This is a genomic window from Halomonas sp. OfavH-34-E (genome assembly GCF_024124525.1).
In the GTDB taxonomy this organism is placed as follows: domain Bacteria; phylum Pseudomonadota; class Gammaproteobacteria; order Pseudomonadales; family Halomonadaceae; genus Halomonas; species Halomonas litopenaei.
The window spans coordinates 1-57,671 of record NZ_JAMXRY010000027.1; the positions used below are offsets into that span (position 1 = coordinate 1).

Here is a 57,671-nt window from a genome sequence, read left to right on the forward strand (position 1 = left end):
GGCAGAGGCGATCAGCGCCTGGATGTCACCGGCCTGGCCGCGATCGCGCTGGGTGCGCATCAGCGCCTCGGCGGCGGAGGGGTGGCCGGCGGCCTCGGCCCGTTCGAGCCACTCGGTGGCCTGGGCGAGGTCACGGCTCACCCCGGTACCGTCGCGGTAAGCGCGGCCGAGGACGACCATGGCGTAGGCGTCGCCCTGCTCGGCGGCGTTCTCCAGCAGGCGCCGTCCGTGATCCACCCGAGAATTTCCTCGCTGGGTCGAAGCACCATCGGCCACGGCCATGGCGTCGCCGCCCGGTTCCTGGGTGGGATTCGGGCCAGTCGGAAGCTGTGAGGTGCTGTCCGACGTACTGGTCGACGTTGTGTTCGAAGTCGTGTTCGACGTCGTGTTCGAAGCTGTGTTCGAAGTTCCGGCCAGCGCTTGTGTCGACTGGCCTGTCGTCTCGGGACTCAGTTCGCCGGTCAGCTCGCCGGTCAGATAGGCCTCGCCCAGGCGGGTGGCGGCGCTGGTATCGCCGGCTTCCACCGCCTGGGTCAGCAGGCGCTCCGCCTCACGGGGCTGATAGGGCAGGGGGCCGTCCTCGGCCAGATAGGCCTCGCCGAGGGTGCGCAGGGCGCCGCTCTGCCCTTGGTCGATGGCCTCGCGCAACAGCCGTTCGCCCCGGGCCGGATCGGTGGCCACGCCACGGCCGCTGAGGTAGAGCGCGCCCAGCTGTTCGGTGGCAAACGGATGGCCCAGCTCATGTCCGCGCTCGAGATAGCGGGCGGCGATCACCGGCTGGGTCGGCACCACCTCATCGGCCAGGTAGGCCTGGCCGAGCATCGCCAGTGCCAGCGGGTCGTCGTGTCGGGCGGCCTGCTCGAGCAGGCGGATGCCGCGCTGGGGTTCCGCCGGCAGGGCATCGCCTTCCAGCAAGGCGCGACCCAGGGTCACGCGGGCGTCGACCGAGTCCTCGTCGATGGCCTTTTCGAGCCAATTGCGTGCCTCGATTGGCCGTGCCCTGAGGCCGTCGCCCTCCAGCAGAATCCGGCCCAGGCGCTCCATGGCGTCGACGTCACCGTTCTCGGCCGCCTGGGTCAGCAGGGTCACGCCCTGCTCGGCGCGGCCGCTGTCGAGCATCTCGCGGCCCGCCTTGGCCACCGCGTCGGGGTCACCGGCCTGGGCGGCCTGGGTCAGCCAGTGCAGGCGGCGATCGTCGTCGCATGCCAGCAGGCCGTCGGCCGAGTACAGCTCAGCCAGTTCGGTCATCGCCTTGATATCGCCGCCGCCGGCGCGCTCGCGCAGGCCTTCGGCGTAACGCTCGGCGTACTCGCGCGAGCGTGCCTTGTCGGTGTCGAGCCAACCGCCTTCGGCGTAGGCGTTGGCCAGTGCCAGGATGGCATCCGGGTTACCGTTGTTCGCTGCCTGACGATACAGCGCCAGGGCGCGCTGGGGGTCCGCCGCGACGCCGTCGGCGCCGCGGGCCAGCAATGAGGCCATCACCACGCCTTCGTCACGGCCGATTTCCTCTTCCATGGCCTGCTCGAGCAGATAGTAGGCCAGTACCGGACGATAGGGCGCACCCTGCTGTTCCAGGCTCAGCTTGGCCAGGTTGAGCGATGCGTGGCCAAGGATATAGGACGGCGTGCGCACGGCGTCCTCGTAGTAGGCAGCGGCCTTGGCGGGATCCGCCTGGATGCCCTTGCCCTGATCCCAGATCTTGCCGAGTTCGTAGTAGGCCTTGGGGATGTCCTGGGCGGCCAGCCCCTTGAGCTTGAGGATCGCCTCTCGGGTCTGGCCGGCAGCGACGAGCTGCTGCGCCTCTTCCAGGGTGTTGTCATGCATCCATTCGGGGTTGCGTGGCTGCTCCTTGTTGAAGAAGTCCTGATACTCGGCAGGCAGCGGGTCGACGCCGGTACTCTGGAACTCGGTACCGGGGGCGGCGCAGCCGCCGAGCCACAGCGCCACGGCGACCGAGGCGGTGAGCGGAAAGGCCCGGGACCAGCGTTGGCCCTGGGCGGTGTGGGGGCGAAAACGGGGGAGCATCATAAGCAGGCCTCCTGGTTGATCGTGTGCTGTCACTGAGACGCGCTGTCGTCGTCGAGACCCTCGAAGGCGGTGGTCTCGCGCTCCTGTTCATCGACGACGAGGTGCTGCTGCGCCTCGGGTGACATGAAGTACAACGTCTGGTAACCGCCGGCGCTGCGGTTGTAGACCGGACGCACCTGGGCCAGGAACCGTTCGATGCGCGGGTCATCGAAGCGGCTCTGATAGATCTCCATCCAGGCGAAGTACTGGTTGTCCTTGAGAAAGCCGGTGTACTGCTCGTGGGGGGCCAGGTCTCCAAGCGCCTCGGGATCGTTGAAGATGGTCATGGCGAAGTCCACGGCGTCGTGGATGTCATGGCCGTTGATCTCGAGTTCGAAGATGTCATAGCCCTGGCGTGCGATGACCTGCATGTTGGTGATCAGGTAGAGCAGCGCATAGTTCTGGTAGTGGGTGGCGCGACGACCACGCTCGATCTCCAGCGGAAAGGCGCCGCGCTCGGTCATGTCGGAGAGCGCCGAATGGATGGCGCTGACGCCGAAGCGAAACAGCTCATCGTCCTCGGTAATCACGCCGATCATGCTGGCGTAGAGGGCGCGGCGGTAGAAGTGGTTGTTGCAGCAGCTGTTGCCGGGCTGCCCCTGAATGGCGGCGTGCTTGTGGGCGAGCCGGTTGAGCCACTGCTCGACACGTTGCTTGGCCTGGTCGCTGCCCTCGACGCGGGGACGCACCACCGAGTAGGCCATGCCCGCGGCGAAGATCATCGATTCGGTGGCGAACCAGGCCTGAGGCTCCTTGGGATCGTAGTGGAAGTCGGTCAGGGCATCGTGCTGGGCCCATTGATCGAGAAAGGTCACCAGGCAGTCGGCGTAGTAGGTGTCGCCGGTGGCCACGAAGGAGCCGGCGAGCATCGACACACTGTCCTCGAAGTCGAACAGGGGTTCGGATGCCAGTTCCCACTCCTTGGGGCTGGGATAATAGCCGGGGATCCGCAGGCGCGTGGTAATCGGCTCCTGGGCCAGCAGTTGCTGGCAGCTGGGTCCGTTGGTCAGTTGATCGAGCTCCTGCAACAGGATCGAGTTGTCGGTGTCGGCCAGTGTTTCCATGCGGGCCTCTACATCGAAGTAGGAGGCGTCAGGTCTGGTCACTCGGTAGTCGCTGAGGTCCAGCTCGGCCCGTTCTTCCAGGGTCATGGCGTGCGCGGACGATACCAGGGCGGCACCCATCGTCAGGCCGAGCGTCAGGCCCGTTGCCAGCTTTCCCGACAACCTGGCCGTCGGCCATCCCATCACTCTGTGTGCCAGACGCTTGAGCGGATTTGCCGAGCGTTGGTCGAAGTGGTGGCACCGGCCGGATTCGAATGCCGGCATCGATGGGCCCAGGCCTCGGGTGGGGAGGGGACCGGGGGATGAGCCATGGGATGGGTGCATCAAGCGTCTCCTTGGCGGCGCCCCTGGGGGCGCCGCGATCATGAACGGGGGGCGTAGAAACGGAAGTCGGCAAAGTCGGCGTGCTGGTCACTGGGGGTGCGCCAGTCCTCACCGTGGCCACCGAAGAAGGTCGAGAACATCAGGCCATCGATGTGCACGTCGTCGTCGGTACGGTAGGTGAGATTGGTCTGCTCGAGCACCGGCCGACCATCGACCCACACCCGGGCAATGCCGTTGGCCTTGCCGGGGTCGTTGAGGATGATCTCCTGCTCCAGGGTGACCCACTGACCGGTGGGAAAGGTGAAGCGGCCTCGGGCCACCGAGTCGCCGTAGTCGCCCTCGCCGCCGACCACGTATTCGTAAAGTTCACCCTGGCCGTCTTCGCGCCACATGTAGCGCATGGAGAAGCCGTTCTCGCCGGTGACGTCGTCACCGCCGCTGGGCGCTTCGCCGCCGTAGAGCCCCGGCAGCTTGCCGCCCTTGACGAAGTTGAACCCGCTCTCGAAGCGAACCCGGTAGCTCAGGCAGGCGTGATCGCGCCCTTCGAGCGCGGAAGGCTCGGTGTAGAAGCCGGCGCCTCCGGTGTCGGTGTCGCCAGGCGAGGAGGTGTCCTCGGGATAGAGGACCCTGAGCGCCGGTGTCGCCGAATGACCCGACAACAGCTCGACGTTCTCCTCGGTGCCCCAGGTACGGGTGGTGTCGAAGCCTTCGCGGATGGCGTCGTGGGCGCTTTTCTCACCCAGCGCAGGGGCGGGTGAGGCGACCAGCGGATGGCGCGCCGAGCAGGCGGCGACCTGGGGGACGCCGGGGCCCTGCTGATCGGCTTCGCTGTCATTGGCGCCGTTGTCCGCCAGGGCGGGTTGGGTAGCGCAGATGGCCAGTAGGGTGGCGGACAGGCGCGTCGTCAGTGTCGACATGGCGTTCGTACTCCTGTTGGCTCACGACCACCGCGGTGGTCGTGGCAAGTGGAACGGATACGTGTAAAGAAAGAGCGTGGCTCAGCCGGCGGTGTCGGCGGCGTCGTTGTCACCAATGCCCGAGAACAGCTGGCTGGCCTGCTGGACCACCCGGCGGCCGCTCTGCCAGATCCACTCGGCGGTGGCGCCCAGCAGGGCCTGTTCGGTAAAGCGCACGTCCACCGGAGTACCGACGCTTTCCACCGGCAGCGGCTTTTCCGGTACCAGCAGCACGCTGGCGACGTTCTGCTGTTGGCGTACCCAGCTCGGGAAGCCGGCGCGCGGCTGGCGCTCGATGTCCAGCGCCACGCTGCGCACCCGAGCGCTGATCGGGCCGGAGGCGTTGGGCAGCGACAGATAGGCGAGTTGATCGGGCTCGATGCGATCGATGTCGTCCATATGCACCAGCGCCTCGACCATGACCTCGTCGTCGCCGGTACGCATCAGCGTCATGATCTTTTCGCTTTCGTTGATATAGGTGCCGTCGGAGCTCGACAGCGCCCACGCCACCAGGCAGTCGCAGGGGCTGTAGATCTCGTTCTGGGACTGGCGCGCCTGCAGCGCGGTGACCCTGGACGCCTGGAAGTCTCGGGCGGTCTCGAACTGATCGATGCGTGCACGAGCGATGTCCGGGGACACCGTCTCGAAGCTCACGGCGTCACCGTTGCCGGGCTCGGCGGAGTTGGCCAGGCTGACCTGTCCGCCATTGGCGCCGTCGAGGTTTTCCTGAAGGTTCTCGATCAGTTGGCTGTTGTAGCGCTGGGCGGCCTCGGCCAGGATCAGGTCGGACTCCAGATCGACGTCCTTGACCCGGGTGAGCTGCTCGTCCCGTGTGACACGGTCACCTGCCTTGAGTTCGTGCGCCATCAGGATGCCGGGGCTCGGTGCACGAATGTCGATGCGTGGCGCGGTGACGGCGGCGAAGTTGGGCTCGATCAGCATGAAGTTGCGATAGGCGGTGGCCGCGGCCACCACCGCGAGCACCGCGAAGCCGATGAACAGCGCCACGTAGCGGCCCATGGGCCTCGGCGGACGAGCCGCCGCCTGGGGCGTGCTGCCGGTGCCGCGACGCTTGCGTGGGGTCTGGGCATCCTCGCCCTGGACCATCTGCTCGACGTCCAGCGGTCGGCCGGCCAGGTGGGCGCGGACCACGCGGCGCAGCAGCTCAAGGTGGGAGGGGGAGATGTCGGTGATCTCGAAGCCGGCGTGGTGTGCGCCACCGCGACCTTCCAGCGCCAGGCTATGGCGGCACTGGGCGCTCACGGGCACCAGCAGCTCGCCGCTGGCGGTGGTGATGGCGATGCTGCCGCGCACCCTGGCGTCCTGGCGCATCGGGCGCGGGCTCTCGATGGCGAAGCCGCCCTGGGACAGGTCCAGCCCGCGGAAGCGGTTGCCGTCATCGAAGCGCACCTCGAAGGTCGGCGAAACGCGGATGTAGCGGCGTTCATCGCGGCGCTCATGGGCCAGTCCCGAGCCTGCCGGTGCCTCTTCTTGGCGCGGCTGAGAGCGCGCATCGCCCAGATGAGGTTCGGCGCGCGGCGCGGGGTCCGGCTGACGAGCAGGCTCGTGGCGGGGTGTTGAGGTGTCCTTGTCGTCGAAGTAATCGCTCATATCGGTGTCCTGAAGTCAGTATTCGCTGAGCCGTGGCGGTGTCTGGCCGTACATGCGGCTCAGCGACAAAGTGTGGCCGTGTCGTCGTTGTCAGCCGTGGCGTGGCTATCAGCCGTGGCGTGGCTGCACCTGGATGCGCAGGTCACTCAGCGACAGCCTGGTGTCGTGAAGATCAAGCGAGCAGCGCTGCTGGTCGGTGCAGCTCAACAGATCGCCTGGGGCTGGAGTGGTGCCCTGGGCGTCCTTGAGGCGATCGATCAAGGTCGGCGGAACCTCTAGCGTGGTGCCCTGGGGGCTGCCGCTGAGATTGGTGGCCTCGCCGATGCTGCTTGCGCCCAGGCGTTCGATCAGCCGATCGCTGATCCGCAGCTCGCCGGCAGGCAGGCGCAGCTCGCCCGAGCCATCCTCGATGCGGCTGGCCAGCCAGCGACTGGCGTCAGGCAGCGCGGCACTGTCGCTGGGCACCGGGCCTGCCCGTTCGAGGATCTTCAGCGAGGTAGCGTCAGGTACCTTCAGTACGCCGGTGGCCAGGGTCAGCACGAACAACATCAGGCACACATGAAAGCCATGCAGCAGATGCCCCATGCGACGCTGGCGGCGTACCGCCTTTTCGTCACCAGGCTCACCGGCAGAAATGCCCTGGCGTGACCACTTCTGACGGTTGAAGCGAAAGCTCACGTAGGTCTTGAGCAGGGCGCCGTAGACCTGGTTGTAGTAGATCAGCGGGATCCACAGAAGGCTGAAGCGACCACGCTGCCAGGCCAGGATCGAGGTGGAGATCCCGCGGGTGAACAGGATCCACAGGGCATAGGCGAAGATGAACGACGGCCGCACGAACAGCGTCACCAGGATCGCCACGATGGGGCCGATCAGGGTCGTCCACATGGACAGCCGCTGGTCGATCAGGCTCCACCAGGTGAACAGCCCCATCGGCCTCGGCCCCAGGGCAATGGCGCGACCGCTGGTGCGCAGCATGTTGCCGTACCAGCGACGCATCAGGTCGGTGGTCGAGGCGAAGAAGCGCTTGCGGTCCGGCAGCTCCTCGAATCCCGAGACGTAGACGTCCGGCAGGTAGAGCATCTTCCAGCCGTTCTTGAGCAACCAGTACCAGGTCGATTTGTCGTCCCCGGACAGGAACTTGAAGTTGCCGAAGCGCCAATGCTCGACGTGGTCGTTCTCGACCATGTCGATAAAGTCCGGGTGGGTCGCCAGGTCGGCGCGGAAGGCGCTGTAGCGGCCGGTCAGGACCAGCAGCCGCTCGGACACCGACATCGAGCTCATCACCAGATGACGCTGGGCGTAACGCAGGTCGTACCACTCCTTGGTGGCATCGTTGCCGGTGACGATGGCGCTGTTGTTGGTGGTCAGGGCGCCGAGATCATCGCGCAGGGCGAAGAACGACAGCGAGCGCTCCAGGGTTCCGGGCTCGAGCAGGATATCCCCGTCCATGGACACCAGCAGGGCGTCGGGGGCCGGGGCCCGGCGCGAGATCGCACGCAGCACCTCGGCCATGGCCGAACGCTTGCCGTCGCCCTTCTGGAACATGTAGCGGACCTCGATATGCGACGGCCAGCGGTGTTCCTGCAGCACGTGGGAGATGATGTCCACGTCGGTCTGGTCCGAGACCGAGGCAAAAATGGTGGTCGGCACGCCATAGTGCCGGGTCTCCTCGATCAGTGCGTCGTAGACCCGAAAACAGACGTCGGGGTCGATGCGAAAGGAGGTGCACAGCACGTAGAGCTCTGACGGCTTGCCGGACTCACCCAGGGCGTCGGCCTCGGCCCGCATCTGTGGAAAGACGCGGCGGTTGTACCACACCGATCGCAGCGCCTGGACGAACCACCATGAATAGCGCCACGCTCCGACCGCGCCAATGGCGAAGAAGAAGCTCTTCGACGCCGGCGAGAACACCTCGGAGGGCAACTCGCTGACCAGCACGATCAGCAGCGACAGCAGCAGCGCCAGGGTGGTCAGCTCCGTGGCCTTGCTGGCCACGGAGGTGTGCTTGGGTAGCGATGACATGGTGGCGTCCTTACACCCGGGGGTGTTGCAGGGAGGCGCCGCGACCCATGGCGTAGTATTCGAGACCCGCCGCTTCGACGTCCTCGGGTGAGAAGAGGTTGCGTCCATCGATCACCAGCGGGTGATTGAGGGTGCGCGCGATCTTGTCGAAGTCGACGGTGCGGAAGGCCTTCCACTCGGTGCAGATGACCAGGGCGTCCGCGCCTTCCAGGGCAGCGTCACGCTGCTTGGAGAGACACAGGTCCGAGCGCTCGCCGTAGATGCGATGGCACTCGGCGGCGGCCTCGGGGTCGTAGGCCTGGACCCGGGCGCCGGCTTGCCACAGCTGTTCCATCAGTACCCGGCTCGGCGCCTCGCGCATGTCGTCGGTGTTGGGCTTGAAGGCGAGCCCCCACAGGGCGATGGTGCGGCCCTTGAGGTTGCCGTGAAGCGCCAGTTCCAGCTTGTCGAACAGCCGCGTCTTCTGGGCGTCGTTGACCGTTTCCACCGCCTGCAGCATGCGGGCGGGGGCGCCGACCTCGCTGGCGGTGCGAGCCAGTGCCTTGACGTCCTTGGGGAAGCAGGAGCCGCCGTAGCCACAGCCGGGATAGATGAAGTGGTAGCCGATACGCGGGTCGCTGCCGATGCCGTGGCGGACCTGCTCGACGTCCGCACCCAGATGCTCGGCCAGGTTGGCGATTTCGTTGATGAAGCTGATCTTGGTGGCGAGCATGGCGTTGGCGGCGTACTTGGTCAGTTCGGCGCTGCGCACGTCCATGAACATCAGCTTGTCGCGCTGGCGGCTGTAGGGGGCATAGCACTCGCGCATCAGCTTGCGGACCTTGTCGCTGTCGGTACCGATGACGATCCGCGCCCCCCGCGAGAAGTCCTCGATTGCCGCGCCTTCCTTGAGGAATTCCGGGTTGGAGCAGACGTCGAAGTCGACCTCGGCCTGGCGTCCCTCCAGGGTATCGGCCACCGCCTGATGAACCTTGTCGGCGGTCCCCACCGGGACGGTGGACTTGTTGATGATGACGCGATATCCGTACATGTGCTGGCCGATGGTACGGGCCACGCCAAGCACGTGGGTCAGGTCGGCGCTGCCGTCCTCGTCAGGGGGCGTTCCCACCGCGATGAACTGCAACAGGCCATGGGCCACCCCTTCCTCCGGGCTATCGGAGAAGGTCAGGCGCTCGTCTTCCATATTGTGGCGGATCAGGTCCTCGAGGCCTGGCTCAAAGATCGGTACCTCACCGCGCTTGAGGCGGGCGACCTTGACCTGATCGACGTCCACACACATCACGTCGTGTCCCACATCGGCCAGGCAGGCGCCGGTGACCAGTCCTACGTAACCCGAGCCGTGAATCGTGATTTTCATGAACTCACTCCTTGCCGTCGCTTGTGATATTGGCGGCCTTGCCTCGGGCGTCGAAGGGACGCCGGGAAAGCCTTGTTCTGACCGCAATGAGGGCAAGGATCGATCCATTTATTTTTTTGTTCCGTAAAAACAATAGGTTATTGGATTACGTGCTCTGGTGAGCGTTCTCAGGGATGACCGATGGTCGGCCGGAATGTCGCCATTAAGAGACAATGGTGCGCGACGTTCGTATAAAGCATTTAAAATCAGTTGGTTATATGTTGCTCTATGGATACGCCAATGATTTTTCGTGTGATAAGCTGTTGAAAATAAAGTGAAAACACTGTTTTTTTACGTTTCGCCGATCAGCACCCGATCGGAGCATCATGCTTGAGACGGTTTTTGCGGCATGACGATCGCCATGCTGACGTTGTCGACGCCGAGTAACGGCAGAGCCGCCAGGCGTCGAGCCGCGGCGAACGTCGAGCTGGACGACCCGGTAGTGAAACAGCGCCATCAGCGGATGAGGGGAGGAATGCTTTGTTGAACAGTGGCTTAGGCTTTGAATATGGGTCGAACAGCGGTGCCGGGAGGGACCGAGGCTCACATGCGTACACTGAAGAGTATGAAGTTTCTCGCCATCATTGGTGTTAGTTAAGTATGAATGACGCGAAGTTATTGGCGTTAATTATATGAGCGTTGTTTTCAGAAGTTTGCATAAAACATCAATGGAATAGATGGGTCACAAAAATACTGTACTTGAGTCCAATGCTAGTTATAAAAAAGCTTCGCTAATACTGCTTCCACAGTGTGCCGATAAGGTGCGTTATCGAGGACAGAAATATCCTTGGGCGCGCTCGATAAACGACAACGAGCATCAGGGGAAGCGACATGAGCACGGCGACGGTGGTGATGGTACAGGGGCAGGCTTTTGTTCAGGGCACCGATGGAAGCCTTCGCGAACTCAGGCCGGGAGACGTGATCAGCGACGGGGAGCGCCTGGTGACGTCACAGGGTGGCGAAATCTCGATTTCGCCCGGTGGCGTCGGCGACCCCGTGACACTTTCCGGTAGCGGACAGGTGCGCCTGTTGCCATCCACCACCGAGCCGGCCGGCCCTTCGTTGGTCGATCAGGGGATTGTGGAGATTTCCGACGACTCTGCGCCCATTGCTGCACCCGCGACCCCTTTGGGCAGCCCGGTGACGGCTGGCGCGGCTGTCGGCATTGACGCACCGGTTCCCGAGGGCACCCAGGCGTCCGGCTCCACGGACGATGAACTCGCGGCTCTCGCCCAGATCGCCGAGCAGGCCGACAACGTGCTGGGTGACGAGGAACTCAACGAGCTGCTGGCCGCCATCGACTCCGGCGAAGGCGACCTGTTCGATGATCTTGAGGATCCGGCGGCCGGCGGCACCGGCGGGGGAGGGGACGACGAGGGCAGTGGTTTTGTCCGTCTGCTGCGCATCGTGGAGACGGTAGATCCGCTGGCCTTCCAGTTTGGCCTTGAGGGGCGCGATGGTCCCATCGAGCGTGATTTCACCGGTGTCGACGCGGTGGATCCCGGCGATGACGATGAAGGTGTCACCCTGACGGGTCTCGACGGCCCCGAACCATCGGGCCCCGGTGGTCCTGACGGCCCTGGTGGTCCTGACGGCCCTGGTGGTCCTGGTGGTCCTGGTGGTCCTGGCGGTCCTGGTGGTCCTGGCGGCCCTGGCGAGCTGCCGATTGGCGCCGCCGGTGCCGAACAAGTGCTGTTCGAAGCGGACCTGGCCGGCGGTAGCCGTGGCGACGCCACCCAGCTGGTTCGCACCGGCTCCTTTGGGTTTGATTCACCTGATGGCCTGGCCACCCTGACGGTGGGGCCGGTTTCCCTGACGCTTGCCCAGCTTGATGCTCTGGGGACCTCGCCGGTCACCATCGTCACCGATCATGGTGTGGTGACGCTGACTGGCTTCACCGGGTCGGCCGCAGGGGGCACCGTCAGCTACACCTATGAACTGACCGACAACGTCGACAATGACAGCGTTGCCGGCGCCACCGATGGCGGCTATCTCGAGAGCCTGAATGTCCAGGCGGTGGACGTGGACGGCAGTAGCGCCAGCGGCTCGCTCGACATTTTGATCGTGGATGACGCGCCCCGCGCCGAGGACGATCCTACCGTCGAGACCACCGACGATACGGCGGTGAGTATCAACGTCATCACCAATACGACCGGCGCCGATACTCTCGGTGCCGATGGCGCCGAGCTGACCGCTGCAGAACTGGTGGACAGCACCGCCGGCAGCCTGGACTTCGACGCCGACGGTACCATCACCTTTACCCCGGCGGCGGGCTTCGAGGGGACCGCCGAGATCCTCTATACCCTGACCGACAACGACGGTGATACCAGCCAGGCGACCTGGCGGGTGGAGGTGGAGGACGACGAGCCCGAGATCGAGGTCAATCCAGAGTCGCCCAACGCCTCGGGCAACAACGAGGTCGACGAGGCGGGTCTCGACGACGGCGGAAGCAAGGCGCAGACCAACCTGGAGACCACCAGCGGTGCGATCAACATCGACACCGGCAGTGACACCCTGGCCAAGGTGGAGATCGATGGTATCGATGTGACCGACGGTACCGAGGCCAATCCTGTCGAGGTCGACGGAGACCTCGGCACCCTGGAGGTGTGGAAGGATAGCGCGGGGACCTATCAGTACCGCTATACCCTGACCGACAACAGTACGGACCACACCAGCCAGGGCACCGCCAGCGACGCCGTGCAGGACGCCTTCAGCGTGGTGGTGACCGACTCCGACGGTGACGCCAGTGATCCGGCCACCCTGACCATCGACATCAAGGACGACGTGCCCGAGGCCAAGGATGACACCGCCGAGACCGATGAGAACCAGCCGATCACCGTCAATGTGCTCGACGGTACGGCGGGCGAGCCTGACGTGGCCGGGGCCGACGGTCCCTACACCTTCGTCACCGACAGCGTGAGCCTGGAAAGCGGCAGCGGCACCATCACCAACGTCGACACCAGCGGCAATATCACCTTCACGCCAGCCAATGGCTTCGAGGGTGACGCGGTGATCAACTACTCGATCCGCGACGCCGACGGTGACACCAGCACCGCGACGCTGACCATCACCGTGGACTCTACACCGGAGGTCGAGATCAAGCCCACGCCTCCGCAAGGTGGTGCTGCAAATCAGGTGGACGAGGCGGGTCTGAACGACGGTGGCAGCCAGGCGTCGACCAACCTCGAGACCACCAGCGGTGAGATCAATATCGATACCGGCAACGACACTCTCGAGTCGCTGAAGATCAAGGACAAGGATGGCACCCCGGTCGACGTGACCGGTGGCGGTACCGTGCAGGGCAATTACGGTACGCTGACGGTGACCACCTCCGGTGGCAACTACACCTACAGCTACACCCTGGCTGACAATACCGAAGACCATTCGACCCAGGGCACCGCTACCGATGGAATCAAGGACGACTTCGCGCTGGTGATCGAGGACAGCGACGGCGACGTCAACGATGACGCTGTCCTGAGTATCGCGATCAAGGATGACGTGCCCCAGGTGTTTTCGAATGCGGAGCACGTTCTGGAGAGTGGTAGCGGCAGCCTGGACTTCGGGCCCAATGTCGGAGCCGATGGGGTCGGGGAGGTGGTCTTTGCCGCCGCCCTCGACGGCCAGCCGGCGACGGATAGCCAGGGCAACGCGCTGCGAGTCGACGGCAAGCCGCTGAGCTACCGTCTGAGCGCCGACGGAACGACGCTGTACGCCGAAAGCGCCGACGGTGCCGAGGACGGCTTCAGCGTCACCCTCAACGCAGCAGGTGACGGCTACAGCATCGAGGTGATCGGTGCGATCACCAATGGCGAGGCGTTCGATTCCAAGCCGGCAGATGCCCAGACGATCGGTGACTACCTGGCCTTGAACACCGGCGATGACGTCGCGGTCAACGACCTCTTGCTGTCGGGAACGACCGACCTGGATGCCGACGGCCACGTCGCCATGGGTACCGATAGGACGGTCCGCATCGACGCGCTCAAGGGCATCACCGCGTCCGGGACGACGCCTGAATGGCAGGACCACGTAGGCCTGACGAGCTATTCGCAGAAGGTCCATGTGACCAACGGCGTCACCGCCGCGCTGTTGCTCTCTGCCGTCGTGTTCGATGCCGAAGGCGCAGGCAGCGGTGATCCAGGGGCGACCAGCGGTGCTGCCATGGATCTCAGCGTCGATGACGTCAAGGTGTTCGACGCTCGGGGCGTGGATGTCACGGGAAGGGTGTTGTTGGTCGATACCGGCGATGGCATTGAGGTCGACGGCCTCAAGGATGGCTGGGAGGTGCGCCTGAGTACCGGTGACGATCGCCCCTTCGAGGCGGTCTCCATCGAGGCGCAGCAGAGTGGCAGTGAGTCCCCTGGCGATCTGTCACTGGGTGACATCAACCATCGTAGCGGCGAGCAGCGCGAGGACTTCGAGGTGCCCCTCGGTCTGGTCGGTGTCGATGGCGACGGCGATCGGCTCGAGAGCACCCTGACCCTCAACGGAGAGGCACCGGATACCCTGTACGTGGATGACAACGACAACAGCGAACAGGCCGGTGGTGATGGCGACGACGTGATGATCGGCGACGTCGGCGGGGTGGCCCAGGCGGAGCCCGAAAACTACAACCTGTCGTTGATCGTCGACAGTTCGGGCAGCATGGGCAATGCTTCCGGTTCCAGCGGCAAGACGCGCATGCAACTGGCCAAGGACGCCTTGAACAACCTGCTGGAGCATCTCCAGACTTACGGCGGCACGATCAATCTGCAGATCGTGGACTTTGACTCCCTGGTTCGTCCTGGAGTCAATGGCGCTGGCCTGTCGGTCAACTCGCTGATCATCGAGGACTTCGGCCCTGGCGATCTGGCCCTGGCCATGGCATATATCGAGGCCATGGTGGCTTCAGGGGGCACCAACTACGAGGCAGGGTTCAACGAATCCGAGACGTTCTTCGAGGGAATTGCGGGCACGACCTCTGGCTACAAGAACCTCGCGCTGTTTTTGACCGACGGTGAGCCGACTTACCATGTCAATAGCTCAGGTGGCTTCAGCGGCCCCGGAGGCAACAACAGCACCGCGGTGATGACGCAATCGATCGCCGCCTTCAATGACTTGGTCGCCAATGATGTCGAGGTTGCTGCCATCGGCATCGGCAACGGGATCAACGAGGAAACGCTTGAGTACTTCGATAACAGCAACGTCGATGGCACTGGCAGCCTGACCATCGGCGGTACGACCTTCAATGATTCGGTCGGCCAGGTGCAGATCGTCAACGACGAGGATGGGCTCAACAACGCCATCCAGGAGGCCGCAGGAGGGCTTCTGCCACTTGGCGATGACGTCCTGTCGGGCGGAGGCGGCGACGACATCCTGATCGGCGATGTGCTCAACAGTGACCACCTGGCCTGGACGAATACCGACACCGGTGAGGTCTTTACCGCGGGCGGGCATGACGGTCTGGGCTACGAAGGGCTCTACGAATACGTCAAGTGGGGAGTCAATGGTGGTACCGAACCCACCGATGGCGAAATGATCGGTTATATCCGGGACAATCTCGATGACCTGATCGACGAGTCGCGTGATGAAGGCGGGATCAACACCCTGGACGGCGGCGACGGCAACGACACCCTGATTGGTGGCGCCGGGGGGGATACCCTCCTTGGCGGCGAAGGTAATGACACCCTGGTTGGTGGCAAGGGCAACGATACGCTCGATGGCGGCGCGGGCAACGATATCATCGATCTGGGCACCGGTGCCGATGTGGTCGCCTGGAATGATGGCGACGCTGGGACCAGTGCAACGCCTGCCAGTGATGAGGTCAACGACTTTACCCTGGGTGGCTTTGGTAGTAACGCCGAGGCCGACCGCCTGGAGATGGCGGACCTGCTCGATGGGGCGACCGAGGCCAGCGTCAATGACTACCTCTACGCCGAGGAGGACGGCAGTGGCAATACCGTGTTGTACGTGAAGAGTGACGGTGGCATCGGCGCTGGAGGGGGGGATGCCGATCAGGTCATTACCCTCAACGGTGTCGGCATGGGTGGGCAGGACTCGGCGGCCTTCCTGCAGCAGATGATCGACAACGAACAGCTGCAGGTGGAGTAGCAGGTGGAGTAGCAGGGCAGCGGTCTCCCTCGGCGCGCCCGGGGGAGGCCAACGCCGGGCCGGGGCGTCCGGTCTCGGCGAGTGACAGGCAACAGAGCCCGGCTGGCGTCGGGCTCTGTGTCGTCGGGTCGAGCTGCTTTGGTGCCGCGAGGTGCCTATCGTCGCTCGCGGCGCTTGCTGGCGTCGGGTGTGCTCAGAAGTCGATGCCGCGGCGGGCCTTGAGGCCATTGGTGAAGCCGTGCTTGACCTCCTGCATCTCGGTCACGGTGTCGGCCATGGCAACCAGTTCGCGATGGGCGTTGCGCCCGGTGATGATGACCGTCTGCTCGGCAGGCCGGTTGGCGATGGCCGTGCGCACGGTGTCGATGTCCAGGTAGCCGAACTTGAGCATGTAGGTGATCTCGTCGAGCACCACCAGGTAGACCTCGGGATCGGCCAGCATGCGGCTGGCCTCCTGCCAGACCTCGCGGCATGCCTGGGTGTCCGACTCGCGATTCTGGGTATCCCAGGTGAAACCGGTGGCCATGATCGCCACCTCGAGGTTGTCGTCGGCCTCGAGACGGTCGCGTTCTCCGCACTCCCACAGTCCCTTGATGAACTGCACCACGCCCACCCGGTAGCCGTAACCCAGGGCGCGGGTGACGGTGCCCCAGGCGGCGGTGGTCTTGCCCTTGCCGTTGCCGGTAAACACCAGCATCAGCCCGCGCTCCTCGTCGGCGGCGGCGACCTTGGCGTCGACGTGGGACTTGAGCTTCTCCATGGCCTTCTTGTGTCGGGTGTTTCTGTCCTGCTCGCTCATGCCGGCTCCCGCTGTCTGGTGAAAAGCGCAGGGTAGCCGAGGCGGACGCCGGCGTCAGCCCGGATATGCCTTTCCGCCTCAGCCGGGATCATTGGCTGGAAGGCTCTGGCGTCCCGCCTGGGGCGAAGCCGTGTTAGCCGAGCGTGCCTGTCGGCGTGCCTCCATGCGCCTGGCGAAGACCTCCATCAGGCGATCGTAGAGCGCCGCACCCAGCACGCTGTCCTCGATGCCCGCATCGATGTTGGGATTGTCGTTGACCTCGATCACCAGCACACGGTCGCCGACCTGCTTGAGGTCGACACCGTAGAGGCCATTGCCGATCAGCCGGGTGGCCTTGAGCGCCGCACGCAGCACGGCGGCCGGCACCTCGTCGATGGGGTGGCTGCTGAAGCCGCCGCTGCGGGTGCGAGCACCGGAATGATCGTAGATCTGCCAATGGCCACGGGCCATGTAGTAGCGGCTGGCGAACAGCGGAGCACCGTCGAGCACGCCGATGCGCCAGTCGTATTCGGTAGGCAGCCATTCCTGCAGCAACAGCAGGTCCGAGCTCTTGAACAGGGTATCGGCTTCCCGCGCCAGCGATTCGCTGGACGTCACCTTGACGATGCCACGGGAGAAGGCGCCATCGGGGACCTTCAGCACCCTCGGGTAGCTGAGACCCTGCGTCTGCTCGAGGAGACGTGCTCTATCCGAACGCTTGAGCAACAGTCCCTCGGGAGCGGCGACCCCCCGGGTGCGAAGCAGTTCATGCAGATAGACCTTGTTGGTGCAGCGCAGAATGTCCTGGGGCGCGTCGATGACCACCAGGCCCTCGTGTTCGGCACGCCGGGCCATGCGCCAGGTGGGGTGGTCGAGGGCGGTGGTCTGGCGCAGAAACAGAGCGTCGAACTCGGCCAGCCGGGCGCTGTCACGATGGGTGATCAGCGAGACATTGATGCCCTGGCGCCGACCGGCGCGGATAAATTGCTTGAGCGCGCCCTTGTTGCTGGGCGGCAGGTGTTCTTCAGGGTCGATCAACATGGCCAGGTCGAAGCGATAGCGCCTCCGCGCCCTGGGGGTACGCCAGATCTTCAGCGAATGGCGATTGAGGGCGCGAGCGAAGGCGTCCTGCTCGTCTTCATGAAGCCGCCCAAGCGCAAGCGGACGCAGCCGCACCAGTCGATAGCCCTGGGCGGTGCGATTCAGGCGCGCCTCCATCAGCGGACAGGGCAGGCGCTCGAACAGGCGGCGGGCGACGCGTGCCAGCAGGGGCTCGACGCATTCGCCGAACAGCACCCTGAAATGGACGTCATCGCCGAGTCGCTCGACTGCAGCGGGCCGGCTCAGCTCATCGAGCAGCCCGGTAAGGCCCTCGAGCTGCATGTCGGTGGTCGACTTGCGGCGCAGGGAGTTGAGGGTATCGACACTGGGGATCACTCTGGCACCCCGCGCCTGGGCGAGCAGCGAGACATAGTAGCCTCGGCCCAGGTAGCCGAGGTCGGAGCACAGGTTGATGACCTGTGCGCTGGTGGCGCCCGAGGTGGCCTTGGCATCGGCGATGTCCGCGGCGTCGACATAGTGGTCGGCGTCGATCACATCGTCACTGGGGTGGTAGGGCTGCCAGTCGCGCTGGCGGTCGACAACGATACGCAGGGCGCACATCGCAAGAATTCCTCGGCAAGGGGCGAGATAGGGGCGAGACAAGGGGCGAAACTGGTACGAGACAATGGCGGAGCAAGGGTGAAGCAAGGCCGCAACAAGGTGATAGCCCGAAGCCGGAGGACACCGCACGAGTCGGGGTAGAGGTCAGGGCCGACGGTGGCAGGATGCGCCTGGGTTGGCGGCAAAGCAATACGGCAAGAAAGTGAAAAATATTCATTCTGTCGGCGGCTGACAGCGGCGTGTGGGCCAGACAGAATCAACAGATAACACACGTCGCCCGAGTCGGGCGTCGGGCTGCCGAGACGGGACCTCTCACTATGCCACTTGCCTTGCGTTCGGCCACCCCAAGCGATCTCGATGCCCTGGAAGGACTGGAGAGTCGCGGTTTTTCGGGGGACCGCTTCACTCGTCGCCAATTGCGCCACCTGCTCCAGCGCGCCCATGGGCTGACCCTGATCGCCGAGGACGCCACCGGCTCCGTTTTGCCGCTCGGCTACGGTACCTTGCTGTTTCGTCGCAACAGCCGCGCAGCGCGCCTCTATTCGCTGTGTGTGGCCCCCGAGGCGCGTGGCCAAGGAGTGGGAAAGGCCTTGCTCGAGGCGCTCGAGCGCGACGGGCGCAAGCGTGGCTGCGAGCGCATGACGCTGGAGGTGCGGGCCGACAATCGTGTTGCTCTCGGCCTCTATCGACGGGCGGGCTTTCGCCTGGCTTGCTGGCTCGACGACTACTATGAGGATGGCTGCGCCGCCTGGCGCATGGTCAAGGCGCTGGGCCTGTCTCGAGAGCAGCCTGCCGTCGTGCCTCAGGGTTCACCGTCCGTGGCAGCTCCAGCGACATCTTCTGCGCCGTCTTCTACACCACCTTCCGAGCCGTCCTCCGTGACATCCCGGGAGGACGCGGTAGTGACACCCTGCGGGTCGCCGTCGATGGTAGACTAGCGTTTTTGTCAGCGGAGCAGAGCGAGCATGCCCTCTTTCGATATTGTGTCCGAATTCGATCGCCACGAAGCCCAGAACGCCGTGGACCAGGCTAACCGTGAGGTTCAGGGGCGCTTTGACTTTCGCGGTGTCGACGCCGGTTTCGAGCTGTCCGATGAATCCGTGGCGTTGCACGCCGAGGTCGACTTCCAGCTCAAGCAGATGCTCGACATCCTGCGCAACAAGCTGATCGCCAGAAGCATCGACCCGCGCATCATGGACGTTCAGGACGCCGAGCTGTCCGGCGTCAAGGCGCGTCAGACGGTCGCCCTCAAGCAGGGGCTGGAGCAGAAGGAAGCCAAGGACATCGTCAAGCGCATCAAGGACTCGAAGCTCAAGGTCCAGGCCCAGATCCAGGGCGACAAGGTACGCGTGACCGGCAAGAAGCGCGATGACCTGCAAAGTGTGATGGCACTGCTGCGCGGTGATGAGGGCCCTGATCTGGCGCTGCAGTTCGACAATTTCCGCGACTGACGGATCGGCGGCTGACATGTCTCTGTTGCCGGCATCGTGAGGCGAGTGGCCCTGCGGATTCGGCAGGCTACTGGCCTGATAGCGGCGTCCGATTGGCCTCTTCGCACCTGCTGCGTTTCAATAAGTGAATTCTTGACCAATTGGCGTGGCGAGTGCGCCGCCGGAGTTCGCCCTTGATTTCCACCACCCGTCGCCTGGCCTGGCAGTTGCTGGCCTGGACCAGCTTTGCCCTCGGTGTCATCGGGGCCTTCGTGCCGCTGCTGCCCAGCACCTGCTTTCTGCTGGTGGCGGTGTGGGCGGCGTCGAAGGGGTCGCCGCGGTTCGCTCGCTGGATTCGCAGTCATCCTCGGTTCGGCCCTGCGGTGGTGGCCTGGGAAGAATCCGGTTCGATTCCCCGTCATGCCAAGTGGATGGCGCTGGCGATGCTGTCACTGTCGGTGGTGGTGCTGTTGATCACGGTGTCACTGTGGTGGTTGAAGCTTGGGTTGACCGTCATGCTGATCGGGATCGCCATCTGGATCGTGACCCGGCCCGAGCCCGCCTCCTCGTCCTGACGCCTGCCCTGATCCGTTTCGCCTGATGGTTCCGACGTGCTCCGGGTCGCGCCGGTTCTTTGAGCCCGGCACGTCCGTACCCGTACAATATCGACGACTTTTCTGATTGGAGCATCCCCGATGTCCGACCCCCAGCCGATCCATCTGAGCGACTATCGTCCGCCGGCCTACCTTGTCTCACGCACCGAGTTGACCTTCGACCTGGCGCCTGGCGCCACCCGCGTCAAGGCACGCCTGCATCTGGAGCGTCATCCCGAGCGCGAGGCGGGTGCACCGCTTTGGCTGGATGGCGAGCAGCTTTCGCTCAAGGCCATCGCCATCGATGGCCAGCCGCTGGAGGAAGGCGAGTACGAACTGACCCGCAAGGGACTGTCGATTACCGGTGCGCCGGAGGCGTTTGTTCTGGACACCGAGGTCGAGATCTCGCCCGAGGACAATACCGCGCTATCCGGCCTCTACCGTTCCGGTGGCATGTTCTGCACCCAGTGCGAAGCCGAAGGGTTCCGCCGCATCACCTTCTACCCGGACCGCCCGGACGTGATGGCGACCTTCTCGACCACCGTGATCGGCGACCTGACCCGCGAGCCGGTGTTGCTGTCCAACGGCAATCCGGTGGAGCGGGGTGAGCTGCCGGATGGCCGCCACTTCGTGACCTGGGACGATCCTCATCCCAAGCCCGCCTACCTGTTTGCGCTGGTGGCCGGTGACCTGAAGAAGGTCGAGGACCGCTTTACCACCATGAGCGGCCGCGACGTCACCCTGCAGATCTGGGTCGAGGAAGAAAACCTCGACAAGACCGACCACGCCATGGGCTCACTCAAGCGTGCCATGCGCTGGGATGAAGAGGCCTACGGTCGCGAGTACGACCTGGACCTGTTCATGATCGTGGCGGTCAATGATTTCAACATGGGCGCCATGGAGAACAAGGGGCTCAACATCTTCAACTCGGCGGCGGTGCTGACCCACCCCAACACCGCCACCGACGCTGCCTTCCAGCGAGTCGAGGGAATCGTCGCCCACGAGTACTTCCATAACTGGTCGGGCAACCGCGTTACCTGCCGTGACTGGTTCCAGCTGTCGTTGAAGGAAGGCTTCACCGTCTTTCGCGATCAGAGCTTCTCGGCCGAGGTCAATTCCGCGCCGGTCAAGCGCATCGAGGAAGTGTCGTTCTTCCGCACCGCCCAGTTCGCCGAGGACGCAGGCCCCACAGCGCATCCGATTCGCCCCGACTCCTACATCGAGATCGGCAACTTCTACACCCTGACCATCTACGAGAAGGGTGCCGAGGTGGTGCGGATGCTGTCCAACCTGGTGGGGCCGGAGACCTTCCGCAAGGGCTCGGATCTGTACTTCTCGCGCTTCGACGGGCAGGCGGTCACCATCGAGGACTTCGTCGACTGCATGGCCGAGGTGTCCGGGCAGGATCTCGAGCAGTTCATGCGCTGGTACTCCCAGGCGGGTACGCCGGAGATCGACGCCTTCGGGGAATACGACTACGCCAACTCCCGCTACCGCCTGATCCTGCGTCAGCGCACGCCGGCCACCCCCGGCCAGCCGGAGAAACAGGCACTGCATATCCCCATTCGCCTGGGCCTGGTCGGCACCAAGAGCGGCCGCGACCTGTCGATGACCCTGGACGGCGAGAGCCTGGGTAGAGACGCCGTGATTCATCTGCGTGAAGACGAGCAGGAATTCATCTTCACCGATATCGAAGAGGCGCCGGTGCCCTCGCTGCTGCGCGGGTTCTCGGCGCCGGTCAAGCTGTCCTTCCCCTATTCGCGGGAGGATCTGGCCTTCCTGATGGCCCACGACAGCGATGGCTTCAACCGCTGGGACGCCGGCCAGCGGCTGACCCTGCTGGCACTCGATGATCTTATCGCGGCCCACCGCAATGGCGTCGAGAAGGTCATGGATACGCGTCTGGTCGAGGCCTTCCGTGCACTGATCGAGGAAGGCAATGACGACAAGGCGGTGCTGGCCGAGATGCTGCAACTGCCGAGCGAAGCCTACATCGCCGAACAGCAGCCGCTGGTCGACGTGGACGCCATCCACGCCGCACGCACCTTCATCCAGCAGTCGCTGGCGCAAGAGCTGCGTGACGAACTGCTGGCACTGTATCGCGACAACCAGAGCGACGCCGCCTACGCGCCGACGCCCGAGCAGATCGGCCAGCGCGCCCTGAAGAATGTCGCGCTGTCCTACCTGATGAGCATCGAGGACGAGGTGGCGATCGAGCTGGCCCAGGCCCAGTTCGAGGCCGACCACAACATGACCGACGTGCGCCAAGCGTTGACCCTGCTGGTCCACAGTAGCCGCTCGGATATCGCCGATCCGGCACTCAAGGCCTTCGGGCGCAAGTGGTCCCACGATCCGCTGGTGATGGACCAGTGGTTCAGCCTGCAGGTGACCCGTCCCCAGGCGGACGCCCTGGATCGGGTGCGCTATCTGATGGAGCACCCGGCCTTCTCGCTGAAGAACCCCAACAAGGTGCGCGCGTTGATCGGTGCCTTTGCCGGGCAGAACCGGGTCAACTTCCACCGCCTGGATGGCGAAGGCTATCGCCTGCTGGCCGACGTGGTGATCGAGTTGAACCGGCTGAACCCCGAGATCGCCGCACGCATCATCACGCCGCTGACCCGCTGGCAGCGCTTCGACGAGGCTCGCCAGGCGCTGATGCGCGCCGAGCTGGAGCGCATCCGTGGCGAGGAACTCTCGCCCAACGTCTACGAGATCGTGGAAAAGGCGCTAGCCTGATGTAGCGACGACGATCGCTGCTGGAGCCACCGTCATGAATGCCAACGCCGCCCCTCGGGGCGGCGTTGTGCTGTGTGCTACCGGCTCGGCTGGCCTTGAAGCCCGTCCCGCTTCAGGGCAGCAGCATGCCTAGGGTCAAGAGGCCCAGCAGAGCCCACAGCAGGGCGGCGATGGGGGAGCCTGTGAGGATCGCGCGCAGCCCCCGCCAAAGAAAGAAAAGGCCCAGCACCAGCAGCGCCAGGGTGAAGAAGGTCGGTGCGATGCCCAGCGAGCGAGACAGGCCGTCGATAAAGCCGGCGGCGGCGTCATCGATACTGTTGAAGAAGGTGCCCAGGGTATCGACCACAAAGCGAATCAGGGTGCCAAGGGCCTCGCCCAGCCAGGTAAAGACGTCTTCCACCGCCATGCATCCTTGTCGTGGAGCTTGCAAAGGGCCTCGGCGCGCGCCTTGAGCACGAGCCTTGGCCATGGGAGCCCCGAGTATCCGCATCCGACCTGTCCACGGCAAGCCCCGTGGCCGAGCGCGTCTGGGTGTTGCACAGGTCTGCGCGCGCCACTTGCTAGGGCTTGTCTGAAAAGTGCCTGCGCTCGGTAATACGGCGTTAAAAATCGGATCAAAATGCTCATTTACACCCCGTAAACTGCGCTGTCTCACCGATTTTTGCCTTGTCTAACCTTCGCTCGTCGACTTTTCGGACAGCGCCTAGCCGAGTTGTTCGGTACGCGAGATGATTCCCGCTTCCTCCGCCGCGCTGTCGGCCAGGGCGCGGCCGGCCTCGTCGTAGACGTGGTAGACCGCGTGGGCGCCCAGTTCGCGGATGGTGTCGATCTCCTCCAGGTACTCGACCACGGCGGTGATCTTGCCCGGGAAGTGGCGGCTTCGCAGCTGCTTCAAGGCGAACAGGTTACCGGCATGGTGGGGCATCGCCAGCACCACCAGTTCTACCTGAGAGGACATCAGCATCTTGTCCCAGAAGTCCGAGTCCACGGCATCGCCCTCGACGATATTGAAGCCCTTGTCGGCCAGCATCTTCACGCTCTTGGGATTGGAGTCGACCCCCAGCACCTTGAGTCCATACTCCTTGGTCAGGCGACGGTAGACGCTGCGACCGATACGGCCCATGCCCAGCACCACCGCTTCGGCGTCGCCGACCTCGATGGGGCGGTCGCTGGGGGATAGCGACGCCTCGTCGACCGGTGGCAGGCGTGGCTCGAGCCAGCGGTAGAACTGCTCGCTGACGGCATTGAGGATCGCCGATACCACGAAGCTCAGCGCGACCGCGAGCGACACCACCACCAGCCACTGCGGCGCCAGCCAGCCGCTGGATACCGCGATGGCGCCGACGATCAGACCGAACTCGGAATAGTTGCTCAGGCTGAGGGTGGCCAGCACCGAGGTACGGTGGCGCATGCCGAAACGCATCAGAATAAGCTGGTAGAGCAGGCTCTTCAGCGGCAGCAGCGCCACCAGCAGCAGGGCGATGCCGAACAGCGACCAGCTGGGCAGGGCGGTAAGGCCGATGCTCAGAAAGAAGCCGACCAGCAGCAGTTCCTTGATATTGAACATCGAGCGCGACAGCGTCTGGGCGGCGGGGTGGGGCGCCAGCAGCATGCCGATGATCAGCGCACCGAGATCCCCCTTGACGCCGACCGCCTCGAACAGGCCGTAGCCCAGCACCAGGGCCATCACCACGCCACACAGCATCTGCATCTCGCCGTGGCCCATGCGGTCGAGCAGCCGCCGCAGCAACGGCGCCAGCGGCAGCAGCGCGAACAGGCCCAGGGCCCAGGGGCTCGGCAGCTTGCCGGTGGAGGCGGTGAGAAAGATCACCGCAAACAGGTCCTGCATGATCAGGATACCGATGGCCAGGCGTCCGTAGGCCGCATGGGTCTCGCTTCGCTTTTCGAGGACCTTGACCACGAAGACGGTACTGGAGAAGGACAGGGCGAACGCCAGCACCAGCAGCGTCGTCAGGTCGAGTCCAGCGAGTAGACCGTTGGGTGACGTCAGCCAGCCGAGGGTGACGATCGCCTTCAGGACAGCCAGAATACCTACGAACAGCACGACGCTTGCCAGCATATGCAGGCTGGCGCCTCCCCAGACGTCCGGGCGCAGCAGGGTCTTGACGTTGAGCTTGAGACCGATGGTAAACAGCATCAGGGTGACGCCAAGGTGGGCGATCAGCGTCAGGACCGGCGTTTCGTCGTAGCCGAGAGCATTGAGGATGAAGCCACCGGCGAGAAAACCCACCAAGGGTGGTAGTCTGAGGGCCATGGCGGCCAGGCCTGAAACAAAGGCGGTCAGCACAAAAATTGGTTCAATCATGCAGGAACTCGGTCGCAAAGGGGGGCGTGTCTTGATCAATTGTAAGGGAAATACGGGTCAAGTCAGCGCTATGGCTGCGATTGTGCCCGTCCCGCAACAGCATAGGTGCGGCGTCGGCAGCAGGACGTGGCTGGAGGCCGGCAGGTATCGGATCGCCGCTGCGGGCCTCCATGCCGGGGGAAGGATGTGATGAAATAGGCGCCGCACAGGGAGGATGTGCGACTTTCATGAACCTCATGTGAAAAAGGAAGCGTCAGGATGACCCAGCCGCCGGGCACCAATCGGCTGATCCTCAACGGACAATCGGCGCAATTGCCGGAAGTGCGAAGCGCTGTCTTCGCCTGTCGGCGAGGCGGCCTCGATGTCGATGTGCGTGTCACCTGGGAAAAGGGCGACGGCGAACGCCAGGCCACCCAGGCTGGACGCGATCGGGTCAAGCGGGTCATCGCCGGCGGTGGTGACGGTACCGTGCATGAGGTGGTCAACGGGCTGATGCAGTTGCCGCGCGAAGAGCGTCCGGAGCTTGCCATCATGCCGTTGGGCAGCGCCAATGACCTGGCCAAGTCCCTGGGCCTGCCGCTCGGCCAGGCAGCGTCGCTGGACGCCGCCTGTCGTCTGCCCAGCCGCTGGGTGGATGTGCCAAGGATGAACGATCGCTATTTCATCAACATGGCCACCGGAGGTTTCGGTGCCGAGATCACCACATCGACGCCGAAGCCACTCAAGCGCTTGATGGGCGGGGGAGCCTACTCGGTGTTCGGTGCCTTCAAGGCCTGGCGCTATCAGCTCTACCAGGGCCACCTGGCCTGGGATGGCGGGGAGAGTCGAGCGGGCATCTTTCTGCTGGGTATCGGCAATGGCATCCAGGCAGGTGGCGGTCAGCAGTTGACGCCGGCGGCGCGACTGGACGACGGCCTGTTCGACGTGCTGCTGGTGCGTGACTTCCGCTCGCTGCGCCAGCTTCGGGCGATGATGCAGGAACTGCGGGCCAGGCCCTACCATGGGCAGTACGTCGACGCCTTTCGCAGCGCCTGGTTGCGCTTTGAAGCCGATGGCGAGGCGCGCCTGCCGCTGACGCTGGACGGCGAAGCCTGCTATCAGCGCGCGTTCGAGGCCCGGGTCATGCCGTTGGCGCTGCGTCTGACCATGCCCGACAGCTGTCGAATGGCCTCACCCCGAGGAGAATGATCAGGGCGGGAGCCGCCATAGACGTCGCCCGATAGGCGAGATTGCGGCGTGCTGCAGCGCCAACGCAAGTTGCGTGGCCGGGGTGGCTTTGTTGCAATAGCGCGCGATCAATCATGGAGATTGGGCGCATGGACAAAGGCTTTATGGAGAGAAGACGATGGCAATGACCCCTCGAATGGCGGCGGCCCTGGTGGCGCTGAGCGTACCGCTGTGGCTGGTTGGGTGTGATGGCGAGGAGCCCCCGGCGTCTCAGAGTGAGCCTTCAGCTGCTCAGGAAGAGCCGTCAACGACTGACGAGGAGCCTTCAGCTACTGAGGAAGAGCCTTCAGCTACTGAGGAAGAGCCTTCAGCTACTGAGGAAGAGCCTTCAGCGACTCAGCAAGAGCCCTCAGCTACTGACGAAGAGCCCTCAGCGACTCAACAACAGCCATCCGATTCCGAGAGCGGGATGTCCGCAGCCCAGTCAGAGTCATCGAGTGAAGCGGCGTCGAGCGGGGCCGACGGGGCGCAGAGCAACAGTGACGCCGATGGGGCCGATGTAGACCTCGGCAGCAGTGCCACCGACACCCTGGAGCAGGGCCAGGCGCTGCCGGGGGAAAGCACCGAGTCAGATGTCGATGCCATCCTCGAGGAGACCGAGCGTCGCTTCGAGGAAGCGCAACGCAAGATCGACGAGACCTATAAGCAGGCCGAGGCAACGAGCGCTACCCAAGGCACACCGGACAGTGAAGGGCAGCAGAGCGACGCAGGCGGCGGAGAAGCCTCGGCGCCCTCGGTGCCGGACCCTGTCGAGGAACCGGTGCAACTCGAGGGATCGAGCGAGGAGGTCGACGCCATCCTTCAGGAAACCGAACGCCGGTTCGAGGAAGCCAAGCGCAAGATCGACGAGACCTTCGAGCAGGCCGAGCGCCAGGTCCCCGAGGAGGTGCCCGCCGACGCGGACGCGTCCTTCGATGCCGACGTCAACGCCGAAGGCGACGTCGAGACCCGTACCGACAACGCGCCCTGAGCCAGTATTGGCAGGGCATCAGGTCCGGGTGGCTTAGTCATTCATGGCTTAGTCATGGCTTAGTCATGGGCCCAAGGCTTGCAGGCAAGCTCTTACGGCATCCGATCGGCCCCCCGGCAGGCTCTGCCGACCAACAAGAAAGGCCCACCGTATGGTGGGCCTTCTTGTCGCATGATCGAGGATTGTCACAACTTGCGGCAATCCTGCTCAAGCGCTGTTGCTTCACGGGGTGGCTAGATCACCTTGAATGCGATCTCCCCGTGACAAGGTCAGACAGGCACTAGGCTCAGTCGGCGACCTTGATGTTGGAGGCCTGAAGGCCTTTCTTGCCCTGAGTCACCTCGAAGGAGACCTTCTGGCCGTCCTGCAGGGACTTGAAGCCTTCAGCCTGAATCTCGGAGAAGTGGGCGAACAGGTCGTCTCCGCCGTCGTCCGGAGAGATGAAGCCGTAGCCCTTGGTATCGTTGAACCACTTGACAGTGCCAGTTGCCATTGTCGATTTCCTTAACTCGCTAAATGATGGTGCAGGCTCAACCACCCGGGGAGCTTTTCTCCCGTCGTGTGGTCTGAACCCTGTTGCGTGGGCATGACAAGAAAGAAGGGCGCATTGCGTGTTTCGACAATAGAGCGATCGAACTACCACTGCTGACGTTTCTACTTGCTGTCCTACGCTGCGGTCGAGTTCGCGATTCCGATTACCCGGGAAACGACACCTCTGGTGTCGACCACCCCTGGCAGGCGAGAATGGCTTACCTCGACTCGCCAAGTTACTGTAGATCGAAAGGCCAGCAGCGTCCAGCCGGACGCCCGTTGCTGCCTCTTAACGGAAAAGATGACACAAGGAATTCACATGACTGCCCCCGTGATCCATAGCGACGATACCCACTCCAAGGTGGTGGGCTACCTGTTGTGGCTGTTCGGTTTCCTCGGCGCCCACCGGTTCTATTACGGCAAGCCGGTGACCGGCACCATCTGGTTTCTGACCCTCGGACTGTTCTTCATCGGCTGGATCATCGACCTGTTCTTGATCCCGAGCATGGATCGCGAGGCCGACCTGCGGTTCCGCGGTGGTCCCACCAACTACACCCTGGCCTGGGTGCTGCTGACCTTCCTCGGGGTATTCGGCCTGCACCGTTTCTACATGGGCAAATGGGTGACCGGCATCATCTATCTGCTCACCGGTGGTCTGTTCTTGATCGGTATCCTCTACGACTTCTGGACGCTCAACGACCAGATTTCGCTGAAACACTCCGATAGCCTCGAGTCCGTGCGCTGATGGAAGGCTGGATCGATGCCCAGTTGCTGGGCTTCGTGGTGGCGATCACGCTGTTGAGCGTCACTCCCGGGGTCGACACCTTGCTGGTGATTCGCAACACCGCTCGGGGCGGATTGCGCGACGGTGTGCTGACCAGCCTGGCGATCTGTTCGGGGCTGTTCGTCCACGCCACCATCTCCGCCCTGGGGGTATCGCTGATCCTGCTGCAGTCGGCCTGGGCGTTTTCGGCGTTGAAGATGATCGGGGCCGGCTACCTGGCCTGGCTGGGAGTCGCCAGCCTGCGTCAGGCCTGGGCCGGCAAGGGGCTCGCGGTGTCGGCGGCGAGTGGCGCCCGCCGCCAGCGCGTGTCGCCGTGGCGGCCGCTGCGCGAGGGGTTGCTGTCCAACGTGCTCAATCCCAAGACGGTGGTGTTCTACATGGCCTTTCTGCCTCAGTTCATCGCCCCCACGGATCCGGCCTTGCTGAAGTCCCTGTGGCTTGCCGGTATCCACTTCGTGATTGCCAACCTGTGGCAGATCCTGGTCGCGGTATTGGTGGGCAGCGCCAGCCACTGGCTCGCTCGGCCGGCGTTCTCGCGCGTGCTCAACGGCTTGACCGGCGGTGTGCTGGTGGCGTTCGGGGTCAAGCTGGCGTTGACGCGGGCGCCGTCCTGAGCCGACGCGATCGGCGCGGAGGCCAATAGCCCGAGACACAGGCCAGCGAAGCTACCGCAAAAAACCGGACCTCGACAGCAAGAACCCCCGACCACAGGCCGGGGGTTCTTGCTTTCCGAGGCGATCTCACCTCATCGACGTGCCGGGGCTCCGCCACATCATCGACGTACCATGGAACCGTCGTAGCGGGAGCTCTTCTCGGCCGCTGTCAGCACCTGTACGCCCTGGGTCGAGCCCTGGGCCAGGCTCTCGAACACTACCCGGTACTCGAGCACCGCGCGCACATAGCGGCGGGTTTCCTTGAAGGGGATCTCCTCGACGAACAGGTCGAATTCGCCCGGCGCGCGGGCAAGCCAGGTGTCGACCCGGTGGGGGCCGGCGTTGTAGGCCGCCGCCGCGGCGATACGGTTGCCGCCGTAGCGCGCGATCATGTCACGGATATAGGTGCTGCCCAGACGAATGTTGGTGGCCGGGTCGAGTACGCCGTAGGGTCCAGGATCACCGATGCCCACCTGGCGTCCCACCAGCGCGGCGGTACCCGGCATCAACTGCATCAGGCCCCTGGCCCCGGCGGGTGATAGCGCCTCGGGGTTGTAGGCGCTCTCGCGACGGGCGATCCCCATCAGCAGGTAGGGGTCGACGTTGTTGGCCTGGCCCCAGCGGCGGAAGTCCTCCCGGTAGGCTTCGGGAAAGCGCCAGGGCAGGGCGTCGAGCATCTTGCCGACGATGGTCGTCTGCACCAGGCGTACGTGCCAACCGCGTCCTGCGGCGTAGTCCGCCAGGCGCCGGGCATCGGTGGGGCCTGCGCTGCGTACCGCATGATTCCACTCGAGGTTGGCAAGCCCTTCCTGTCCGACGCGCAGCAGCGCCTCGGTGCGACGCACCGTCGGCCAGCCGGCGACCTGCGCGCGCTCGGCCTCGCTGAAACGCGTGTCTTCCATGTTGAGATCGTAGGGCTGGCCAAGGCGGTCGGCGGCGACGAAGCCGAAGAAGTCGCGTTGACCCGCTGCCCGGGCGTAGGCGGCCTGCGCGTCTGCCTGCTGCCCGCGCAGGGCCAGCGCGCGGCCCAGCCAGTATTGCCAGCGCGCCTTGGCCTGGGTCTCGGCGGGCATGATGCCAACGGTCCGCTCGACGGCGGCCCAGTCGCGATCGCGGATGGCCAGGCGTGCACGCAGTTCGAACACCTCCGGATCCTGCTGGCCGGCCAGGGCGCCGTCGATCCAGCCGAGCAGGCTGCGCTGGTCGCGGCGCAGGGCGTAATAGATGATCTCGCGCTCCAGCGCCTGGCGAGACTGGGCCGGCAGGCTCACATTGCCGGAGACCTGCTGCCAGGCGGACAGCGCCGCCGCCGGGGATGACTCTGCAGTGGCGATGATGGCGGCCCGCACAAAGGAGGCGGTGCCGGCGCAGTTGGGGCCGACGCAGCGCGCTACGCTTGCCAGCCGCGACGGATTGGCGGCCACGCTTTGCTGTGCTGCTGCAGCGGAGCTCCAGGCGGGTCCCAATTGACGGCCAAGATAACTGACCAGTCCGTCTTCGCCGTTTTCCCAGGCCAGCATCATGCGCTCGAAGATTTCCGTGCCACCGATCTCGCCGCGGGCGCGCAGGGTGGAGAATAGGGAGTCGCAGGCATCCGGCTGGGAGCGACCCACCAGCCATAGTTCGCGGCCGCCCTGAGCGGCGACGGCGGGGCTCTGACCCAGTTGCGCGGTGTAGTAGTAGCACTGCTCGGCGGTGGTCTCGGGAACGCCGCCGGCGACGGCCAGCAGGTCGCCGTAGCGCCCGGCCTTGCCGTAGCGCAGGATGGCCTGCTCACGCATCCAGTCACCCAGCGGTGCATCGGCATTGGCCGAGATGTAGCTGAGAACTTCCTGAGGGCTGGCGTTGGGCAGGCGGTCGCGCAGACGATAGTACGCCACATAGCCGGCCAGTTCGTGGCCACGAATGGCGGCGTCGTTGATGTTGTGGAAGTTGCCGCTACGGGCGGCTTCCAGGGCGCTGCGCATGGCGCCGTCACTGCCCTGGGCGGTAGCCGTCAATGGCATGCACAGTGCCGTGGCTGCCACCAGCGGCACGAGGCGACGAAACAAGGCGAATGGCATGGAGACCCTCCTGGTCTGTGAAGAAGAAGACATTGCTGCCTTTTTGTGCCGTAGACGGCGAATCGATGTCGGATCGAAGCCACATGGTGACCGAACCGGCGGGCCTTGAACAGTTGCCCGGCCAGGTTACGAGACTTGACCCCGGTCAGCTTCGCCCCCATGTTGCGATAAGACGACGTCGACGCCATGAAGATAGCCGTTGACACCCGATAAATACCATCGGCAATCGTTGGTGCTGAATTGAGTCGAGGAGACTATCCATGGCCCTGTTTGATCGAATCCCCGTTATTGGTCGCTTTACCCAACGCACACGAGCGTTCAAGCATATAATGCGGGCGCTCAAGCTGTTTATCCCGATGCTGCAGGACGTGCTCAGCGGTCGCTACCGCCCGGTGCCCTGGGCGGCTTTCGGCTGGATGGCGGTGGCCTTTGCCTATCTGGTGTCACCGCTGGACCTGATTCCCGATGTGCTGCTGCTGTTCGGTCTTCTCGACGATGTGGTCATCGTCGGCTGGTTGCTGACCAAGGTGGACAATAGTCTGGCCGACTATCGCGCCTGGCGTGGTATTGGCGAGGACGATGCTCCGCGGGAGGAGCGGGATATCCACGACATCTAGGGTGCCTTGTTCTTGATTTTCTGGCTCGAAGTGTGCGGATTCGAGCTTTTTGCGTTTGCTTCAGGATACGTCGTCTGTTTCTGACGTTTGGCGAGCATTTGGCGGGTAAAAGGTAAAGGTGCGGACCAAGGACGTATTGTGGCGTCGGCGGGCTGGGTCTAGATTGTCAGTCAAACGTTTGAATTCGAGCCCGCTCATGTCCTCCTCGCACCGCACTCTGCAGCCACCCTCCGTGTCGCTCTGGCGGCAGGCGCTTCAGCGCTTTGTCGATGTCATTCCACATACCCAGGCGCTCGGCATGCGCGTCGTTGCGGTGGATGCCAGCGGCGTCACCTTATATCTGCCCGGGGGCGCCGAGTTATGCGGTGATCGCTCGAGAAGCCTGGTGCACAGCGGGGTGCTCAGCGTACTGCTGGACACCGCCTGCGGTGCCTCGGTCCTGCCGGCACTGCCAAGTCCTGAGGTCTGTCCCACCCTGGATCTGCATATCAGCCATCGTCGCCCTGCCTGTCAGGGGGCGTCATTGTGGGTACGTGCCGAAGTGGAGGCCATCACCGACTCGGTGGTGTTCACCGAGGCCCGAGCCTGGCAGCACGAAGGACAGGTGGTGGCCTGCGCCCGCGGGCACTTTGCCCGGCTGGGGCCGCGCAACACCCCAGCAGGTTTTGCCGAGGCCATGTTCGCCGGTCTTGTGGAAGACGAGGGCGATCCCCGTATCGAAGAGAAGGCCCCAGTTGGCGATGGCGCCAGTGGCGCGATAGCGGCGGCCCCACACGAGAGTGTCAGCGGCCTGCTGGAGCGTGGGCGTGCCAGCGGTGAGATCAACGCCTGGCTTGGCGAGGTGCCCTACGCCGACTTCATCGGGGTGAGGGAGGACAGCGATGAGCGCGGCAGGCGCTTTGTACTGGAGACGCGCCCCCACAACGTGGGCAATCCGATGCTGCCGGCGCTGCACGGCGGTGTGGTGTCGGCCTTTCTGGAGACTGCTGCAGCGCTGGATACCCTGGCGCAGACCCGTGAGCCGCGCCTGCCGAGGCTGGTCAACGTCACCGTGGACTACCTCAGTTCGGCCGGGGTGAAGCCAACCTACGCGCGTTGTCGTCTGGTGCGCGAAGGGCGGCGCATGGCCAATGTCGAGGCATGGGCATGGCAGGACGACGAAGACGCGCCGGTTGCCCGGGCTCGCTTGACCTACGTGCTGGGGGCGCCGGCGTAGGTGAGAGCCGCCCCGGGCAGCCGTTAGACAGGTGACCACGGCCAGGGACGTCGGCCCAGGTCTGGCCAGCCTTGACGTGAAGGTGCCAGCCTTGACTTGGTGGCGCCAGCCTTGAAAAGCGCAGCGCGGACCCCATATCGATTGTCATCTTGAATGACGTGCGGCGCGAGCCGTGCACTCTGGACCGCCAGCGACCCATCGCTGGCCCGGAAATCGCCATGTCGAAAGGGGTTCGATCTACCATGACCACCGCTACCCACGAAGAAACCCTGGGCTTTCAGACCGAGGTCAAGCAGCTTCTCAACCTGATGATCCACTCGCTGTACTCCAACCGCGAGATCTTTCTTCGGGAGCTGATCTCCAACGCCGCCGACGCCTGCGACAAGCTGCGTTATCAGGCGCTGGACAATGATGCGCTCTACGAGGGCGACAGCGAGCTGCGCGTCGAGATCGAGCACGACAGCGAGGCCGGCACCGTCACCCTTCGTGACAACGGTATCGGCATGAACCGCGAGGACGTGATCGCCAACCTGGGCACCATCGCCAAGAGTGGCACCGCCGAGTTTCTCAAGCAGCTTTCCGGCGAACAGCAGAAGGACGCCCGGCTGATCGGCCAGTTCGGGGTCGGCTTCTATTCTGGTTTTATTGTCGCCGACGAGATTACCGTGCGTACCCGCAAGGCCGGTGACGCCGCCGATGCCGGCGTCGAGTGGCGCTCGAAAGGCGAGGGCGAGTTCGTGGTCGCCGAGATCGAGCGCGAGAAGCACGGCACCGAGATCATCCTCCACCTCAAGGAGGACGCCAGGGAGTTCGCCGACGACTATCGCCTACAGAGTCTGGTGCGCAAGTACTCCGACCATATCGAAGTACCGGTGAAGATGCCGCGTACCGAAAAGGCCACCGACGACGATGGCAACGAGGTCGACGGTAGCGAGGTCACCACCTGGGAGACCGTCAACGAGGCGACCGCGCTGTGGGTGCGGCCCAAGAGCGAGGTCTCCGAGGACGAGTACAAGGCCTTCTACAAGCACGTGGCCCACGACTTCTCCGACCCTCTGACCTGGAGCCACAACAAGGTCGAGGGCAACCTGGAGTACACCAGCCTGCTGTACGTGCCTGGCCGCGCCCCCTTCGACCTGTACGAGCGTGACGGCGCCCGTGGGGTCAAGCTGTACGTCCAGCGCGTGTTCATCATGGACGACGCCGAGCAGTTCCTGCCGCTGTACCTGCGCTTCATCAAGGGGGTGCTGGACACCCGCGATCTGTCGCTGAACGTGTCCCGTGAGCTGCTGCAACAGGACCCGAAGGTAGAGAAGATCAAGTCCGCGCTGACCAAGCGTGCCCTGGACATGCTCAAGAAGCTGGCCAAGGACAAGGAAGCCTACCAGACGTTCTGGAACACCTTCGGTTCGGTGCTGAAGGAAGGCCCGGCGGAGGACTACGCCAACCGCGACAAGATCAGCGGCCTGCTGCGTTTCTCTTCCACCCACACCGACAGCGCCACCCAGGATCAGTCCCTGGCCGACTACGTGGAGCGGATGAAGGAAGGTCAGGACAAGATCTACTACATCGTCGCCGATGGCTTCAACGCCACCAAGAACAGCCCTCACCTGGAAATCTTCCGCAAGAAGGGCATCGAGGTGCTGCTGCTCCACGATCGCATCGATGAGTGGCTGATGAGCCATCTCACCGAGTTCGATGGCAAGAAGTTTGCCGATGTTGCCAAGGGCGATCTGGACCTGGGGGACGTCGAGGACGAAGACGAGAAGAAGGCCCAGGAGGAGACCGCCAAGTCCAAGGAGGATCTGGTCAAGCGGGTCAAGGAAGCGCTCGGCGAGGAGGTTCAGGAGGTCAAGATCACCCACCGCCTGACCGATTCACCGGCCTGCGTGGTGCTGCCCGAGCACGAGATGGGCTTCCAGATGCGCCGTATCATGGAGGCTGCGGGCCAGAGCCTGCCGGAGGTCAAGCCGATCCTCGAGCTCAATCCGGACCACGCCCTGGTCGCTCGCCTGGAAGGGGCCGACGGTGACGGCTTCGGCGATCTGGCGCGGATCCTGCTCGATCAGGCGATCATCGCCGAGGGCGGTCATCTCGACGATCCGGCCGCCTACGTCAAGCGTCTCAACGCCCTGCTGAGTGCCTGACAAGCTGGCTGCCTACGTCAAGAGCTCAAGCGCCCCAACCACGACGCCACCTTCGGGTGGCGTCGCTGCGTTCAGGCAACTGCAAGGCGTCGTTCTTGCCGCGCCGATGGCGGTTGTTCAGCGTTTCAGGCTGGCGAAGAGGTCGGGGCACTGGCGCTGAAGCTCCCTGTCGTCGAGCATGGCCTCGCGCTGGCGCTGGATGGCGTGACCTCGGCGCTTGAGCACCGCATCGATGTCATCGCCGCTGGCGCAGCTCACCTTGAGCAGGTTGATCAGTGCGTCCAGCCGCTGGGGAGAACTCGCCAGGGCCGCCTCGATATCGGCTCGGGCATTGTCGTACTGGCCCAATCGGTAGTAGGCGTAGCCACGATAGGAGAGGGCGTCGTTGTTGTTCGGATCGATCGCAAGCGCCCGGGTGTAGTCGGCCACCGCGCCCTCGAAGTCGCGCTCGATGCGCTTTTCACGTCCCGCGCTGACCTGCTGCTGGGCCGACTGCATGGGCGCCTGGCGGGCGATGATGGTCAGGTAGCGCGGGGCCACGTCGCTGCCGAGGGCCAGGGCGGCCTCGAAGTAGCTTCGAGCCTTGTCGAGCTCACCGGCGGAAAAGGCGTTGATGCCGGCGTTGTTGAGGGTCTTCAGGCGCACCTCACGCAAGCCGTCATGACCTTGACTCGCCCTGAGTGCCTGCTCGAACAGCGCTGAGGCGTCAGCGTGGCGGCCTTCCCGATAGAGAATCCAGCCCTGGGCGTTCAAGCCTTCCATCCGAGCCAGCGGATCAGGACTTTCGAGCAGAGGGCGTAGTTCGCGCAGGGCGGCCTGGTTGTCACCCTGCTGCAACAGCGCCTTGGCCCTGGACAGCGGGGCCTGCTGGGCAACCACCGGCCACGCCACCCCGACGCTCAGCAGCACGATCAGCAGGGCGTTTATCGTAGACGTGGGTTGGCGCCGTCGTTTTCCCTTCGCTGGCCCGGCCAGGTCTGTCGCCATCGCGCGCGACGCCAAGGCGCCCTGCCTGTTCTTCATTAGAAGCCTACCTGCGGAGAATCTCGCTCCGCTGCAGCGATGACGTCGGCCAGTTGGCTCTTCAAGGCGTCGCGCTCCTGCTCGATGGCGATCAGCCGGCCGTGCAGATCGTTGTTCAAGATGCGCAGCACATTGTCGTCCTGGACCTTCAGCACGACCGTGCCCCGGCCATCCAGCGGCATGTCCCGCTCCTGCAGACGGATGACCGGCAGCACGCCTTCGGGCGGGGCGATGGAAAGATTGACCTGGCTCGAGGGTTTCATCATCGCCATGGCCAGCCCACCGACGAAGAACAGCAGACTCAGCGCCATGAACAGCCTGGCGTTCTTGGAGATCTCCTGCAGATAGCGAATGCGCAACTCGGTGCCCTCTCGGGTCTCGCCAGAGCGCTCATTGAGCAACAGGGTGTGGGTCTTGTTGAGCAGGTGGTAGCCGAGGATCAGCAGCACCACGGCGAAGCCTGGCAGACCGTACTCCAGAAGCGTGGGAAAGCTGTTCATCACGGGCACCCAGCGGTGGGACAGGGCTCAGGCCTACGTATGCCCTTGTCAGCATAGCGCAGGCGGCCGTCCTCGCCGCGCGAAATTGGCCTGGTACAGGTTTCTTGGCCGCTTCGCTCGCGCTGTATCGCTGTCCTGTGGCGCCATGATGCGGGTCAAGTAGGGGCGACGGGACTACTGCTAAGGTCGAATTGTGCTCTCGAGGGCAGGTGTTTTTTCGCCGATCGAGAAGCGTGCAGCACACCCGCCGCCTCCGATGCGGCGACCGCTGCTGCCACCGAACAGGCGGGCCGGCTGCCATCTCCGAGGGATGGCCGTCGCTCAGCATGCAGGACTAGCGTTGTCATTTACTCTGTTGAGGTGCAAGTCGATGAAAGAGCAATTCGCGCAAGCGTGGGAAGGGTTTGCCGGGGGCGAGTGGAAGAAGGACGTCGACGTACGAGACTTCTTGCTGGCCAACGTGACCCCCTACGAGGGTGACGAGCGTTTCCTGGTCAGCGAGCCGGCGGCCAGCACTCGCGAGCTATGGGACACTGTGATGGAAGGCGTCAAGAAGGAAAACGCCACCCATGCACCGCTGGACTTCGACACCTCGCTGGTCTCGACCATCACCGCTCATGACGCCGGCTATATCGATCAGCGTCTCGAGACCATCGTTGGACTGCAGACCGACGCGCCGCTGAAGCGGGCGATCATGCCCAACGGCGGCATCAAGATGGTGGAGGGCTCATGCCAGGCCTACGGTCGTGAACTCGATCCTCAGGTCAAGAAGGTCTTCACCGAATTTCGCAAGACCCACAATCAGGGGGTGTTCGATGTCTACACCCCGGACATCCTCAAGTGTCGCAAGTCAGGGGTGCTGACTGGACTGCCGGACGCCTACGGTCGTGGACGCATCATCGGTGACTACCGCCGGGTCGCCCTTTACGGTGTCGATTTCCTGATGCGTGACAAGCAGGCGCAGTTTGCCTCGCTGCAGCAGCGCTTCGAACAGGGCGAGGACCTGGAGGCGGTGATCCAGCTGCGCGAGGAAGTCGCCGAGCAGCATCGTGCACTCGGCCAGCTCAAGGAAATGGCCGCCAAGTACTGCTTCGACGTCTCGGTCCCGGCTGCCACCGCCCAGGAGGCCATCCAGTGGACCTACTTTGGCTACCTGGCGGCAGTGAAGTCGCAAAACGGCGCCGCCATGTCACTGGGACGTACTTCCAGCTTCCTCGATATCTACCTGGAGCGTGACCTGCGCCAAGGCGTGATCGACGAAGCCCGCGCCCAGGAGCTGGTCGATCACTTCATCATGAAGCTTCGCATGGTGCGCTTCCTGCGCACCCCTGAGTACGACGAGCTGTTCTCCGGCGACCCGATCTGGGCCACCGAATGCCTGGGCGGGATGGCGCTTGACGGACGCACCCTGGTCACCCGTACCAGCTTCCGTTTCCTCAATAGCCTCTACACCATGGGTCCGAGCCCGGAGCCGAATCTCACGGTGCTGTGGTCTGAGCAATTGCCCGACGGCTTCAAGCGTTACTGCGCCAAGGTGTCCATCGATACCTCGTCGATCCAGTACGAGAACGATGATCTGATGCGCGTGGACTTCGCCTCCGACGACTACGCCATCGCCTGCTGCGTGTCTCCCATGGTGATCGGCAAGCAGATGCAGTTCTTCGGTGCCCGGGCCAACCTGGCCAAGACGCTGCTTTACACGATCAATGGCGGCGTCGACGAGAAGCTGAAGATCCAGGTCGGCCCCAGGAGTGAGCCGATCGCCTCCGAGGTGCTCGACTTCGACGAGGTGTGGGCACGCATGGATGGCCTGATGGACTGGCTGGCCCGCCAGTACGTGACCGCCCTCAATGCCATCCACTACATGCACGACAAGTACAGCTATGAGGCGGCGCTGATGGCGCTGCACGACCTCGACGTCAAGCGCACCATGGCTTGCGGCATCGCCGGGCTGTCGGTGGCGGCGGACTCGCTGTCGGCGATCAAGTACGCCAAGGTGCGCCCGGTGCGTGATCCTGACGGCGTGGCGGTGGACTTCGAGATCGAGGGTGACTACCCCTGCTTCGGCAACAACGATCCGCGCGTCGACGATATCGCCTGCGAGCTGGTCGAGACCTTCATGAACAAGATCCGCAAGCTCAATACCTACCGTGGCGCCGAGCCGACCCAGTCGGTGCTGACCATCACCTCCAACGTGGTCTACGGCAAGAAGACCGGCACCACGCCGGACGGTCGTCGCGCCGGCGAGCCCTTCGCACCGGGTGCCAACCCCATGCATGGGCGTGACACCAAGGGTGCGGTGGCCTCGTTGACGTCGGTGGGCAAGCTGCCCTACGCCCACGCCAAGGACGGGATCTCGTATACCTTCTCCATCGTGCCGAGGGCGCTGGGCAAGGACGAGGGCGCCCAGCGCAGCAACCTGTCCGGCTTGCTCGACGGTTACTTCCACCACAGCGAGCGTCAGGAAGGCGGCCAGCACTTGAACGTCAACGTGCTCAACCGCGAGATGCTCGAGGACGCCGTGGTCAATCCGGACAAGTATCCTCAGCTGACCATCCGCGTGTCCGGCTACGCGGTGCGCTTCAACTCCTTGACCGCGGAACAGCAGCGCGACGTGATCTCCCGGACCTTCACCGAAACGCTCTGAGCCGACAGTCGTCTCGCCCGGGGCCGCGACAGCGGTCCCTTTCCGGGCTCCGGGTGTCTCCCGGAGCCCCTTTTCGTTAGGAGTCCTGATGATGATCACTGGCCGTCTCCATCACCTGGAGAGCTGTGGTGCCGTGGATGGCCCAGGCATTCGCTTTCTGGTGTTTCTGCAGGGCTGCGTGATGCGCTGTCAGTACTGCCACAACCGCGACAGCTGGGATCGCCAGGGCGGACGTGAGGTGACGGTGGACGAGATACTCACCGAAGCCAGAACCTATCTGCCGTTCATGCGGGCGTCTGGGGGCGGCATCACCTGCACCGGCGGCGAGGCGCTGCTGCAACCGGCGTTTGTGCGCGACCTGTTTCAGGCGGCCAAGGCCGAGGGCATGCACACCTGCCTCGACACCAATGGCTACGTCTGCCACTACGATGAGGTCCTCGACGAGTTGCTTGCCGCCACCGACCTGGTGCTGCTGGATCTCAAGCATCTCGACGAGGGCGTGCACCGCGAGCTCACCGGTATCCCCCGACGCCGTCCCCTGGCCTTTGCCCGTCATCTGGCGGCGATCGGCAAGCCCACCTGGATTCGTCAGGTGATCGTGCCTGGCTTTACCGACAGCGAGGCATCCATGCACCTGCTGGGGGAGTTCGTCGAGACCATGGACAACGTCGAGCGTATCGAGCTGCTGCCCTATCACGCACTTGGCGAGTACAAGTGGCAGGAGCTGGGAGAGCACTATCCGCTGGCAGGAGTGGCGCCACCGAGTGGCGAGACCATGCAGCGCCTGGTGACGATCGCCTCGCGGTATCACCCGGAGGTCATCGCTGGCTGACGTGGTGTCGTCGCCCGCTCGAACAACGCAGCGAGCCCCTCTCACCCTTTGGTGAGAGGGGCTCGCTGTTGTTTCAGGAGAGCTGTTGTTTCAGGAGATGAGCAAGCGCGGCAGCGCCTCTGGGCGTCAGTCGCTCAGTTCGCCCCTGCGGCTGGCGGCGGCGGTGAACAGCACATCGGTGGAAGAGTTGAGGGCGGTCTCGGTGGAGTCCTGGACCACGCTGATGACGAAGCCGATAGCAACCACCTGCATCGCCACGTCGGCCGAAATGCCGAACAGGCTGGCGGCCATGGGAATCAGCAGCAGCGAGCCACCGGCCACGCCGGAGACGCCGCAGGCGGCCAGGGCGGAGACCACGCACAGCAGCAGGGCGGTGACGAAGTCCACGCTGATGCCCAGGGTATGGGCGGTGGCAAGGGTCATGACGCTGATGGTGATGGCGGCACCGGACATGTTGATGGTGGCGCCGAGCGGGATCGAGATGGAGTAGGTGTCCTCATCCAGCTTCAGACGCTTGCACAGCTCCAGGTTGACCGGGATGTTGGCTGCGCTTGAGCGGGTGAAGAAGGCGGTGATGGCGCTACCGCGCAGACAGCTGAAGACCAGCGGATAAGGGTTCTGGCGAGTGGCCAGGAAGACGATCAGCGGATTGGTCACCAGGGCGACGAACAGCATGCAGCCGACGATCACCGACAGCAGTTGGGCGTACTCCAGCAGCGCACCGATTCCGGCTTCGGCCAGGGTGCCGGCGACCAGTCCGAAGATACCCAGCGGTGCCAGACGAATGACCCAGCGCACCAGGGTCGATACCGCCTGGGACAGGTCCTCGATCATGCCCTTGGTAGCGGCACTGGCGCTGCGCAGCACCAGGCCGAGGCTGACGGCCCACACCAGGATGGCAATGAAGTTGGCGTTCATCAATGCGCTGACCGGGTTGGCCACGGCGCTCAATAGCAGGTTGCGCAGGATCTCTACCACGCCGCCTGGCGGATTGCCGCTGGCCTGAGCGGTATTCAGGGTCAGTTCGGTGGGGAGGGCGAAACTGGCCACTACTGCCACCAGCGCCGCCACCAGGGTGCCGATCAGATACAGCACCAGTACGCTGTGGATCTGGGTCGGCTGGCCGCGCTGATGGCCGGCGATGGCGGCCATCACCAGCACGAAGACCAGCACCGGGGCGACCGCCTTCAAGGCCGAAATGAATACCTGGCCGAGCAGCGATACCGAGGCGGCGAGCTCGGGGGACAGGGTGGCGACGGCGATACCGCAGAGGATACCGATCACGATCTGAGGGATCAGCCCCAGACGATTCAGCGCCTTGAAGGGGGCGCTCAAGGAGGTGGACATGGCTCTGGTCTCGAAGCGTGGAGTGTGCATCGACCGTCGCGTCAGGACGGATGGGCGTCGGCTTGTGGCCGGAAGGAGGGCGATTCTATCACCGTCGGCCACACCCAACGGTTCGACTTAAGCATGATATCAGCAGTAAGAATCTGGCATGGATCAGCAGTTGCATAGATGGTGTGGCTGCATTCCAGGTGTCCGCTGAAAATATTGACTGGGTCGGGGAGATGTTCGGCCCGGTGGCAGCAAGCCCCGCCTGATCGGCGGGGCTTGCGTGGGGAAGAGAGGCTTCCCGGGAGTGGCTTGGCGCAAGGCCTGGCGTGAGTCTCCTCGAGGCGTCTTTCTGTCGAGCAGACGCCGACAGGGCCTTTGTACCGGGATCACGCGATAAGGAGTTCTTTACCGGGGTTCTTGACCGGGGTTCTTTGCCAGGGCTTAGCGGGCGCCGGTCAGCGCCTGGGCCAGCTCGCGCGTCAATTCGAGCACGGCTTGGGTACCTTCGGCGGGAGTGTCGCCGCTGGCCTGGGCATCGATCAGCGCCGAACCTACCACCACGCCGTCGGCGAAGGCGCCGATCTCTCTGGCCTGGGCGGCGGTGCGAATACCGAAACCGACGGCGATGGGAATATCGCTGTGCTCGCGGATGCGGGCTACCTCCTGTTGCACGCGTTCGGCGCTTGGCGCAGCACCGCCGGTGACCCCGTTGCTCGAGACGTAGTAGAGAAAGCCCGAGGTATTGGTGAGCACCCCCGGCAGGCGTCGGGCATCGGTGGTGGGGGTCGCCAGACGAATGAAGTTGAGCCCGGCTTGATTGGCAGGCAGGCACAGCTCGTCGTCATGTTCCGGCGGCAGGTCGACCACGATGAGACCGTCGACGCCGGCAGCCTTGGCCTGATCGAGAAAGCGTGTCACGCCACGGGCGTAGATGGGGTTGTAGTAGCCCATCAGCACGACCGGTGTCTGTTGATCGGTCCGACGCAGTTGGCGGACCATCTCGAGGGTCTTGTCCATGGTCTGGCCGGCATCCAGCGCCCGGCGGGTCGCATGCTGGATGGCGGTGCCGTCGGCCATGGGGTCGGTGAACGGCATGCCGAGTTCGATCACATCGGCGCCGGCCTCGCCCAGGCCCTTGAGAGTCGCGAGGCTGGTGTCATAGTCGGGATCACCGGCGGCGATGTAGGTCACCAGGGCGGCGCGTCCCTGCTGGCGAGTCTCGGCGAAGCGACGTGCGAGGCGCCCCTCGGCGGTAGTGGTCGTGGTCATGGTCTCTCTCCTGGAATCCGGGGTGTCAGTCCTGCTGGTCGGGCTTTCCCAGGCCCAGTTCATCGGCAAGACATTCGGTGGCGGTGGCCATGTCCTTGTCGCCGCGGCCGCTCAGGTTGACCACCATCAGATGATCCGCCGGCAGTCGCGGGGCGCGCTTGATCACCTCGGCCAGGGCGTGGGAAGACTCCAGCGCCGGGATGATGCCTTCCTTGCGACACAGCAGGGTGAAGGCGTCCAGCGCCTCACGATCGGTGGCCGCCACGTACTCGGCGCGCTCGATGGCATGCAGCCAGGCGTGTTCGGGTCCGATGCCGGGGTAGTCGAGGCCGGCGGAGATGGAGTGGGCGTCGCTGATCTGGCCTTCGTCGTCCTGCAGCAGAAAGGTACGGTTGCCGTGCAGCACGCCGGAACGTCCACCCTTGAGGCTGGCCGCATGGCGTGGGGTGTGGAGGCCTTCGCCGGCCGCCTCGACGCCGACCAGCGCCACTTCAGGGTCGTCGAGGAAGGGGTGAAACAGGCCCATGGCGTTGGAGCCGCCGCCGATACAGGCGACCAGCGAATCCGGCAGGCGTCCTTCCTTGGCGGTGATCTGGTCGCGCACCTCTCGCCCGATCACCGACTGGAAGTCGCGCACCAGCGCTGGGTAGGGGTGGGGGCCGGCCACGGTGCCGATGATATAGAAGGTGGAGTCGACGTTGGTGACCCAGTCTCTCAGCGCCTCGTTCATGGCGTCCTTGAGGGTTCCGTCGCCGGCGGTGACCGGAATCACCTTGGCGCCCAGCAGTTGCATGCGCTGGACGTTGGGCTGCTGGCGATGGATATCGGTGCTGCCCATGTAGATGACGCAGTCCATGCCGAAACGCGCGGCGACGGTCGCGGTGGCCACACCGTGCATGCCCGCGCCGGTCTCGGCGATGATGCGACGCTTGCCCATGCGACGGGCGAGCAGGATCTGGCCGAGGGCGTTGTTGATCTTGTGGGCGCCGGTGTGCATCAGGTCTTCGCGCTTGAGATAGATGCGCGCGCCGCCCAGATGCTCGGTCAGGCGCTCGGCGAAGTACAGCGGACTCTGGCGTCCGACGTAGTCGGCCGACAGCGAGGCCAGCTCGTCAGCGAAGCTCGGGTCCTGGCGTGCGGCGTCGTATTCCTGCTCGAGATCCAGAATCAGCGGCATCAGGGTCTCGGCCACGAAACGACCGCCGAAGTCACCGAAGAAACCACGAGGGTCGGGTCCGTGACGGAGGCTGGGAGTTGGGCGTTGCTGGTTCATGACGGGCTCCAAGGCTGACCAGGCGCGATCTGCGCCCCGAATGGCATGGACAGCAGCGTAGCGCTGCATAAGGCCGGAAAAAATCGAAATAACAGCCAGGATGTGTGAGAAAATCTCACCAGTTGAGGGACTGCAAGACCACTCGGCCCTTCACTGTGGTCCCGAACGCGGCCGTGAGCCGTGCCCCGGAAGTCCGCACGCACGGCACGCGGTGGCACCATCAGCTGACCTCTGGGCGCCGGGGCACACCAGGCCCAGACGAGCTAAGACAAGACACCCCATGCCAAGCCGGGAGAGACGCTCGCCATGACATCGCACAACCAGGACGTCCCGTTGCCCTCGCTCAGGGCGCTCAGGGCCTTCGAGGCGCTGGGGCGCCACGGTAGCGTGTCGCGGGCGGCGGCCTCGCTGCACCTGACCCATGGTGCGGTCAGTCGTCAGATCAAGCTGCTCGAGGACCAGTTGGGGGTTGCCCTGGTCGAGAAGGAAGGGCGGGGGTTGAGACTGACCGATGCCGGCCGTGAGCTGGCCGACGCCGCCGGATTCCATCTTGGCGCCCTGGCACGGGTCTGCGCCGAGGTCGCTCGCACCAGCGTCCAGTCGCCCTTCGTGCTGAGCTGCCCAGGCTCCTTCCTGGCGCGCTGGTTCATTCCTCGACTGGCCCGGTTGAAGCAGGCTCTGCCGCAGTTGGAGTTGCATCTGACCGCCGGTGAGGAAGGTGTCGCGACGCTATCCGGGGTCGATGGTGTGCTGCGCTTTCAGCGCTTGCCGGAAGGGGAGCCGCCGGGCGAGGTCACCCGTATCCTCGGGCAGGAGCGCATCGGTCCTGTGCTCAGTCGTGAGCTTGAGCTGCATCGGTCCGGCGGGGCTACAGCAAGCCCGCCCGACCCGCGGGTACTGCTCGGCCAAGCGCTGTTGCATACCCGTTCACGTCCCTCCGCCTGGGGCGACTGGAGTCGCCGCCAGGGGATCGCGCCGGAGCGGCTGACGATGGGCCAGGGCTTCGAGCACCTCAACTACCTGCTGGAGGCGACCCTGGTGGGGCTTGGGGTCGGCATTGCGCCGGACTACCTGGTGGAAGAGGACGTGCGCGCAGGGCGCCTGGTGGCGCCTTGGGGCTTTGTCGCCACCGACGCCTGCCTGGTGCTGGAACTGGCTGCCGGGCCTAGGGGGGCGCGCCATCCGCTGGCAAATGATCTGGCCGACTGGTTGGCGGCAGAGCTGGCCGAAGCGCCGGCGCTGGGCTGATACGAGGTGCTGGGCTGATACGAGGTGCGAGCCGGCAATGGCGCGGCTCGCCGCGCTGTGAACGGGTGCTCGGTCGCGCTGCTGCGTGCTGATGGTAGAGCAGGATGTCCGAATGCAGTCGTTGTTAATGTTATGTTATAACGTAGTTTTTTATCAGACTGAACCGGCGGTGAAAGGATGAATGACGCACAGATCGAGGCCAGCCAGGCCGTCAACTACACAGTCAGCGATACGGTCAACGACACGGTCAGCGACACAGACGCCCGGGGGAGGGAGCCCATCGACGATCCACAAAGGCTGTCGGATGTGGCCGTGCAGCAGGTGAGCCAGGGCGTCGCCCTGGACTGGGTCGGCATGGAGGGCATCGCGCTGCCCGTCGAGCTGGCGGGACAGCGGATCGAAGCCAGGGTGAACGCAGGGGTCAGTCTTGACGCCCCGGAGGCCCGCGGGATTCATATGTCGAGGTTGTACCTGGCGCTTGACGACCTGACCGAAGAAGCGCTGACGTTGCCTCGACTGGACGCCTGCCTGGCGCGCTTTCTCGACAGTCACGAGGGTCTCTCCCGGTCTGCCAGTCTGTCTCTCGAGGGACGTTTGCTGTTGAAGCGTCCGGCGTTGGTCAGTGACCTGGCTGGTTGGAAGGCCTATCCCTTTCACCTTGAAGTCGAGCAACGAGGTGGCCAGCGGTCGGTAGTCCTGCGTCTGGAGGTGGGCTATTCCTCCACTTGCCCCTGTTCCGCGGCGCTGGCGCGTCAATTGATCCAGCAACAGTTCAACCGTGACTTTGCCGCAGAGCCTCATCCGGCCCGTGATGAGGTGCACCGCTGGCTGGGGCAGGAGTCGGGGATCGTGGCGACGCCTCACAGCCAGCGCAGCCAGGTGATCATGGCGCTCAGGCTGGGCCTCGAGGTCGAGGACGTCCCCATGGTCGAAGTCATCGACAGGGTGGAGCAGAGCCTGGGCACGGCGCTGCAGACCGCGGTCAAGCGTCCCGACGAACAGGCCTTTGCATTGGCCAACGGGCAGAACCTGATGTTCTGCGAGGACGCCGCACGTCGTGTGCATGGTTGCCTGATGACCATCCCGGGGATCGATGGCTTCGAACAGAAGGTGATCCATGCCGAGAGCCTGCACGCCCACGACGCCGTGGCCCGCAGCAGTTGGCGCTGGTAGCGTGGGCAAGTACCTGAAGCGGCCTTGCCCTTGTATGGCCGGCCGGCAGGCTAGCGAGGATGCGTGCTGTGATCTGGTAGCGTGCGCAAGTACCTGAAGCGCACTTGTCCTTGTAGTGCCGGCCGGCAGGCTAGCGAGGATGCGTGCTGTGATCTGGTAGCGTGCGCAAGTACCTGAAGCGCACTTGTCCTTGTATGGCCGGCTGGCAAGTTCGCGAGGATGCGTGCTGTGATCTGGTAGCGTGGGCAAGTACCTGAAGTGCACTTGTCCTTGTATAGCCGGCCGGCAGGCTAGTGAGGATGCGTGCTGTGATCTGGTAGCGTGCGCAAGGGCCCGAAGCGGTCTTATCCTGGTATGGCCGGCTGGCAAGCCAGCAAGGATATGTGCTTCGGCACGCGTAGGAGACCACTTGGTGGGAGGGCAGGTCGAAACAGGGGTTTGAGACGTGGTTTTATAGGACGGAACACACCGTTCAGGGCGTGGTCATGACAAGGCCATGAAACATCCATGACGTTGCGAGAACAGCACGCCATTGTTGCCTGGTGGGTAGACGCGTCCGTGTCGACTGGTGTCTCCCGAGGGTCGTCTTTCACCATGGAAGGGTAGTAGAGAGGCGCTTCAGGTTTCTAAACGTGACGGTTTGTGTCTTTTGCTTTACTCTTTTCACATCATCGGTAGCTGATTCAGCATATAAGCGAAGATTGCTTCCACGCCCAAGCAGGAGGCCATAGGGGGAGATGTGAGATATTGCTGGCGACTCATGGTCCTGGGGCTGACACTGGCGTCGCCCCTGTCGATGGCGCTCGAACCGCCCTCGGGCACGCCTTTGTTGAAGGTGTCCGGTGACATCGGGGTCACCAATGTCGGTGATCAGGCCTGGTTCGACCGCGACATGCTCGAGGCGTTACCCCAGGGCACGATCACGACCCATCTCCCCTGGTTTGACGGTGCCTCTGTCTATCGGGGGCCTCTGCTCGAGGGGCTGCTCGATGCGGTCCAGGCGCGCGGTACCGAGCTGCGTGTTTCCGCATTGAACGATTTCGTGGCGTCGGTTCCGGTGCAGGATGCCTCGACCTTCAACCTTGTGCTGGCGATGTGGCGCGATGGCGAGCGCCTGGAAGTGCGCAATCAAGGGCCCCTGTTTGTGATTTATCCCTTTGATCAGCATCCTGAAATTTACAACGCTGTCTACCTGACGCGGTCCGTCTGGCAGGTGGAGTCCATCGATGTCCACTGAGCCGCCGGTGGCCGAGGTCAGATTATGCTGAAACTGCCGTATCGCTCGAGGGTGGCGGCCACCGCAACGGTGCTGTTTTTTGTCGCGGCACTGGTGGCGGGAGGCCTGACCTTCGATCGGCAGCAGGAATTGCAGCATCGCATCCTCGATACCGTCACCTGGAACCTCTACCAGTTCGATCGCATGGTGCGCGAAATGCGCATTCAGGCCGCCGAGGTCAGCGCGGATGATATCGATAGCCTGGTCCTCGACTACGAGATTCTGCACGGACGAAGCGACTTGTTGCGTCAGGGGCAGACTCGGGACTTTCTGCGTCAGACCAGTGCCTCCCAGGAACTGTATCGGCGCGCGGAGCAATTGATCGACGATCTGGGGGGGCGAGTCGAGCCTCTGGAGCAGGGGGGACGCCTGCTCGACGACGACAGGGATGCACTCAAGCAGACCCTGGGGCAGTTGCAGAACGTCAGTCGCGATATGCTGTTGCAACACAAGGCCAGTGTGGCCGAGTTGCGCACCCGAGATACCCAGTCGATGCTGCGTCTGTATGGTGTCGTACTGGCCTGCATCGTGCTTATCATGGTGACCGGTACCGTGCTGGTGCTGGCGCTGATGCGTGAGGGGCGTGCCCACACCCTCAAGGCGGAGTTGCTGCAGGCCCAGTCGCGAGCACTGAAGGAAGCGGTGGAGCGTGCCGAGAACGCCAGTCGCGCCAAGTCCGATTTCATGGCGATCATGAGTCACGAGATGCGCACTCCGCTCAGTGGCGTCATGGGCATGACCGATCTGCTGCGCGACGAATCCCTGAGCGATCAGGGCAAGCGTCATATCGAAGGCCTGGAGGCCAGCGCGACGGGACTGCGCTCGGTGATCAACGATGTGCTCGACTATACGCGGCTGGAGACCGGCCGGATCGAGGTCGAGCGCGAACTGTTTGCGCTGCGCCATATGCTCGACCAGACCACCCTGGGCTATCGTTCGCAACGCCTGGGCGATGTGCAGTTTCTGATGCGCCTGGCCCCGGACCTGCCCGCTTGCGTGGAAGGAGATCAGCATCGGCTGCGCCAGGTACTGCAGAACCTGTTGAACAACGCCTTCAAGTTCACCCGCCAGGGGTTCGTGATGTTGAGGGTTTCCTGTGCCCAGGATCAGCGCATTGCCTTCGTCGTCTACGACACCGGGTGCGGGATATCTCAGCTGGATGTCGAGCGCATCTTTGAGCCCTTCGAACAATCCGATCCGGTGATGGCCAGGCGTCATGACGGTGCCGGTCTTGGCCTGCCCATCGCACGTAGCCTGGTGCGCGCCATGGGGGGCGACCTCAAGGTGGACAGCCAGCTGGGCAGCGGTTCCAGATTCTGGTTCGAACTTCCCTTGCCGGCCAGCGATCAGAAAGAGGAGAAGGTCGAGGTGGCGTCTGCCCCGGCGCCGCTGGCGCCGCACCATGTGTTGGTGGTGGACGACAACCTTCTCAACAGGGAGCTGGTGGCCAGTATGCTGGCCCGCCTGGGCCAGTCCTGCGAAGTCGTGTCCAACGGCGAGCAAGCGCTGCAGGCGCTGTCACAGCGTGACTTCGATCTGGTGCTGATGGATCTGCAGATGCCGGTCATGGATGGTCTGGAGACGACCCGGCGCTGGCGCGAGCGGGAAGCGGCGATCCACCGTGGTGATGGCGACGACGACGCTCGGCTGCCGATCATCGCGGTGACGGCCAACGTTCTGCCGGAACATCGCCGGGCCAGCCGCGAGGCGGGGATGGATGACCTGATTGGCAAGCCTTTCACGCGTCAGGATCTAGGCCAGGTGCTTGGTCGCTTTCCCTCTCGGGTCTATCCCTCCCTCGACCCCGACGAAAACTTCTGGACGCCGCCGAGTACATCCGCCCACGAAGGGGCCTCCGCGCCCACCCAGACGGCGACGGAAGAAAGAGTCGCCAGTGCCGACCTGCTGTCGCGAACGACGCTTCAAGAGCTGCGCTCGATGGTCTCGGCGGATGCTCTGGAGCGCATGGTACGCGGCTACCTGGCCCGCTTTCCTGCTCGCATCGCGAGGCTCTACACGGCCCATGAAGAAAGGGACTTCGACATGCTGGTCGGTGAGGCCAGGGAGCTTCATCATGCGTCAACCACCCTGGGGTGCACGGCAGTGGTCGCGGTGGTGGAGGCGATCATCGAGCATGGTGAGATGGGCCGTCACGAGCCGCTGGTGCCTCTGATCAAGGAACTGGAGGACATCGGCACTCGCACCGGTCTTGCCTGGCGAACCACCGGAGTGCTCGACAGCTTTCGCTGAATCCTGAGCGTGAATGCCTTCCCTGGCCGTTGAACTGGCAGTAGCATGTCGCTGGTACGGCAAAAATTCGTCGAGAATGCCGATTTTCAATGGGAGAGGCGTCATGGGATGGCGAACCATCGCGTTGGTGATGCTATGGGGAATGGTCGGACAGGCTCTTGCGCTGGACGCCCCCGGTGGCAGGGTGATCCTCGAGGTGGGTGGGCGCATCGCCGTGACCAATGTGAGTGATGAAGCCCACTTCGACCGCGCCATGCTCGAGGCGCTGCCCCAGCATGTCGTGGTGACCGGCAATCCCTGGATCGATGGTCAGTCTCGCTTCGAAGGGCCGCTGCTCAGCGATGTACTGGCTGCGGTGGAGGCCGAGGGCGACGAACTCAGGGTGGCCGCCATCAAGGACTACGAGACGCTGATGCCGGTGAGCGACGCCCACGAACATGGCGTGATCCTCGCCATGCGCCGCGATGGAGAGCGCATGAGAATCCGCGACAAGGGCCCCTTGTTCGTGGTCTATCCTTTCGACGACCAGCCGGAACTCAAGACCAATATCTACTTCAGTCGATCTGTCTGGCAGGTCGCCCGCATCGACGTCAACTGAGTTCTCATGGCCCATCGTCTGCGCATCAGGATTCCTGCGATCGCTGCCGTCGTCTTCATTGTCGCCGTGATGGTGACAGGAGGGCTGATCTATGACCGCAACAAGGCGATCTACCACCGAGACGTCGACACCGTCACCTGGACCCTGTATCAGTACGATCGCTCGCTGCGCGATCTGCGGCTGGCCATCTGGGAGCGCGGCGATAGCCGGCTGGACGAGACCCTTTTGGATTTCGAACTGCTGTACGGGCGCTTCATGGTGCTGCTGGAGGGCCAGACGAGCAACTTCCTGGATCGCTACGCGACCGGTCGTGAGCTGATCGACGAGCTGGATCGTGGCATGCAACGGCTGGATCGACGCTTCATTGCGGTGGCCGATGGAGACGTTGCCTATGACGCTGCACTGCGACGCGAACTGATAGAGCGTCTCGGCGAAGCGCAGGAACTGAGTCGGCAATTGATGCTGCATCATGGTCGAATCGCCGCGGAAGAGCGCAGCGCGGACATGGGCGTGCTTGGGCGATTGTACATCGCGGTGCTGATCTCGATCCTGCTGTCGCTGATCGCCGGTGGCGTGCTGATTCGTGCGCTGGTGAAGGAGGCGCGTCAGCATCGCCACAAGACCCATTTGCTCGAATCCCAGTCCGAAACCCTGCGCGAGGCCTATCAGCGCATGGAAGTGGCGAATCGCGCGAAGTCCGACTTCATGGCCATCATGAGCCATGAAATCCGCACGCCACTCAACGGCGTGCTGGGCATGGCCGAGCTGCTGCACGACGAACCCTTGAGTGATCAGGGACGCCGCCAGATAGAAGGGCTGCGTGACAGCGCCGCTGGGCTGCGTTCGGTGATCAATGACGTGCTCGACTACACCCGTATCGAGGCAGGGCACCTGGCGGTCGAACGTCAACCCTTCCACCTGTCGAGAATGCTGGAGCAACTCGCGACCGGCTATCAGACCCAGAGCCGCAGCGGGGTGCAGTTCCTGATGCGTGCCGCTCCCGCCTTGCCCACCTGGGTCGATGGCGACGTGCATCGGCTGCGCCAGGTGCTGATGAATCTGCTCAACAACGCCTTCAAGTTCACCGAAAGTGGCTTTGTGATGCTCAGGGTCTCCGACAATGGGGACTGCCGGCTGACCTTCATGGTCTACGATACCGGCTGCGGTATCGCCCAGCAGGACCAGCAGCGCATCTTCGAGCCCTTTGCCCAGACCGATACCGCCCTGTCACGCCGCCATGAAGGTGCCGGCCTGGGGTTGGCGATCTGCTCGCAGCTGGTCGCGGCCATGGGCGGAGAGCTCAAGGTGGAAAGCCAGCCGGAGTCCGGCAGCCGATTCTGGTTCGATCTTCCCTTGCCGGTGGTGGCGGGGGTGGAAGAGGGTGCTGCCAGCACCGGGCAGCAGGAGCCGCTGGAAAGCCAGCACGTGCTGGTGGTCGAGGACAATGCCCTCAATCGTGAGCTGGTGGCCGCCATGCTGACCAGACTGGGACAGACCTGCGAACTGGTGGGCAATGGCGAGCAGGCGCTGGAGGCCCTGGGCCAACGACGTTTTGATCTGGTCTTGATGGACATGCAGATGCCGGTAATGGACGGGCTGGAGACCACGCGTCGCTGGCGCCAGCACGAAGAGGCTCTACGCGAACAGGGCCAGCGGGTCCAGCGTTTGCCGGTCATCGCGGTGACCGCCAACGTCATGCCCGAGCATCATCGCGCCTGTCTCGATGCGGGAATGGACGACGTCATCGGCAAGCCGTTCTCGCGCAAGGAGCTGTCTGCTGCGCTGCGCCGTTACAGCCGGGTGCACGCGGCACCGAGCTCCGCTGACGCGAGTCCATCAGGTGGCGACAATGCCGGCAGGGGGGGCGATGGCAGGGGTTGCGATGTCAGGGCGAGCGATCCGGATCGCGACCTGGATAGCGAGACCTTCGGCGATACTGTCGAAGCGGCACCCGCCGTCGTTGCCCCGATGCTCGAGGATCGGCCCCGGATCGACGAGACGCTGCTCGCCGGAGACACGGTAGAGGAGCTGCGTCAGGTGATGTCGCCCCAGGGCCTGAGTCGCATGGTGGCCAACTATCTGCAGCGTTTCCCGGAGCGGCTCGAGCAGATGCGAGAGGCGCTGTCGGTCGGCGACCACCAGGCACTCGGTCAGATTGCTCATGACGTCAAGGGCGTCTCTGCTTCGCTGGGCTGCCAGGCCCTGGAGGCGCAGGCCGCCCGAGTGGAGCGCATGGCAAACGAAGGCCAGCAGGCGGAACTCGAGACTCAGCTCGAGATACTCGCCCGGCTGGGCCCGGCGACCGGCCAGGCTCTGCGATCGGCGGGGCTGTTGCAGACCTGAAAGCGGCCCTGGGCGGGACCCTTCGATGAGGTGACGTCCCGCCGCTGGCGGGGCCTAGACGTCGCCGGGAGCCACGCCGCTGGCCCAACGTTCGTCCGGATGCACCTCATTGGCCGGCATCACCGGATCGTAGCCCTCGTGGCGCAGGGCCTCGATGACCTCTCGGGTATGTTCGCTGCCCAGCGTCTCCAGGGTGGCTTCGACCTCGGTGGCGCGCAGCGACAGGTCGGTGAAGGTACGCTGGTGGGTGATGCTGATGACGTTGGCGCGCTGCTCGGCGAGCAGTTGGGTCAACTCCGACAGCGAGCCGGGTACGTCGGAGATGCCCACGCGAACCCGCACGATGCGACCAGAGCGCACCAGGCCGCGCTGGATCACCGACGACAGCGCCTGCATGTCGATATTGCCGCCGCACAGGACCAGCCCCACCTTGCGACCGCGGAAGCGCTCCGGCTGGCTCAATACGGCAGCGAGTCCCGCCGCACCGGCGCCTTCCGCGACCGTCTTCTCGATCTCCAGGAACATCAGGATCGCCCGCTCGATGGTGGCCTCGTCGACCAGCAGGATGTCACTGACGTGCTCGCGCACCAGTTCTCGCGTGATCTTGCCGGGCTGCTTGACCGCGATCCCCTCGGCAATGGTAGCGAGGCTGCAGTGGATCTTTTCACCCGCCAGCGCCTGCTGCATGGCGGGAAAGCGGGCGGTCTGCACCCCGATGATCTCGATGTCGGGATTGAGTCCCTTGGCGGCCACGGCGTTGCCGCCGATCAGGCCGCCGCCGCCGATGGGGATGACCAGCGCATCCAGATCCGCCACGTCTTCGAGCATCTCCAGCGCGATGGTGCCCTGGCCGGCAATCACGCGCTCGTCGTCGTAGGGGTGGACGAACACATAGCCGTGCTCCTCGGCCAGGCGAGCCGCGTAGTCTCCGGCCTCGTCCACCCCCTCACCGACCAGGTGCACTTCGGCGCCAAGGGCCCGGGTATTGCTGACCTTGAGATTGGGAGTGTGGCGCGGCATCACGATGACCGCCCGGATGCCGAGCCTTGAGGCGTGGTAGGCCACCGCCTGAGCGTGGTTGCCGGCCGACATGGCGATGACCCCCCGCTGGCGCTCGTCTTCGGACAGGGACAGCAGGTGGTTGAGGGCGCCGCGTTCCTTGAAGGCGGCGGTGAACTGGTGGTTCTCGAACTTGATGTACAACTCGCAGCCGGCCAGCCGCGACAGCGTGGCGGAATGCAGAAAGGGAGTACGGGCGATATGGCCGACGGTCGCATCGGCGGCACGTCGAATGTCTTCAAGGGTCACACTCATCCGGGATCTCCAGCGGGTAACAGACAGATGGCCGGAGGTCGTCCGGCACAAGGTGTCGCCGGCGGGGTCGCCGGCTCGATCCGAGAGCCAGGCGTGGCCGGCATTGCCGAGGGGAAGGGCGGCGCTCAGTCGGTGGTAGCCGGGTGAGTCGCCGCCTGGCGCATTCGACGGCGCAGGGCGGCCGCCAGGCCGAAGACGTGGTCGTCTTCGCCACCCATGGCGTGCAGGGCGTCTGCCAGGTGCAGCAGGTAGTCTCTGTTGGGGCCGCTGGGGCCATGGGCGTGGGCGATCTGCTCGGCGATGCTGTCATCGGAGGCGTCACCGAGATAGGCCGGGTTGGCATCACCGGCGATGTAGACCAGCCCCTCGGCGGTCCTGGCGGTGGTCAGGCCGTCATCGTCGAGCGGGTCATCGACATCAGGCTGATCATTGTCGGCGAGATCGTTGTCCAGAAAATGCAGCGTGACACGCTCACGCAGATAGCCGTTCTTTTCACGCAGGTCCAGGGGGGCCAACACCTCCGGCCCGATCAGGTAGGCCATGCCCAAACACCGCGAGCCCGGCTGGTGGATCAGCGTCGCGACGCGACCAGGAGCCTCAGGAGTGCCGCGATGATCGTGGGAGCCCTGCCAGAACCGGCGGGCGTAGCCTTCGATCAGCGCTGGACGACGTGCGCGATAGGCGAAGTCCGCCTTCCAGATCAGCGAGCCGTAGCCGAACAGCCAGATCGCCTCGCGAGAGCCGAAATGGTCCTGGCGTCGATTGGCTTCCCGGGTGTCCGCGCTGACAGGCGTTGGCCGGTTGGAAGGGGAGTCCTGCGGGTGCATCGAAGATCCTTGTCGAATGAAGTCAGACGGACTGGTGGCGCTCGAGTCGATACCGCCACGCCGACACTGCGCCGGGCAACCGGTTTGTCAGTACAGGAGGCGCGGGTATGATGGTGAGCGCCACGCAAGAAGCCACGAGGGCCAGGTGCCTTGGACCGCCCATAGGCAAATTATCAGCTCCGAAGGCCAGGATGAAGTCCGAATGTCCTGGTCCCTCTTTCGGGTGACGGCCGGTGGCGGCGTCCTGGCACTCCGACAATGATTCATGCAAGACCGAGAAAAAGGAAATGAGGCCATGAGTTTTACCGTCTATCTGTCCGGTGAGATCCACACCGACTGGCGTGAAGAGATCAAGCAGGGAGCCAGAGACGCCGGGCTCGACGTGGTGTTCACCCAGGCGGTGACCGACCATGATGCCAGCGACGCCGCCGGAGACATGCTGGGCGTGCCGGAAAGTGGCTTCTGGCGGGATCACCAGTCTTCCAGGGTCAACGCCATCCGGACCCGGACCCTGATCGAGCAGAGCGATCTTGTGGTGGTGCGCTTCGGTGACAAGTACAAGCAGTGGAACGCGGCCTTCGACGCCGGCTACTGCTCGGCTCTCGGCAAGCCCTATGTGACGCTGCACGGCGAGGACATCGTGCATCCGCTCAAGGAGGTCGATGCCGACGCCCAGGCCTGGGCCACGACCACCGACCAGGTGGTAGAGATCCTGCGCTACGTGCTGCGGGACTGATGTCGGCGCTGCCTCGAGCCTCGCACGATGGCATCCACTGGCGAGGGCGGGCACTGCCATTGCCCAAGGCCGTGGCTTCAGCGATAACGCTCGGGGCAGTAACGACATGGCCCGGGATCCTGAAGGAGGATCCCGGGCCATGTTTCAGGGGCCTTGGCCCCTGGCTGGACGTCCCGTCTGGTGACGGCAGAGGTCGCCAGCGCTGTATCAGGCGTTCTGGTCGATGAACTGGGTCAGCTGGGACTTCGACTGGGCACCTACCAGGGATGCCACCTTGGCACCTGACTTGAACAGCATCACGGTGGGGACGCCACGCACGCCCTGCTCGGCGGCGATTTCCGGGGCATCATCGACGTTGATGCTGACGACCTTGAGGGCGCCGTCACGCTCCTCGGCGACTTCATCGACCACCGGTGCCATGACCTTGCAGGGGCCACACCAGGGAGCCCAGAACTTCAGCAATACCGGGGAGTCGGCCTGCAGAACTTCCTGCTCGAAGTTGGCATTGGTGACATCGACATTGTTAGCCATGTGTTTCTCCATCTACGTTGCGCTTCATCGAGCGGAATGTGGGACATGTCTGCCATGTCCGGTGGGACGATGGTAGCGGTCGGCCCATACGCTGGCAAATATTGGGTCGATAGTTTCTTAGTCAGCTTACGAATCGCTGCATCTCATCTCATTATGCTATAAAGTAATCACAAAGGTGGTTTTTTATGGCGCTTTGGCATGTTGTCATGCCCGAGGTCCAGTGCTTGAACCCGGGCAAGGACGCTGTCACGCCGCCAGCGCGATGGCTCCAGTCTAGTCCGCTTCCGCGACCACCGTGCCAATCCGTCGACTTCGGACGAGGTAAGCCCCGGCCATGAAATTACAGCAGCTGCGCTATATCTGGGAGGTTTCCCGCCACAACCTGAATGTGTCGGCTACCGCTCAGAGTCTTTTTACCTCTCAGCCAGGCATATCCAAGCAGATTCGTCTGCTGGAAGACGAGCTTGGCGTGGAGATCTTCGCGCGCAGCGGCAAGCACCTGACTCGCGTGACACCCGCAGGGGAGGCGATCATCGAGCTGGCAGGCCAGGTGCTCAGGCTGACCGCCAACATCAAGGATGTGGCCCAGGAACACAGCGACGAGCGGCGGGGCAGCCTGTCCATCGCCACCACCCATACCCAGGCGCGCTACTGCCTGCCGCCGGTGATCCAGAACTTTACCCAGCGCTACCCGGATGTCGCTCTGCATATGCAGCAGGGGACGCCCAAGCAGATCGCTCAGATGGTCAGCGAGGGACAGGCCGACTTCGCCATTGCCACCGAGTCGCTGGAACTGTTCAACGACCTGGTGTTGCTGCCGTGTTATCGCTGGAACCGCTGCATCCTGGTGCCGCGGGATCACCCCCTGGCCGAGGTCGAGCGTCTGGGACTCGACGAACTGGCCAAGCATCCGCTGGTGACCTACGTGTTCGGTTTCACCGGACGCTCGCAGCTCGACGATGCCTTCCGTGCCCGTGGACTCTCTCCCAATGTGGTGTTGACCGCCGCCGACGCCGATGTGATCAAGACCTACGTGCGTCTGGGGCTGGGGGTCGGCATCGTGGCGCACATGGCGGTGGACGAAGTGCTCGATGAGGATCTGGTAGCGCTGGACGCCAGCCATCTGTTCGAGAGCTCCACGACCAAGATCGGTATCCGCCGCGGCACCTTCATGCGCGGCTACATGTATGACTTCCTGCAGCAGTTTGCCGACCATCTGGACCGTGATCTGGTCGA

Annotated in this window: 42 protein-coding genes (1 of these 42 running past the window's edge); 22 read left to right on the forward strand and 20 right to left on the reverse strand. The window is 64.1% G+C overall.

Translation table 11 applies throughout. The features are described 5' to 3' along the window. The 6 genes from NH448_RS13020 to NH448_RS13045 all read right to left on the reverse strand — a co-directional run. Nucleotides 1–2,028: sel1 repeat family protein (locus tag NH448_RS13020; RefSeq protein WP_253028870.1), on the reverse strand; the 2,028-nt coding region annotated here is incomplete at its 3' end. A gap of 29 nt (nt 2,029–2,057) precedes the next feature. Further along, nucleotides 2,058–3,314: an alginate lyase family protein gene (locus NH448_RS13025; protein ID WP_083970380.1), complete on the reverse strand. Its 1,257-nt coding sequence runs from the start codon at nt 3,312–3,314 to the stop codon at nt 2,058–2,060. A gap of 179 nt (nt 3,315–3,493) precedes the next feature. Then, the gene (locus NH448_RS13030; RefSeq protein ID WP_204248942.1) at nt 3,494–4,372 is read right to left on the reverse strand and encodes a polysaccharide lyase; all 879 of its coding nucleotides are present in this window, start codon (nt 4,370–4,372) and stop codon (nt 3,494–3,496) included. 81 nt (nt 4,373–4,453) lie between these two features. Beyond that, nucleotides 4,454–6,022 (reverse strand): PilZ domain-containing protein, encoded by a 1,569-nt coding sequence (locus NH448_RS13035; RefSeq protein ID WP_045992564.1) that lies wholly within the window; start codon nt 6,020–6,022, stop codon nt 4,454–4,456. Between the two features lie 108 nt (nt 6,023–6,130). Beyond that, the gene (locus NH448_RS13040; protein WP_045992565.1) at nt 6,131–8,044 is read right to left on the reverse strand and encodes a glycosyltransferase; all 1,914 of its coding nucleotides are present in this window, start codon (nt 8,042–8,044) and stop codon (nt 6,131–6,133) included. 10 nt (nt 8,045–8,054) lie between these two features. Next, nucleotides 8,055–9,401 (reverse strand): UDP-glucose/GDP-mannose dehydrogenase family protein, encoded by a 1,347-nt coding sequence (locus NH448_RS13045; RefSeq protein ID WP_045992566.1) that lies wholly within the window; start codon nt 9,399–9,401, stop codon nt 8,055–8,057. A gap of 870 nt (nt 9,402–10,271) precedes the next feature. On the opposite strand from NH448_RS13045, the gene NH448_RS13050 reads away from it, so the two are divergent. Further along, entirely contained in the window at nt 10,272–15,527 is a 5,256-nt protein-coding gene (locus NH448_RS13050; protein WP_253028871.1) for a retention module-containing protein, read from the forward strand. A gap of 193 nt (nt 15,528–15,720) precedes the next feature. On the opposite strand, the gene cobO is transcribed toward NH448_RS13050, so the two are convergent. Both cobO and NH448_RS13060 read right to left on the reverse strand, forming a co-directional pair. Next, nucleotides 15,721–16,326: a cob(I)yrinic acid a,c-diamide adenosyltransferase gene (gene cobO / locus NH448_RS13055; RefSeq protein ID WP_045992569.1), complete on the reverse strand. Its 606-nt coding sequence runs from the start codon at nt 16,324–16,326 to the stop codon at nt 15,721–15,723. Between the two features lie 78 nt (nt 16,327–16,404). After that, complete coding sequence (locus NH448_RS13060) at nt 16,405–17,967, reverse strand: RimK family protein (RefSeq protein ID WP_045992570.1); 1,563 nt, start codon at nt 17,965–17,967, stop codon at nt 16,405–16,407. Nucleotides 17,968–18,284: 317 nt separating this feature from the next. On the opposite strand from NH448_RS13060, the gene NH448_RS13065 reads away from it, so the two are divergent. From NH448_RS13065 to pepN, 4 genes are all read left to right on the forward strand, one after another. Then, nucleotides 18,285–18,905 carry an N-acetyltransferase gene (locus NH448_RS13065; protein ID WP_071211107.1) on the forward strand — a complete coding sequence of 207 codons (621 nt, stop codon included), beginning with the start codon at nt 18,285–18,287 and terminating at the stop codon, nt 18,903–18,905. Between the two features lie 27 nt (nt 18,906–18,932). Then, nucleotides 18,933–19,418, forward strand: coding sequence for a YajQ family cyclic di-GMP-binding protein (locus tag NH448_RS13070; RefSeq protein ID WP_045992571.1), 486 nt, complete (start codon nt 18,933–18,935; stop codon nt 19,416–19,418). 173 nt (nt 19,419–19,591) lie between these two features. Further along, a complete protein-coding gene (locus NH448_RS13075; RefSeq protein WP_239452539.1) occupies nt 19,592–19,972 on the forward strand; it encodes a YbaN family protein in 381 nt (126 codons plus the stop codon). 120 nt (nt 19,973–20,092) lie between these two features. Further along, complete coding sequence (gene pepN, locus NH448_RS13080; RefSeq protein WP_045992572.1) at nt 20,093–22,726, forward strand: aminopeptidase N; 2,634 nt, start codon at nt 20,093–20,095, stop codon at nt 22,724–22,726. A gap of 112 nt (nt 22,727–22,838) precedes the next feature. Here pepN and NH448_RS13085 read toward each other — a convergent pair whose 3' ends face one another. After that, nucleotides 22,839–23,126, reverse strand: a complete 288-nt coding sequence (locus tag NH448_RS13085; protein WP_253028872.1) for a hypothetical protein — start codon at nt 23,124–23,126, stop codon at nt 22,839–22,841. Between the two features lie 303 nt (nt 23,127–23,429). After that, on the reverse strand, nt 23,430–25,052 hold the full coding sequence (locus NH448_RS13090; protein WP_197037166.1) for a cation:proton antiporter family protein: 1,623 nt from the start codon (nt 25,050–25,052) through the stop codon (nt 23,430–23,432). 258 nt (nt 25,053–25,310) lie between these two features. On the opposite strand from NH448_RS13090, the gene yegS reads away from it, so the two are divergent. Beyond that, complete coding sequence (yegS, locus tag NH448_RS13095) at nt 25,311–26,240, forward strand: lipid kinase YegS (RefSeq protein ID WP_045993797.1); 930 nt, start codon at nt 25,311–25,313, stop codon at nt 26,238–26,240. A 448-nt stretch (nt 26,241–26,688) separates the two neighbouring features. Next, on the forward strand, nt 26,689–27,249 hold the full coding sequence (locus tag NH448_RS13100; RefSeq protein WP_052704433.1) for a hypothetical protein: 561 nt from the start codon (nt 26,689–26,691) through the stop codon (nt 27,247–27,249). A gap of 286 nt (nt 27,250–27,535) precedes the next feature. Here NH448_RS13100 and NH448_RS13105 read toward each other — a convergent pair whose 3' ends face one another. Beyond that, a complete protein-coding gene (locus NH448_RS13105) occupies nt 27,536–27,742 on the reverse strand; it encodes a cold-shock protein (RefSeq protein ID WP_045993796.1) in 207 nt (68 codons plus the stop codon). A gap of 357 nt (nt 27,743–28,099) precedes the next feature. Between NH448_RS13105 and NH448_RS13110 the strand changes: the two genes are divergently transcribed. Both NH448_RS13110 and NH448_RS13115 read left to right on the forward strand, forming a co-directional pair. After that, nucleotides 28,100–28,525: a TM2 domain-containing protein gene (locus NH448_RS13110; protein ID WP_045993795.1), complete on the forward strand. Its 426-nt coding sequence runs from the start codon at nt 28,100–28,102 to the stop codon at nt 28,523–28,525. Then, nucleotides 28,525–29,178 (forward strand): LysE family translocator, encoded by a 654-nt coding sequence (locus NH448_RS13115; protein ID WP_045993794.1) that lies wholly within the window; start codon nt 28,525–28,527, stop codon nt 29,176–29,178. The genes NH448_RS13110 and NH448_RS13115 overlap by 1 nt, the downstream gene beginning before the upstream one ends. A gap of 158 nt (nt 29,179–29,336) precedes the next feature. Here the strand turns inward: NH448_RS13115 and NH448_RS13120 are convergent, their stop codons facing one another. Further along, the gene (locus NH448_RS13120) at nt 29,337–31,280 is read right to left on the reverse strand and encodes a transglycosylase SLT domain-containing protein (protein WP_045993793.1); all 1,944 of its coding nucleotides are present in this window, start codon (nt 31,278–31,280) and stop codon (nt 29,337–29,339) included. A 260-nt stretch (nt 31,281–31,540) separates the two neighbouring features. Between NH448_RS13120 and NH448_RS13125 the strand changes: the two genes are divergently transcribed. From NH448_RS13125 to htpG, 3 genes are all read left to right on the forward strand, one after another. Further along, complete coding sequence (locus NH448_RS13125; protein WP_045993792.1) at nt 31,541–31,897, forward strand: YkvA family protein; 357 nt, start codon at nt 31,541–31,543, stop codon at nt 31,895–31,897. A 196-nt stretch (nt 31,898–32,093) separates the two neighbouring features. Continuing rightward, nucleotides 32,094–33,113, forward strand: coding sequence for a hotdog domain-containing protein (locus NH448_RS13130; protein WP_239452579.1), 1,020 nt, complete (start codon nt 32,094–32,096; stop codon nt 33,111–33,113). A gap of 242 nt (nt 33,114–33,355) precedes the next feature. Continuing rightward, nucleotides 33,356–35,260: a molecular chaperone HtpG gene (gene htpG, locus NH448_RS13135; RefSeq protein WP_045993791.1), complete on the forward strand. Its 1,905-nt coding sequence runs from the start codon at nt 33,356–33,358 to the stop codon at nt 35,258–35,260. Between the two features lie 117 nt (nt 35,261–35,377). On the opposite strand, the gene NH448_RS13140 is transcribed toward htpG, so the two are convergent. After that, nucleotides 35,378–36,283, reverse strand: coding sequence for a tetratricopeptide repeat protein (locus NH448_RS13140; RefSeq protein ID WP_045993790.1), 906 nt, complete (start codon nt 36,281–36,283; stop codon nt 35,378–35,380). Continuing rightward, entirely contained in the window at nt 36,283–36,783 is a 501-nt protein-coding gene (locus tag NH448_RS13145; protein WP_045993789.1) for a hypothetical protein, read from the reverse strand. The genes NH448_RS13140 and NH448_RS13145 overlap by 1 nt, the downstream gene beginning before the upstream one ends. A gap of 370 nt (nt 36,784–37,153) precedes the next feature. Here NH448_RS13145 and pflB point away from each other — a divergent pair, with 370 nt between their 5' ends. Together pflB and pflA are read left to right on the forward strand one after the other, a co-directional pair. After that, nucleotides 37,154–39,430: a formate C-acetyltransferase gene (pflB, locus tag NH448_RS13150; protein ID WP_253028873.1), complete on the forward strand. Its 2,277-nt coding sequence runs from the start codon at nt 37,154–37,156 to the stop codon at nt 39,428–39,430. 88 nt (nt 39,431–39,518) lie between these two features. Beyond that, complete coding sequence (pflA, locus tag NH448_RS13155) at nt 39,519–40,262, forward strand: pyruvate formate lyase 1-activating protein (RefSeq protein ID WP_045993787.1); 744 nt, start codon at nt 39,519–39,521, stop codon at nt 40,260–40,262. Between the two features lie 126 nt (nt 40,263–40,388). Here the strand turns inward: pflA and sstT are convergent, their stop codons facing one another. The 3 genes from sstT to trpB form a co-directional block, all read right to left on the reverse strand. Further along, nucleotides 40,389–41,609 carry a serine/threonine transporter SstT gene (gene sstT / locus NH448_RS13160; protein ID WP_045993786.1) on the reverse strand — a complete coding sequence of 407 codons (1,221 nt, stop codon included), beginning with the start codon at nt 41,607–41,609 and terminating at the stop codon, nt 40,389–40,391. A 429-nt stretch (nt 41,610–42,038) separates the two neighbouring features. Further along, nucleotides 42,039–42,866, reverse strand: a complete 828-nt coding sequence (gene trpA / locus NH448_RS13165; protein WP_045993785.1) for a tryptophan synthase subunit alpha — start codon at nt 42,864–42,866, stop codon at nt 42,039–42,041. 25 nt (nt 42,867–42,891) lie between these two features. Beyond that, entirely contained in the window at nt 42,892–44,139 is a 1,248-nt protein-coding gene (gene trpB, locus NH448_RS13170) for a tryptophan synthase subunit beta (RefSeq protein WP_045993784.1), read from the reverse strand. Between the two features lie 306 nt (nt 44,140–44,445). Between trpB and NH448_RS13175 the strand changes: the two genes are divergently transcribed. The 6 genes from NH448_RS13175 (at nt 44,446) to NH448_RS13200 (ending at nt 53,027) form a co-directional block, all read left to right on the forward strand. Beyond that, complete coding sequence (locus NH448_RS13175) at nt 44,446–45,387, forward strand: LysR family transcriptional regulator (protein WP_045993783.1); 942 nt, start codon at nt 44,446–44,448, stop codon at nt 45,385–45,387. Between the two features lie 177 nt (nt 45,388–45,564). After that, nucleotides 45,565–46,560, forward strand: a complete 996-nt coding sequence (gene folE2 / locus NH448_RS13180) for a GTP cyclohydrolase FolE2 (protein WP_253028874.1) — start codon at nt 45,565–45,567, stop codon at nt 46,558–46,560. Nucleotides 46,561–47,320: 760 nt separating this feature from the next. Beyond that, complete coding sequence (locus NH448_RS13185) at nt 47,321–47,797, forward strand: oxidoreductase (RefSeq protein WP_045993782.1); 477 nt, start codon at nt 47,321–47,323, stop codon at nt 47,795–47,797. A 24-nt stretch (nt 47,798–47,821) separates the two neighbouring features. After that, nucleotides 47,822–50,086 (forward strand): ATP-binding protein, encoded by a 2,265-nt coding sequence (locus NH448_RS13190; protein WP_045993781.1) that lies wholly within the window; start codon nt 47,822–47,824, stop codon nt 50,084–50,086. A gap of 103 nt (nt 50,087–50,189) precedes the next feature. Continuing rightward, a complete protein-coding gene (locus NH448_RS13195; RefSeq protein ID WP_045993780.1) occupies nt 50,190–50,684 on the forward strand; it encodes a molybdopterin-dependent oxidoreductase in 495 nt (164 codons plus the stop codon). Nucleotides 50,685–50,690: 6 nt separating this feature from the next. Next, complete coding sequence (locus NH448_RS13200; RefSeq protein WP_253028875.1) at nt 50,691–53,027, forward strand: ATP-binding protein; 2,337 nt, start codon at nt 50,691–50,693, stop codon at nt 53,025–53,027. Between the two features lie 54 nt (nt 53,028–53,081). Here the strand turns inward: NH448_RS13200 and NH448_RS13205 are convergent, their stop codons facing one another. Both NH448_RS13205 and NH448_RS13210 read right to left on the reverse strand, forming a co-directional pair. Then, complete coding sequence (locus tag NH448_RS13205) at nt 53,082–54,341, reverse strand: threonine ammonia-lyase (protein ID WP_045993779.1); 1,260 nt, start codon at nt 54,339–54,341, stop codon at nt 53,082–53,084. A gap of 125 nt (nt 54,342–54,466) precedes the next feature. After that, on the reverse strand, nt 54,467–55,168 hold the full coding sequence (locus NH448_RS13210) for a gamma-glutamylcyclotransferase (protein ID WP_045993778.1): 702 nt from the start codon (nt 55,166–55,168) through the stop codon (nt 54,467–54,469). A 295-nt stretch (nt 55,169–55,463) separates the two neighbouring features. Here NH448_RS13210 and NH448_RS13215 point away from each other — a divergent pair, with 295 nt between their 5' ends. Then, nucleotides 55,464–55,904, forward strand: coding sequence for a YtoQ family protein (locus NH448_RS13215; protein WP_045993777.1), 441 nt, complete (start codon nt 55,464–55,466; stop codon nt 55,902–55,904). Nucleotides 55,905–56,111: 207 nt separating this feature from the next. Here NH448_RS13215 and trxA read toward each other — a convergent pair whose 3' ends face one another. Further along, nucleotides 56,112–56,435: a thioredoxin gene (gene trxA, locus NH448_RS13220; protein WP_045993776.1), complete on the reverse strand. Its 324-nt coding sequence runs from the start codon at nt 56,433–56,435 to the stop codon at nt 56,112–56,114. Nucleotides 56,436–56,769: 334 nt separating this feature from the next. Here trxA and cysB point away from each other — a divergent pair, with 334 nt between their 5' ends. Beyond that, nucleotides 56,770–57,671: the 5' portion of an HTH-type transcriptional regulator CysB gene (cysB, locus tag NH448_RS13225; RefSeq protein WP_045993775.1), read on the forward strand. It continues 70 nt past the right edge of the window; 902 of the gene's 972 nt are visible here — the first part of the coding sequence; its start codon is at nt 56,770–56,772; the stop codon falls past the right edge of the window.

What these genes read in the sequence shown, in the direction of transcription:
- NH448_RS13045 (WP_045992566.1), bottom strand. Translation starts at nt 9,401, where the DNA reads ATGAAAATCACGATTCACGGCTCGGGTTACGTAGGACTGGTCACCGGC.
- NH448_RS13065 (WP_071211107.1), top strand. Translation starts at nt 18,285, where the DNA reads ATGCCACTTGCCTTGCGTTCGGCCACCCCAAGCGATCTCGATGCCCTG.
- NH448_RS13090 (WP_197037166.1), bottom strand. Translation starts at nt 25,052, where the DNA reads ATGATTGAACCAATTTTTGTGCTGACCGCCTTTGTTTCAGGCCTGGCC.
- folE2 (WP_253028874.1), top strand. Translation starts at nt 45,565, where the DNA reads ATGAATGACGCACAGATCGAGGCCAGCCAGGCCGTCAACTACACAGTC.
- NH448_RS13120 (WP_045993793.1), bottom strand. Translation starts at nt 31,280, where the DNA reads ATGCCATTCGCCTTGTTTCGTCGCCTCGTGCCGCTGGTGGCAGCCACG.
- NH448_RS13195 (WP_045993780.1), top strand. Translation starts at nt 50,190, where the DNA reads ATGGGATGGCGAACCATCGCGTTGGTGATGCTATGGGGAATGGTCGGA.
- NH448_RS13115 (WP_045993794.1), top strand. Translation starts at nt 28,525, where the DNA reads ATGGAAGGCTGGATCGATGCCCAGTTGCTGGGCTTCGTGGTGGCGATC.
- NH448_RS13215 (WP_045993777.1), top strand. Translation starts at nt 55,464, where the DNA reads ATGAGTTTTACCGTCTATCTGTCCGGTGAGATCCACACCGACTGGCGT.
- NH448_RS13050 (WP_253028871.1), top strand. Translation starts at nt 10,272, where the DNA reads ATGAGCACGGCGACGGTGGTGATGGTACAGGGGCAGGCTTTTGTTCAG.
- pflB (WP_253028873.1), top strand. Translation starts at nt 37,154, where the DNA reads ATGAAAGAGCAATTCGCGCAAGCGTGGGAAGGGTTTGCCGGGGGCGAG.
- sstT (WP_045993786.1), bottom strand. Translation starts at nt 41,609, where the DNA reads ATGTCCACCTCCTTGAGCGCCCCCTTCAAGGCGCTGAATCGTCTGGGG.
- trpA (WP_045993785.1), bottom strand. Translation starts at nt 42,866, where the DNA reads ATGACCACGACCACTACCGCCGAGGGGCGCCTCGCACGTCGCTTCGCC.
- NH448_RS13175 (WP_045993783.1), top strand. Translation starts at nt 44,446, where the DNA reads ATGACATCGCACAACCAGGACGTCCCGTTGCCCTCGCTCAGGGCGCTC.
- htpG (WP_045993791.1), top strand. Translation starts at nt 33,356, where the DNA reads ATGACCACCGCTACCCACGAAGAAACCCTGGGCTTTCAGACCGAGGTC.
- NH448_RS13105 (WP_045993796.1), bottom strand. Translation starts at nt 27,742, where the DNA reads ATGGCAACTGGCACTGTCAAGTGGTTCAACGATACCAAGGGCTACGGC.
- NH448_RS13205 (WP_045993779.1), bottom strand. Translation starts at nt 54,341, where the DNA reads ATGAGTGTGACCCTTGAAGACATTCGACGTGCCGCCGATGCGACCGTC.
- NH448_RS13210 (WP_045993778.1), bottom strand. Translation starts at nt 55,168, where the DNA reads ATGCACCCGCAGGACTCCCCTTCCAACCGGCCAACGCCTGTCAGCGCG.
- NH448_RS13110 (WP_045993795.1), top strand. Translation starts at nt 28,100, where the DNA reads ATGACTGCCCCCGTGATCCATAGCGACGATACCCACTCCAAGGTGGTG.
- NH448_RS13040 (WP_045992565.1), bottom strand. Translation starts at nt 8,044, where the DNA reads ATGTCATCGCTACCCAAGCACACCTCCGTGGCCAGCAAGGCCACGGAG.
- pflA (WP_045993787.1), top strand. Translation starts at nt 39,519, where the DNA reads ATGATGATCACTGGCCGTCTCCATCACCTGGAGAGCTGTGGTGCCGTG.
- pepN (WP_045992572.1), top strand. Translation starts at nt 20,093, where the DNA reads ATGTCCGACCCCCAGCCGATCCATCTGAGCGACTATCGTCCGCCGGCC.
- NH448_RS13200 (WP_253028875.1), top strand. Translation starts at nt 50,691, where the DNA reads ATGGCCCATCGTCTGCGCATCAGGATTCCTGCGATCGCTGCCGTCGTC.
- NH448_RS13185 (WP_045993782.1), top strand. Translation starts at nt 47,321, where the DNA reads ATGGTCCTGGGGCTGACACTGGCGTCGCCCCTGTCGATGGCGCTCGAA.
- trpB (WP_045993784.1), bottom strand. Translation starts at nt 44,139, where the DNA reads ATGAACCAGCAACGCCCAACTCCCAGCCTCCGTCACGGACCCGACCCT.
- NH448_RS13070 (WP_045992571.1), top strand. Translation starts at nt 18,933, where the DNA reads ATGCCCTCTTTCGATATTGTGTCCGAATTCGATCGCCACGAAGCCCAG.
- NH448_RS13060 (WP_045992570.1), bottom strand. Translation starts at nt 17,967, where the DNA reads ATGTGCGCCCTGCGTATCGTTGTCGACCGCCAGCGCGACTGGCAGCCC.
- NH448_RS13125 (WP_045993792.1), top strand. Translation starts at nt 31,541, where the DNA reads ATGGCCCTGTTTGATCGAATCCCCGTTATTGGTCGCTTTACCCAACGC.
- NH448_RS13100 (WP_052704433.1), top strand. Translation starts at nt 26,689, where the DNA reads ATGTCCGCAGCCCAGTCAGAGTCATCGAGTGAAGCGGCGTCGAGCGGG.
- NH448_RS13025 (WP_083970380.1), bottom strand. Translation starts at nt 3,314, where the DNA reads ATGGGATGGCCGACGGCCAGGTTGTCGGGAAAGCTGGCAACGGGCCTG.
- trxA (WP_045993776.1), bottom strand. Translation starts at nt 56,435, where the DNA reads ATGGCTAACAATGTCGATGTCACCAATGCCAACTTCGAGCAGGAAGTT.
- cobO (WP_045992569.1), bottom strand. Translation starts at nt 16,326, where the DNA reads ATGAGCGAGCAGGACAGAAACACCCGACACAAGAAGGCCATGGAGAAG.
- NH448_RS13140 (WP_045993790.1), bottom strand. Translation starts at nt 36,283, where the DNA reads ATGAAGAACAGGCAGGGCGCCTTGGCGTCGCGCGCGATGGCGACAGAC.
- NH448_RS13030 (WP_204248942.1), bottom strand. Translation starts at nt 4,372, where the DNA reads ATGTCGACACTGACGACGCGCCTGTCCGCCACCCTACTGGCCATCTGC.
- yegS (WP_045993797.1), top strand. Translation starts at nt 25,311, where the DNA reads ATGACCCAGCCGCCGGGCACCAATCGGCTGATCCTCAACGGACAATCG.
- NH448_RS13035 (WP_045992564.1), bottom strand. Translation starts at nt 6,022, where the DNA reads ATGAGCGATTACTTCGACGACAAGGACACCTCAACACCCCGCCACGAG.
- NH448_RS13145 (WP_045993789.1), bottom strand. Translation starts at nt 36,783, where the DNA reads ATGAACAGCTTTCCCACGCTTCTGGAGTACGGTCTGCCAGGCTTCGCC.
- NH448_RS13190 (WP_045993781.1), top strand. Translation starts at nt 47,822, where the DNA reads ATGCTGAAACTGCCGTATCGCTCGAGGGTGGCGGCCACCGCAACGGTG.
- NH448_RS13130 (WP_239452579.1), top strand. Translation starts at nt 32,094, where the DNA reads ATGTCCTCCTCGCACCGCACTCTGCAGCCACCCTCCGTGTCGCTCTGG.